The sequence below is a fragment of the Amycolatopsis sp. NPDC004625 genome (genome assembly GCF_040609695.1).
GTDB lineage: Bacteria > Actinomycetota > Actinomycetes > Mycobacteriales > Pseudonocardiaceae > Amycolatopsis.
The window spans coordinates 1-44,999 of record NZ_JBEXKX010000062.1; the positions used below are offsets into that span (position 1 = coordinate 1).

The window sequence follows — 44,999 nt, forward strand, 5'->3', positions numbered from 1 at the left end:
CGTGAGTGGTAAGGCGGGTTAGAACCCGCCTTACCACTCACGACGAGCCGCGGCAGACCTCAGAAGTCCGTGGCGATGATCTTTTCGATGTTGCGTTCCGCCAGTGCGGTGATGGTGACGAACGGGTTGACGCTGGTGTTGCCCGGGATCAGCGAACCGTCGATCGCGTACAGGCCCGGGTACCCGGCGAGCCTGCCGTAGTTGTCGGTCGCCCTGCCGAGCACCGCGCCACCGAGCGGGTGGTAGGTGAGATGGTCGCCCCAGATCTTGTACGTGCCGAAGAGGTCGGTCCGGTAGATCGTGCCCTCGGTCGAGTTGATCTTGTCGAAGATGGTCTTCGCCATGTCGATCGACGGCTGCTTCCACGCCGTCTGCCAGTTCAGCTCGACCGCGCGGGTCGTCGGGTTCCAGGCGAACTGCGCCCGGTTCGGGTTCTTGGTGATCGACAGGTAGAACGACGCCCACGTCTCGATCCCGGTCGGCAGCGGCGCGACCTCCGCGAAGGCGCCGCCCGCGGCCCAGTTGTCGATGCCGCCGCACGGGATGGTCGACTGGGAGGCCCCGGTCGGGTCCCAGATCTGGTTGGCGCGCCCGACCATCACGTTCCCGTTGTCGCCCCAGCCCTTCCCGATCTCACCGTTGAGGTTCGGCAGCGCGCCGGTCGCCTTCAGCTTCACCAGCAGCTTGCTGGTTCCCACGCTGCCCGCGGCGAAGAAGACCTTGTCCGCGGTGACGGTCTTGATGGTGGACACCGCACCCGCGGTGGTGAGCTGCTCGATCGTCACCGTGTAGCCGCCGCCGGCGGCCGGCACCACCTGCGTCACCCGGTGCAGCGGCGAGATGGTGACCCGGCCGGTCGCGGCGATCTTCGGCAGGTAGGTCTTCTGCAGCGACTTCTTGCCGTAGTTGTTGCCGAACAGGATTTCCCCGGCCAGCGCCGACTTCGGGACGGTGCCGGCCGCTTCCTTTTCCATGTAGTCCCAGTCGTACACGTCCGGCACGAACACGAACGGGAAACCGGACCGCTGGGCCTGTTTCCGGCCGACGCGGGCGAACTGGTACCAGTCGGTGCTGTCGAACCAGGCCGGCCGGACGGTGGCGACCCCGAGCCCCGCGTTGGCGCGCGGGTAGTAGACGTTGTACATCTCGTCGGCGTCGACGGTCGGGAGGATCGCGCCGAAGTTCTCGCGCTTCGGCGTGACGGCCATGCCGCCGTTGACGAGCGAGCCGCCGCCGACCCCGCGGCCCTGGTACACGATGATGCCGCCGAACTCCTCGGCGTCGAGGATGCCCGTGTAGCGCGGGATGTCCTTGTCGATCGGGAACCCGAGGAAGTTGGAGAACGGCTGTTTCGTCCTGGTGCGCAACCAGAAGGACCGCTGGTCCGGATTCGGCGTGGCGCAGAAGATCTTGCCGTCGGAGCCGGGGGTGTCCCAGGCCATGCCCATTTCGACCATCTGCACGTCGACGCCGGCCTGGGCGAGCCGGAGGGCGGCGACCGAGCCGCCGTAGCCGGTGCCGATCACGAGCGCGGACACGCGGGCGCCGTCGGCGATGGCGGCCGGCTGCTTCGTCGCAGCGGCGGCTCGGCCGGCGAGTGCGGCGCCCGCCAAGATAGAACCGGTTCCAGCAATGAAGAGACGACGCGAAACAGGGTTGGAAGTTGTTCTCCACATGGGTTCGTCGCTCATGCTTTGGTCCTCACCGTTGAGGTATTTAGAACAAGTTATAGCTGGATGGTGCAGACAAGTCGACATATACCCACGAGTAACCTGCCGGTCCGGCGCGGCCGTGCCGCTGAATGGGCCATGATGGACGACTGTGGAGTCCACCCGAGTGGACCGCTGGCTCTGGGCGGTCCGGCTGACCAAGACCCGCCCGGACGCCGCGGCGGCGTGCCGGGGCGGCCACGTGCGCGTCAACGACAAGCCGGCCAAACCGGCGACCACGGTCGTCCCGGGTGACGAGGTCCGCCTGCGCGTCGGCGGGACGACGAAGGTCCTCGACGTGGTCCGCGTGATCCAGAAGCGTGTGGGCGCCCCGGACGCGGCAACGTGCTACCTCGACCGGACCCCGAAGCCACCCCCGGAGACGGCGATCCCGGTCGCCCGCCGCGACCGGGGCGCGGGCCGGCCGACCAAACGGGAGCGTCGCGTGCTCGACGCGTTCCGGACCCGGCAGGAACCCTAGGCAAGCACCCGGCGCCGAAGCCGAAGCAAAGGGTCGCCGCCATCCGGCGTAGCCGCAGGACCGGGCCGCGCCGACGAGGGGCCGTAGGTCATTTCCCTGTTCCGGCAAGGGATCGTCGCCGTTATCGCGGCGCGTCCGGAAATTGCCGGGAATCCGGGCGAAGCCGGTCGGCCGCCGGGGAATGGGGGTAGTTGGCCCGCATGACGACGCGCGCAACCCGGGACAGCCTGCTCGCGGCTCGGCCCCTCGTGGTGCGGTACTGCCGCGCCCGGCTCGACCCGGACGCGGCCGACGACGTCGCCCAGGACGCCTGCCTGGAACTGCTCGAGGCCCTGCCGCGGCGGCCGCCGGAGCGGCCGTTCGGGGACTTCGTCCGCGGGATCGCCCGCCACCAGGTCGCGGCGGCGCGGCAGGCCGCCGCGCGGCAGCGGGACGAGCCGGTGGCCGAACTGCCGGACAGGGTCGACTCGTCGCCCGATCCCGAACACCACGTCCTGCGGTGCGAGCTGGGCGAACGGGTGGCCAAGCTGCTGCGGGTGCTGTCCCGCAAACAGCGGGAAATCGTCGTGCTGCGCGTGGTGGTCGGCCTGTCGGCCGAGGAAACGGCGACGGCGGTCGGCTCGACACCCGGCGCGGTGCGGGTGGCCCAGCACCGCGCGCTCGGCCAGCTGAGGAAGGCCGTGACCGGCCGCGGCGCGGCTACCCTGGCCGGATGAGCGACAGCGAGAACTTCGAAGGGCGCGATGTCGGGTCCGGGATCTCGGTCATCCGCGAAAGCACGGACGTCGTCGGCTCCGGGCCGCGGCTGCACCGGCACCCCTACACCGAAACGTTCGTCATCCTCCGCGGGCGGGCGCGGTTCACCGTCGGCGACGAGGAGCGTGACGGCGGCGCCGGGGACGTGCTCGTCGTCCCCGCGCACACGCCGCACAAGTTCGCCGTGCTCGGACCCGGCGTCTACGAGGCCGTGCACATCCACGAAAGCGACCACTTCGTCACCGAATGGCTGGAGTGACCCTCAGAGCCCGCGCTCGCCGATCATGCCGCGCAGCTTCGTCAGCGCGCGGTACTGCGTGATGCGGACGTTGCCCGCCGAAATACCGAGGGCTTCCGCCGTCTCGTTCGCCGAGAGGCCGGCGATGATCCGCAGCGACAGGATTTCCCGGTGCAGCGGCGGCAGCAGCGCGAGCAGCCGGCCGAGACGCGCACCGAGGTCCAGTTCGAGGACGTGGTTCTCCGGCTCGTTGCCGCCCAGCGGCCGGTCCGGGAGCTCCGGGACCGGCTTCGAGCGGTCCCGGGCCACCGAGCGGAAGGCGTCGGCCACCTTGTTCGCCGCGATCGCGCGCACGAGGTAGAGGAAGGAACCGCCGCGGTCCTGGTAGTTCGGCAGGACCTTCAGCACGGCCAGGCACACCTCCTGGGCGACGTCGTCGGCCGAGAGGTAGGAGAGGTCGCGGCCCCCGATCCGGGCCCGGCAGTAGCGCACGACGGTCGGCTTGATCAGCCGCAGCAGCGCCTGGACGGCGTCCGGGTCGCCGCCGCGGGCCGCCGCGACCACCGGGTCGATCCGCTCCTTCACCAGGCCGCCGTCCGGCCGCGGCGAATCCGCCAGCACGGTGTATCCGTCGACCGGCGCCTCCGCCGGGATCATGGTTTCCACGGGCCCTCCTCGCGTCCGCCGCCGGGCCGCTTCGTCCACAGTGGACATTATGCTGCGTGGACGTTCCCCGGTCCGACATCTGGAGTAATCGAGGCGCTGACCAGCAACGTTGCAGGACGGCGGTGGTTGTCCAGGTTTTGTCCGGTAACCGGCGGTTCGAGCCCGGACAGACCCCGGCTCAGCCCCAGCGGATGCCGTACGCGAAGCCCGGTGCCAGCTGCCGGAACCGCACGTGCACCTCCCCCGCCTCGTCCGCCGCCAGCACCGGCCCGCCGCGCGAGAGGTCGCCCGGGTCCACCTGGTCCACCCGGACTATCCGCGCCGGCACCCGGTCACCGAACCGGACGTGCAGGTCGAACACGTCGCACGGGTGCCTCGGCACGCAGACGTACCGCGGCTCCCGCAGGTTCGCCCGGAATCGCAGCCCGACCTCGTGCCGGGCACCCCGCCGCAACGGCTCCGGCAGCCGCAACGCGAACCCGATCCGGTCGCTCGATTCCATCCCGCGGCCGGCGATCACACCGCCGTGGAACACGTCGACACCGAGATCGGACTCGTGCACCGATTCGCCGGATTGGGCGGACAGCGGCAACGTCAACGCGAGGTCGAGCACGGCGATTTCGTCGGCGTCCGCGATCACCCGCCGGAATTCGAACGCCTCCGGCACCGGTTGATCGAGAGCCAGCGTGACGCGCAGTTCTTCGGTGTGCCAACTGCGGCTCGGATAGCGCGGCAGTTCCGGCCCGGGCGCCGCGACGGCGAGTGCGGCGATCTGCTCGATTCCCTCGTCGATCCGGCGCCGGACCGTCCGGTCGTCGCGGTCGAGCGTGCTCGCCGCCCAGTGCACCCGGTCCTGGTAGAACGGCTTCCGGGCCCGCTCGTCCAGCGCGAACGCCGCCAGCAGGGCGATCTTCAGGTCGTCCGGCAGCGACTCGACCAGCGGCCGCAATCGGTCCGACAGCTTACGCCGCATCTCGACCGTTCCGTCATCTTCCAAAATGCCACAAGTGCTGCGCAATGCGGGGCCGACCCGGTCCGCGAGCGGTGTCGTGAAAATTGCCCTCCCTTTGCGCAGGGCCTTGAGCTCACCGACCACGTCCGCCGCACTGAGGCTCACCTTTCTTCCCCTTCCCACGCACGGAGGTCAATGTTCGTCAGCGTCACCGCCGATGTCCAGCCGATCACGCGGCGCGAAACGGATCGTTATCCCGCGGTTTCCTTTCCCGTTGCGACCGAACACCGAAACTCCGATTCCGCGGCGAAACCGCGGCGGTGTCGAAGTCGTCGAAACACCCACCCCACTCCGCCGGGTGAACGTGGCGCGAGCCGGTTCGCCGCGGCCCGCCGCGGGTATTTGTCGATCATGAGCCCGAAGATGTGGCGCCTGCTGATCTCGGGGACGCTGCGGCTGTTCTTGATCAGCACCGTGCCGGCCGCCGTGCACGTGTCCGTGCTCGCCGGCCTGGCCGCGACGGTGATCGCGTTCGTCGTGCCGGCCCCGCGCAGCAGGCACGAACCCGGCGGCCCCGGCTAGCTCAGGTCCGCTTGCGGCTCGCGATCTCGTCGGAGAGCTGCCGGACACGGGCCGGGTCCGCGTCCCGGGCGAGGGCGACGCAGTGGTCCATCACGGCCGGCCGGTAGCGCACCGGCAGCGTCTGTCCCGGGGCGAGCCGGGTGAGCTCGGTGAGGGTGAGGTCTTCGTCCGCGATGCCGCGGAACGAGCGGCCGTCGGCGGTCTCCACGTCGAACATCAGGACCACGCGTGGATTGCTGTTGACCTCCCGCCAGCCGACGAGAACGCCGAGCGCAAGCTCCCCGGTACGCAGTTCCGCGGTGCGCCTGGCCGCGTCCCTGCTCAGGAGCGGGTTCGGGGCGACGCCCGGGAAGCCGGGCCCCACACCGAGCGATTCCCGGCTCAGGTCGGGCCTGAGCTGCGCCATCAGATCGTCGAGCTTCTTCCGGTTCTTCCGACCGAACACCCGGCACCCCTCCCACCGCGATCGTACGTCGCGATCATCCCCCACCCCACCGGACAGCACACCTAGACCGACATCATGGCGACCATGCTGTGCGGCGCGTCCGGCCCGAACATGACGTCGTACAGGTCGTCGTCCGCCATCTCCGCCGCGACGCGCGGGAACAGGCGCTGTTCGTACTCCGCCAGCGCCGCCTCCGCGTCGCCGGGGTGCGCGGCGATCGCCCGGCCGAGCTCGGCACCGTCCAGCATGGCCAGGTTGGCGCCCTCGCCGTTCGGCGGCATCAGGTGGGCGGCGTCGCCGAGCAGGGTCACCCCCGGCACGCGGTCCCAGCGGTGCCCGGCGGGCAGCGTGCAGAGGCGGCGCACGGCCGGCGGGACGTCGGTGCCGTCGATCAGCGCCGTGAGCTCCGGGGCCCAGCCGCCGAACTCCCCGAGCACGCGTGCGGTCACCGCGGCGGGGTCGAGACCGGCCAGCCAGTCCTGCGGCTTCACCAGCTGCGCGTAGGTGTGCAGCGTGCCGCCGCCTTCCCGGTGCGCGACGATCCCCTTGCCCGGCGCCAGCGCGTACATCGATCCGGCGCCGACCGCCTTGGCGGCCGCCGGGTGCCGGGTGTCGCCGTCGAACAGGAAAGTCTCGACGACCGAGACGCCGACGTACTCGGGCGTGGCGGCGGAGAGCAGCGGGCGCACCCGCGACCAGGCGCCGTCCGCGCCGACGAGCAGCCGTGCGACGACCGTGGCACCGCCGGCGAAGCTCACCTCGTGGCCGCCGTCCCCGAGCGGCCGCACGCCGGTGACCTTGTGCCCCCACCGGACGGTGCCGGCCGGCAGCGAGTCCAGCAGCAGCTGCCGCAGGGCGCCGCGCGGCACCTCCGGCCGTTCGCCGGTGCCGTCGTCGGGCCGGTCGAGCAGCACCGCCCCGGTCCGGTCGAGGACCCGGTAGGACTCGCGGCCCTCGAGGATCAGCTCGCGGAACCCCGCGGTGAGGCCGGCCGCTTCGAGCGCCGGCTGGCCGTTCCCGGGGTGGATGTCGAGCAGGCCGCCCTGGTGGCGGGCGTCCGGCGAGGGCTCCGCCTCGTAAACGGCGACGTCGACGCCGTGGACGTGCAGGACGCGAGCGAGCACGAGCCCGCCGAGGCCCGCTCCGATGATCGTGACCGAGGGCGTCATCATTCCTCCCGAAGAGTTTGGATTGTCGATCCAAACTCACCGTAGCACGACTTTGGATCGACGATCCAAACGTGCGATACTCCTCCCATGGCACCCCGGCGCACGGACGAGCTCACCAAGGACGTGATCGTCGCGGCGGCGACCGGGCTGCTCGACGAAGGCGGCGAGGCCGCGCTGACGTTCCGCGCGCTGACCACCCGCCTGAGCACCGGGTACGGGGCGATCTACCACCGCGTCGCGAACAAGAGCGACCTGCTCGCGGCGGCCACCGACACCGTCGTCGGCCGGGTCGTGACCGGTGCCGTCCCCGACGCACCACCGCGGGAGGCGCTGCGGACCGTCGCCCTCGGCCTGTTCGACGCGATCGACGAGCATCCCTGGGTCGGCGCGCAGCTCTCGCGGGAGCCCTGGCGCCCGGCGCTGCTGGAGGTCTACGAGCGCATCGGCGGGCTGCTCACCGCGCTGGGTGTCCCCGGGCCGTCGCTGTTCGACGCCGCGGGCGCGCTGGTGAACTACGTCCTCGGCGTCGCCGGCCAGAACGCCGCCAACGCCCGCCTCTCCGCCGAACCCGACCGCGACGCCTTCCTCGGCCGCATCGCCGGCCAGTGGGAGCAGCTGGACCCCGAGCGCTACCCCTTCGTGCACCGGGCGGCGGCGCAGCTGCGCGACCACGACGACCGCGAGCAGTTCCTGGCCGGCATCGACATCTTCCTGGCCGGCATCGCGACCCTCCGCTAGCCCGGCCAGCGGCGCAGCTTCTCGGGGTTCCGCACCGCCCAGATCCGCCGGACCACCCCACCCACGACGTCGAGCGCCACGACCGCCGCGACGGTACCGTCCCGTCGCGTCACCAGTCCCGGCTGCCCGTTGACCGTGGTCTCCTCGATCGTCAGCGCCGGGACGCGGCTGACGAGGTGCACCGCGTACCGCGCGACCCGCTCGCCGCCCACGACCGGGCGGAGGGCCGCGCCGGCCAGGCCGCCGCCGTCCGCGACGGCCGTGGCCTCCGGGTCGAGGAGGCCGACCAGGCCCCGGATGTCCTTCGCCTCCCACGCCTGCTTGAACGCCCGGACGACGTCCGCCTGGCCGGGCGCGGGCTGCGGGACCCGGGCCGCGGCGACCCGGCGGCGCGCGGAACTAGCCAGCTGGCGGCAGGCCGCCGGTGTCCGGTCCAGCACCGCCGCCACCTCGGCGAACGGGTAGGCGAAGACGTCGTGCAGCACGAACGCCACCCGCTCGGCCGGCGTCATCGCGTCCAGCACGACGAGGAACGCCATCGTGACCGACTCGTCCAGCGTGACGCGGTCGGCCGGGTCGGCGAGCCGGCCCGCGGGCACCGGCTCGGGCAGCCACTCGCCCACGTACCGCTCCCGCCGCACCCGGGCCGAGCCGAGCACGTCGAGGCAGATGCGGCCGGCCACCGTCGTCAGCCAAGCCGCCGGCGATTCGATCGCGTCCCGCTGCGGCCCGGTCAGCGCGTACCACCGGCCGTACGCCTCCTGGACGACGTCTTCGGCGTCGCCCAGCGAGCCCAGCAGGCGGTAGGCGAGCCCGATCAGCTGTGGCCGCTCCGGCCCGATCACGGTCACCCCGGGTCTCCTCCGCTTCGGCTGCCCCCGCCCCCATGACGAACGGGCGCGGCGGTCTGTGACCGCCGGTGCGGTGCGCTTGTGGTCGATCACGCCCGGTGTAGTGTTTGCCGGTCCTACCGGCGTGCGTGACCGCGTGAGGTGCCATGACAGTGCGGCGGTACCCAGTGGCCATCCTGCTCGTCTTCGTCGCGGCGGCCCTGGTCGTGGTCAACGGGTTCGCGTTCTGGGGTGACACCTTCGCCCTCTGGGTCGACGACACCATGCAGCTGAGCGCCGGGATCGGCGCGGTGGTCTGCGGGGTGGTGGTCGCCCGCCGGGTCCGCGGGCACCAGCGCTGGTGGCGCGTGCTGGTCGCGATCGGCATGGCCGGCTGGTCGCTCGGCCAGTGCGCCTGGTCCTGGTACCAGCTGGTCGACGGGCGCGGGCTGCCCTCGCCGTCGCTGGCCGACGTCGGCTACCTGAGCTTCCCGCTGTTCGCGCTCGCCGCCCTCTTCGTGCTCGCCCGGGCGCGGGTCCGGCCGGACCGCGAACGCTGGCAGCCCGCGCAGTGGACGGCGCACTTCGGCGTCGCGGTGGTCCTGGACGGCCTGGTCGTCACCGGTTCGCTGTTCATCCTGACCTGGACCGCGGCGCTCGGGCAGCTGGTGCGGGCCACCGGACCGGACGCGCTGACCTGGGCGGTCGCCATCGCCTACCCGCTGTCGGACCTGGTGATCGTGGTGGTCGCCGTGCTGCTGGTCGTGTTCGACCGGGTCGACCGCCCCTACCGCGCGAACCTGCTGCTGGCCGCGGTCGGGATCGTCGCGCTGGCCTGCTCGGACAGCGTGTTCGCCTACCTGGTCAGCATCGGTGCCGAGAGCATGAAGCCGTGGTCGGACGGCGGGTTCGTGCTCGGCCCGCTGTTCATCGCCTACGCCCTGCTGGTCACCCCCGGCACGCGGCGGCGCGAGGACGCGGGTCAGGCGGTCGGGGTCGACTGGTGGCAGCTGGCGCTGCCGTACGTGCCGGTCACCGCCGTCGCCCTGCTGATCACCGTGCAGATCGTGGCCGGGGCCGGCCCGGACGGCGTCGAGGTGTTCGTCGGCGCGCTCGTGGTGTTCCTGGTGCTCGCCCGGCAGCTGCTTTCCCTGCTGGACAACCGGTTGCTGCTGCGCCGGGTGTACGAGGGCCAGCAGCAGCTGACCCACCAGGCCTACCACGACCCGCTGACCGGGCTGGCCAACCGCGCGCTCTTCGCCGACCGGCTGGACCGGGCCGTCGAGGCCGTCGACCGGCCGCCGCTCGTGCTGATCTTCGTCGACCTGGACGACTTCAAGGAGGTCAACGACCGGTTCGGGCACGCGGGCGGCGACGTCCTGCTGCACGCCGTCGCCCAGCGGCTGCTGAGCTGCGTGCGCGCGGGCGACACCGTCGCGCGCCTGGGCGGCGACGAGTTCGCGATCCTCCTCGAAGGCGAGGTCGACGCCCCGCAGGCGGTCGCCGACCGGATCCAGAGCGCGCTGCGGCGGCCGTTCGCGGTGCACGGGACGCTGGTGCCGGTCCGGGCGAGCATGGGTTTGGTCGTGCCGGACCCCACCGAGCCGTCGATCACCGCCGACGTGCTGCTGGGCCGCGCGGACACGTCGATGTACGCGGGCAAACGGCTCGGCAAGGACACCACGGTCGTCTACCACCCGTCCCCCGACGGGCCGCCGGACTTCCCGTCGGCCCTGCGCCGCGCGGACGGCGGCCTGCCGGAGGGGTTCGCCCTGGTGTTCCAGCCGATCGTCCGGCTGCCCGGCGAGACGCCGGTGGCGGTCGAGGCACTGGCCCGCTGGACCGCGCGCGACGGCACCGCGGTGTCCCCCGAGACGTTCGTCCGCGCCGCCGAGGGCGCGGGCCTCGGCGCGGAGCTGGACGCGCTGGTGCTGGACCTGGCCTGCCGGGAGATCACCGCGGCCGGGATCGACCTGACGGTGCACGTGAACGTGTGCGCGAGCCGCCTCGGCGCCGCGTCGCTCGAGGAGAGCGTCGGGTCCGCGCTGGACCGGTACGGCCTGCCGGCCGAACGCCTGATCGTCGAGATCACCGAAACCGTGCCGGTGCCGGACCTGGCCGCCGGCGCCGCGGCGATCCGCCGCCTGCAGGACCTCGGCGTCCGGGTGGCGCTCGACGACTTCGGCGCCGGGTACAGCTCGCTGACGGTGCTGCACGCGCTGCCGGTCGACCTGATCAAGCTGGACCGCGCGCTGACGACCGGCGTCCGCCCGGACCGCGACGCGGCGCTGTGCCGCTCGCTGGTCGGGCTGTGCGCCGACCTCGACGTGGCCGTCGTGGCCGAGGGCATCGAGACGGCCGAGCAGGCCGAACTGGTCACCCGGGCGGGCTGCACCACCGCCCAGGGCTACCGGTTCGGCCACCCGGCCGCGCTCTCGTCCCTGCGCCTCTCGACGCTCTCCGCCGGCTGACCCGGCCCCGCCGGTCCGCTGGTCTGCCGCGGCCGGTCGTGAGTGGTAAGCAGGGTTCTAACCCGCCTTACCACTCACGAGGACTCAGGCCGGGGGGAGCACGCCGAAGATCGTCGCCGTCGAGCCCGCGCCGCGGCGGTTGATCGGGCCGCCCGCCAGGACCCAGGCGCCCGTCGTCGGCAGCGCTTTCAGGTTCGCCAGGATCTCCAGGCTGATCCGGTGGCGGCGGTAGACCAGCTTGGACACCGTGTACGTCTCGTCCGTGCCGACGTCCGGGCTGAACGTGTCGGTGCCGGTGCCGCCGCGGCGGCCCAGCCGCCCGGTGTCGATCAGCCACCGGACCGCCGGGACGGAGAACCCGGGCTGGTGCAGCACGCCGTCCGCGCCGGTGTTCGGGTACGCCGGGGTGCCCCACTTCGCGTCCCAGCCGGTCCACAGCACCACGACGGACTCGTCCGGGATCCGGCCGTTCCGCTTCTCCCACGCCTTGAGGTCGTCGATCGTCACGGCGTAGTCCGGGTTGGCCGCCGCCTTCGCGCGGACGTCGATCTTGACTGCGGGCCTGAATAGATCGCCCGGATCCATGTCGTCGGCGAGCGGTTCACCGGTGTTGAAGTGGCCGGGCGCGCCCCAGTGCGTGCCGGTGTGCTCGCCTTCGCGGACGAACTGCAGGTAGTAGCCGTCCTGCGGGATGGTGGCGATGGTCTCCAGCTCGAAGGCCGGGTCGCCGGGGAAGACGTTGGTCGTGGCGGGGTCGTTGACGTGCGAGAGGCTGACCAGGTTCAGCTGGTCGAGGCGCACCGGCGGGGCCGCCGTCGCCGCCTGTGCCGTCCGCCCGGACAGCGCGGCACCGAACACCCCGGCCAGGCCCGCGGCCAGCACCCTGCGTCTCATCGGCATGAGGGATCACCTTTCACCGTGCCGGGCGGAGCCCCGGCTGGGCTCGGTCATATCACCCGGACTGGGAACAGCCATAGGGCCTGCGGGAAGATGGTGGTCGTGGACGACGACATCGAAGACAACGCCGACAACGGGATCCTCGACCCCGAGGACACTTTGGACGACCGGGACGAGCTGGCGGAGGGTTATTCACCGCCGGAACGCGCCCAGGCGACCGAAGGCTGGGGCACCACCGCCCGCGAAACCGCGGAGGGCGAAAGCTGGGCCGGCCGGCTCGCCCGGGAGGTCCCCGACCTGGCCGACGACCTCGACGACGACGGTCTGGGCGACACCGAAGACACCGATGGCGAACTGATCGACGACGAGGTCGGCGACGTCCGCGCGGGCCGCCTGGTCGCGTCGGACGAAGGGTTCGGCGAGGACACCGACGAAGAGCTGTACGCCTCGGACGCCGGCATCGACGGCGGCGCGGCTTCGGCGGAGGAAGCGGCCGTCCACGTGATCGACCCGTCCCGCCGCCGGTGAGGTGACGGGGACGGCCCGGCGTTCGAGGGAACCGGACCGCCCCGCCACCGGCCGGATCGCCCGGGAGGCCGCCCCGGGGGCGACGGCCGTGGCAGGGAAGACGATCCGGCCCGCGGTCGCGGCACCGGCCACGAACCGCCCCCTCGACGATTCGTGGCGGCACCGCCGACTTCCCCTACGATGCCGGACCGGCCTTGCGCGAAGCTTTCCCGCGCCTTTCCGGGCATCCGTTACAGTGGGCGGCCGGGTGGACACGGGGAGGCGGACGGCGCGGTGCGGTTCAGGCTGCTGGGCGAACTCGAGGCCCGCGTCGGCGACCACCCGGCGGAGATCCGCCGCCCCCGCCTGCGCGGCCTGCTCGTCGCGCTGCTGACCGACCTGAACAAGGTCGTGCCCGCGGACGTCCTGGCCGAACGGATCTGGGGCGAGCAGCTGCCCGTCAACCCCCGCAACGCCTTGTACAGCTACGTCTCCCGGCTGCGGACGGCGCTCGGCGAAGCCACCGTCGTCCAGCGCTCCGGCGGCTACCTGCTGACGGCCGACCCGGACTCGGTCGACCTCCACGTCTTCCTGCGCCTGCTCGGCGAGGCCGCGGCCACCGGCGACGACCGTGAGAAGGCCGTGCTGCTGGACCGCGCCCTGGCCCTGTGGGGCGGGGAGCCGTTCGCCGGCCTCGACACGCCGTGGTTCGCCAACCTGCGCGGGACCCTGGAGAGCCGGCGGCTGGGCGCGCAGCTGGACCTCGCCGAGATCCGGCTCCGCGGCGACCGCGCCGGCGAGCTGGTCCCCGAGCTGACCGCGCTGGCCGAGAACCACCCGCTGGACGAACGGGTCCGCAGCCGGCTGGTGCTGGCGCTGGCCCGGGCCGGCCGTCAGGGTGACGCCCTGCGCGAGTTCGACCGGATGCGCCGGCTGCTCGCCGAGGAGCTCGGCACCGATCCCGGCGCCGAGCTGCGGCAGGTGCACGAACGGATCCTGCACGGCGACCCGGGGCCGCGCGCCACCACGCCGGTGCCGCAGCAGCTCCCGGCGGCGCCGGCGTCGTTCGTCGGGCGGGCCGGCCTGCTGGCGGAGCTCGACCGGGCCGGGACCGCCGGCCCGGTGGTGATCTCGGCCATCGGCGGTGCGGGCGGGATCGGGAAGACGTCGCTGGCCCTGCACTGGGCGGCCGGGAAGCTCGCCGCGTTCCCCGACGGGCAGCTCTACGTCAACCTGCGCGGCTTCGATCCGGTCGCCGAGCCGCTGCCGGTTTCCGTGGCGGTGCGGGGGTTCCTGCACGCGCTCGGCGTCGACGGGTCCGCGGTGCCGCCGGACCCGGACGCGCAGCTCGCGCTCTACCGCAGCCTGCTGGCCGGGAAGCGGATGCTGATCGTGCTCGACAACGCCGCCGGCACCGGCCAGGTCGTCCCGCTGCTGCCCGGCAGCCCGGCCTGCCGGGTGCTCGTGACCAGCCGGCACCGGCTCGGCGGGCTCGTCGCGACGCACGGGGCGCGGCCGATCTCCCTGGACGTGCTGTCCGCGCGGGAGGCACGGGAACTGCTCGAGCGGTACCTCGGCCGCGACCGGCTCGCCGCGGAGACCGCCACCGTCGACGAGCTGGTCCGGCTGTGCGCCGGGCTCCCGCTGGCGCTGGGGATCGTCGCGGCGCGCGCGGTCACCTCGCCGGAACTGCCGCTGGCGCTGCTGGCCGAGGAACTGCGGGACCACGCCGCCCGGCTGGACGGGCTCGACACCGGCGAGGCCGGGCTGAGCCTGCGCACGGTGTTCTCCTGGTCCCTGCGCCACCTCACGACGGAGGCCGCGGCGTTGTTCGGCCTGCTGGCGCTGGCCCCGGGGCCGGACATCGGCCTGCCCGCCGCGGCCGCGCTGGCCGGCGTCCCGCTCACCGAGGCGCGGAAGGTGCTGCGGGCGCTGGAGAACGCGCACCTGGTGACGCGGACCGCGAGCGGCCGGTACCGGATGCACGACCTCGTCCGGCTCTACGCGTCCGAAGAGGCCGCGCGGACGCTGCCGGAAAGCGCTCGCGAGGCCGCGTTGCGGCGGGTGACGGACTTCCACCTGCAGACGTCCTGGCACGGCAACCACGTGCTCGAGCCGCTCGGACGGCCGATCCGGATCGCCCCGCCGCTCCCCGGGGTCGAGCCGCTGCGCTTCGCCGGTCAGCCCGCCGCCCTGGACTGGTTCATCACCGAGCACGCGTGCTCGACCGCCACCACCGAACTGGCCGTGAAGCGGGGCTGGCACACCGTGGTCTGGCAGCTGGCCGCCGTGCTGAACGAATTCCGGTCCCGGCAGGGCCTGCTGCCGGAACGGGAAACCGCGGGCCGCCTCGCCCTCACCGCCGCGGAGCAGCTCGGCGAGGTCACCGCCCAGCTGATCGCGCACCGCCTGTTCGCCAGCGCCAGCATCTTCGCCGGGCGGACCGAAGCCGCGCTCGAAACCCTGCCCCAGGCCCTGGCGCTGGCCGAGGTGTGCGGAGACCGGGTGCAGCAGGCGCACCTGCACTACGTGCTGGCCGGTGCCTGGGAGTACCACTCGGCGAACTACCGCGCCGAGCTCGAGCAGTGCGAGCACATCCTCCGGCTGATCGAGCCGGAGGACGAGCCGCGGCTCTACGTCAAGACGCTCGACCTGATCGGTTTCTGCTACATCCAGTGGGGCGACCGCGAGCAGGCACGGCACTGGCTGGAGCGGGCCGCGGCGGTGGCCGGGGCGCAGCACGACCTCGACGGCGAAGGCCACGCCATCGGCAACCTGGGGTACGTCTTCCTGCGGGACGGAGACTGGGCGGAGGCGATCGCGCACTTCGAGCGGGCCGTCGAAGCCCTGCGGACCACCGGCAACCTGCGCCACCTGAACTTCTTCCTGGTCGCGCTCGGGGACTGCTACCGCGTGGTGGGCCGGCGGGACGACGCCCGGCGGGTGCTCGGCGAAGCGCTCGACCGCTACCGGAGCCGCCCGGAAGGCGTGCGGTTCGACGAGCTCGAAGCGTGTCTCCTCGCGCTCGACAGCTGAGCGGCTTCAGACCGCGCTGTCGTACTCGCGGACCGCGTCCAGGTACTCCGCGATGGCGTCCCGGTTGCGCAGCAGGCACTCCGCGCGGCGGCTCATGCGATCACGTTCCGCCTCCAGGGTGGCGATCATCTCCGGGGTCGCGTCGGGGAAGTAGATCGTCCGCGGCTTGTCGAGGCACGGCAGGATCTGCTTGATGATCCGGGTCGGCAGCCCGGCGTCGAGCAGGCCGCGGACCTGGATCACCCGGTCGACCGTCGGCTCGTCGTAGTCGCGGTAGCCGTTCGGGCCGCGGCCCGCGATGATCAGGCCCTGCTCTTCGTAGTACCGGAGCAGGCGGCGGGCCGTGCCCGTGCGCTCCGCGAGTTCGCCGATCCGCATGTGCCCCACCTCACGTAGACCTTCACATCGATGTGAGGGTTCGAGCATAGCGGCATGACGAACCCCAGCACCCGCAAGCCGCCCCTGACCGCCCTCCTCGCCCTGACCACCGCCGCGTTCGTCACCGTGCTCACCGAGGCGCTGCCGGCCGGTGTGCTGCCCGGGATGAGCGCGGGCCTCGGCGTCGGTGAAGCGGCGGCCGGCCAGGCCGTGACGATCTACGCGCTCGGCACCGCGCTCACCGCGATCCCGCTTTCCGCCGCCACCGCGCGGTGGTCGCGCAAACGCTTGCTGCTGACCGGCGTGGCCGGGTTCGCCGTGGCCAACACCGTGACGACGCTGTCGGCGGACTACGCGCTGACGATGGTGGCGCGGTTCGTCGCCGGGGTGGCCGCGGGCGTCGTCTGGGCCCTGCTCGCCGGGTACGCGCGCCGGCTCGTCCCGGACGACCAGGGCAAGGCCATCGCGATCGTGATGGCCGGCATCCCGCTGGCCCTGTCGCTCGGCATCCCGGCCGGGACGTTCCTCGGCGGCCTGCTCGGCTGGCGCTCGGCGTTCGGCGTGATGTCGGCGATCGCGGTCGCGCTGCTGGTGTGGATCGCCGCCGCGGTGCCGGACCAGCCCGGCCGGGCGGGCGGCCGGACGCCGGTGCTGCGGACGCTCACCGTGCCCGGTGTCGTCCCCGTGCTCGCGGTGACGCTGGTGTTCGTGCTGGCGCACACGGTGCTCTACACCTACGTCGCGACCTTCCTCGCCGCGGCCGGGATGGGCGACGCGGTGGACGTCGTCCTGCTCGTGTTCGGCGTCGCGTCGATGGCGGGCATCGGGATCGCCGGCGCCCGGATCGACCGCGCGCTGCGGACGCTGATGGTGGCGAGCACGCTGCTGGTGGCGGTGGCCGCGGCGCTGCTGGCGGTGTTCGCGGGCGGCCCGGCGCTGGTCTACCCGGCGGTGGCGCTCTGGGGCCTGGGCTGGGGCGGCGTCCCGACGCTGCTGCAGACGGCCGCCGGGAACGCCGGCGGCGAAGCGGCGGACAACGCCCAGGCCATGCTCGTCACGCTGTGGAACGCGGCGATGGCCGCGGGCGGCGTGGCCGGCGGGTTCCTGCTCGACGCGGCCGGCCCGGCGGCCTTCCCGTGGACCCTGCTGGTGCTCCTGCTGCCGGTGCTCGCCGTGGTGCTCGGCGCACGGCGGCACGGGTTCCCCGCCCGGTCCTGAGTGTCCCGAGTGTCCTGAGTGTCCTGAGTGGACGAAGGGCCCGGGCGCAAGCACGCCCGGGCCCTCCAGCTTCGGGGTCAGCAGCGGCCCGCGATGGCCCGCAGCAGTTCCGCGTTCGCCGTGTCGCCGGACAGCTCCCAGGCGAACACGCCGCCGAGGCCCTGCGACTTCGCGTACCCGGCCTTCGCCGACGCCGTCTCCGGCGTGTCGTAGCTCCACCACTGCGAGCCGCACTTCGCGTACGCCGTACCGGCCACCCGGCCGTTGGCCGGGCACTTGGTCTTCAGGACCTTGTAGTCCTCGACGCCCGCCTCGTACGTGCCGGGCGCCGGGCCGGTGGCCGTGCCGCCGGGCTGCTTCTGCGTGACGCCGTCCCAGCCGCGGCCGTAGAACCCGAGGCCCAGCAGCATCTTCGCCGACGGCACACCCTGGTGGCGCAGTTTCTGGATGGCTGCGTCGGCGTAGAAGCCGGCGGTCGGGATGCCCGGGTACGCGCGCAGCGGCGAATGCGGCGCGGTCGGCCCGGTCGGGCTGGCGCCGGCGACGAAGTAGTCGTACGTCATCACGTTGTACCAGTCGAGGTAGCGGCTCGCCCCGGCGTAGTCGGTGGCGTCGATCTTGCCGCCCTTCGAGCCGTCGGCGGTGATCGCGGCGGTGACCAGCTGGTGCCCGAACTTCGCGCGCAGCGCCTTGACCAGCCCGGTGAACGCCTTCGGGCCGCTGCTGTCGCAGGTGTTGCCGCAGGCGTTCGGGTACTCCCAGTCGATGTCGATGCCGTCGAAGACCCCCGCCCAGCGCGGGTCGTTGACGAGGTTGTAGCAGGATTCGGCGAACGCGGCCGGGTTCTTCGCCGCCTCGGTGAAGCCGGCCGACCAGGTCCAGCCGCCGAAGGACCACAGCACCTTGAGCTTGGGGTGCAGCTTCTTGAGTTCGAGGAGCTGGTTGAAGCTGCCGTGCAGGGTGCCGGTGTCGGCCTGGCCGCTGACGCTCGTGGCGGCGTCGTAGGGCATGTCGTGGTCGGCCCACGGGTCGCCGACCGCGCACCCCCCGCCGGTCACGTTCCCGAAGGCGTAGTTGATGTGGGTCAGCTTCGCGGCCGAACCGGACGTTTCGATGTCCTTGACGTGGTAGCCGCGGGCGTAGACGTCCCAGTCGGCGAAGTAGGCCATCACCTTGCCCGGCGCCTGCCCGGCGTCCGCGGGCGGCGCGACGACGGCGGCACCGGCCAGCGCCAGCGCGGCGGCGGCGATGCTTTTTCTCATGCGGAGCACGGGTTTCCCTTCGCGAGCCGGGCGGGTGGACGTGCCGAGGCTAACAGGTCCAGACCACTGCGGACCAGAGCGAAATCGTGTGGTCAGCGGGTTTCCCGATACCTCCGCAGCCCGGTCCGGATTCACGCGTGGGATGATCGGCCGATGACCGAGTTCGGCTGCGCCCGCTGTTCCGGCGAAGACGCCCTGACCGCGCTGGCGTTCTGCACGACCCGGCTGAACAAGACCCATCGCCTGGTCGAGCGGTCGCACTTCAGCATCTCCCTGCGCCGGTGCCCGGAATGCGGCCAGTCGTTCGCCGCGATCTTCACCGAGTTCGTCGACGGTGGCGAGGACGCGCAGTACTTCGACTTCGTCCCGCTCACCACGGCGGAGGTGTCCTCGCTGGCCAAGCAGGGTCCCCGCGTCGACCTGGCCGAGCTGGGCGCGCTCGGCAGCGTCCGCCGCCGGCTCTCGTCGAGCTGGCCGACGGGCGGGGAGAAGGAGATCTCCTGGCGGACGGATTCACTGTCGGTGCGCGAAGGTCACTGACCGGCCAGGCGCCGGATCGCCGCGGCGCTGCGGTCGACGTCGGCCTCCGTCGTCGCCCAGCCCGACACCGAGATCCGCATGTACCGGCGGCCGCGCCAGGTGGTGCCGCCCAGCCAGCAGGTGCCGTCGTCCTGGACCTTCCGGATGACCGCGTCCGTTTCGTCGCCGAAGGACACCAGGACCTGGTTGAGCACGACGTCGTTGGCGATTTCGGCCCCGCCTTCGGCGAGTCTGTCCGCGAAGCGCCGGGCCAGCCGGCAGCCGCGGCCGACGAGTTCGGCGACGCCGTCGCGGCCCAGCTCCCGCAGCGCCGCCCAGACGGCGAACCCGCGGGCGCGGCGCGACGACTCCAGCGTCAGGTCGCCCATGCCGGAGACCTCCCCGGCGCCGGTGAGGTAGGCCGCCCGGTAGGCGATCGCCGCCGCGTGCACGTCCGGGCGGGCGCAGAAGACGAACCCGGAGTCGTAGGGCACGTTCAGCCACTTGTGCCCGTCGCAGGCCCAGGAATCGGCGAGCTCGACGCCGTCGAGCAGCGCCCGGGTGTCCGGATTGGCCGCGGCCCACAGCCCGAAGGCGCCGTCGACGTGGATCCAGGCGCCACCCGCGGCGGCCCGGGCGGCACGCAGGTCGTCGCACGCGCCGGTGTTGACGTTCCCGGCCTGCAGGCAGACGATCAGCGGCCCGCTGCCGGCCGCGCACACGCGCGCCAGGTCCCCGACGTCGATCGCGCCCTGCGGGCCGGCCTTGACCGGCTCGACCGCCCGGGTGCCGAACCCCAGCAGCCGCAGGGCGCGGTCGATGGTCGCGTGCCGTTCTTCGCTCGCGACGACGCGGACGCGCGGGGCGCCGGTGAGGCCGTCGCGTTCGACGTCCCAGCCCGCTTCGGCGAGCACGTGGTGCCGGGCCGCGGCGAGCCCGGCAGTGTTCGCGGCCTGACCGCCGGTGACGAACCCCACCGAAGCACCGGCCGGAATGCCGAGCAGTTCCTTCAGCCAGGCCCCGGCGACGTCTTCGGCGGCGGCCGCGGCGGGCGAGAGGACGGCGTTGAAGGCGTTCTGGTCCCAGCCGGTGGCGAGCACGTCGGCGGCGGTGGCGGCGGGCAGCGCGCCGCCGACGACGAAGCCGAAGAACCGCGGCCCGGCGGTGGCGACCAGCCCCGGTTCGGCGGCGCGGGCCAGCTGTTCGAGCACATCGGACGGTGGGGTGGGGTGCGCCGGCAGCGGGCCGCCGAACCCGGCCCGCAGCGCGGCGGCGTCGACGGGCCGGGCGACGGGCCGGTCCGCGAGGCCGGCCCGGTGCTGCGCGGCCAGCTCGGCGGCGCGGGCCAGGAGCGCGTGCAGTTCGTCCACGCGCCGACTGTAAGTGTTCACCTTCGGCCTCACCCGTCCGGGAACAATCGGCGCCCTTCCGGCGTAGCGTCCTGGTATGGAGACGCCGTTGAGCACCGACCGGCTCGTGATCCGGGACTGGACGCCGGCCGACGCCGAAGCCGCGTTCGAGATCTACGGGGCCGAGGACGTCACGCACTGGCTGACCCCGGCGATGGACCGCGTCGGCGACATCGCCGCGATGCGCGCGGTGCTGCAGGCGTGGCAGGAGGCGCAGCCGAACCTGCCGCCGCCGCGCGGCCGGTGGGCCGTGGAGCGCAAGGAGGACGGCGTGGTGATCGGCGGCCTCGGCATCCGGCTGCTGCCGCCGTTCGAAGAGGACCTCGAGCTGAGCTGGCAGCTCAGCCCCGGTGTCTGGGGCAAGGGTTACGCGTCGGAGGCGGCGACCGCGCTGATCGGGTGGGCGTTCACCCAGGACACCGAAGAGCTCTTCGCGGTCGCGCGGCCGAACAACACGCGGGCGATCGCCGTCGCCAAGCGGCTCGGCATGCAGTGGGTCGGCGAGACGGACAAGTACTACAACCTGCGGCTGCAGGTGTACCGGATCCGGCACACCGACCTCATCGGCTGAGGCGCTCCAGCAGGAAGACGCGGATTTCGCGGTGCCCGGCCCGCACGGCGTAGCGGTCGTACGCGGGCCAGTACGCGGCCACGGCGTCCCACATCTCCTGGCGCTCGTCCCCGGTCAGGAGCCGCCCGGTGACCTCGACGGTCCGGCCGCCGATCGCGACCGTGGCCTTCGGGTGAGCCAGCAGGTTCGCCGACCACGCCGGGTGGGCCTCGCCGCCCCAGTTCGAGCCGATCACGACGTACCCGCCGGCGCGTTCGACGTACAGCAGCGGCACTTGGCGCGGCTCACCGCTGCGCCGCCCGATGGTCGTGAGCAGCAGCGTCCGCAGCCCGACCGCCGCGCCGACGCCGACCCGGCCGCCGCTGATCCGCAGCAGCACCCGGTCGGCGGGCACGAGCGCGCGCCCCAGCACGGCGAACGCCCTGCTCTTGCCGAACCCGGCGAAGACACCCCGTAAACCGGCCACGGCGAGATCCTAGATCTGGCAGGGTCCCCGATCATGACCCGCCCCGAAACCGCCGCCGAGGTCTTCGACGCCCTCGGCACGGCGTACGAACACGCGTTCCGCACCGCAACCGGCCAGCTCGCGGCGATCACCGACCTGCTCGCGGCCCTGCCCCCGGCGGCGAAGGTGCTCGACCTCGGCGCCGGCACCGGCCGCCCCACGGCGGACCTCCTGGCCGCGGCCGGCCACGACGTCACCGGCTACGACGTGGCGCCGAAGATGGTCGAGATCGCACGCAGCCAGGTGCCGGCCGCGCGGTTCGAGCTCGGCGACATGCGCGAACTGTCCTTCGAGGACGGCACGTGGGACGCGATCACGGCGTTCTTCTCGATGCTGCAGCTCCCCCGCGCCGAGCAGGAGACGATGCTCGGCCGGCTGGCGGGGTGGCTGAAGCCGGGCGGAACGCTGGTGTTCGCCACGGTGCCGGCCGATGTGGACGGCGTCGACATCGTCTTCATGGGACACCCGGTCCGGGCGTACAGCTTCACCGCCGGGCGGGTGAAGGAGCTGCTGGGGGCGGCCGGGCTGGAGGTCGTCCGGGCGGAGGAGGCGGAGTTCGTGCCGGACCACGCGGACGCCGGGCCGGAGCCGCACGTGTACCTGACCGCCCGCAAGCCGGGGTGAGCCGTCAAGCCCGCACGACGTGGGTGTCCGGGGACCCGCACCGCGCCCGGACCCGGGTGAACCGCCAAGCCCGTCACCGCGTGCCAGTGGTGGGCCGGGAACTCCGGACCGTCCGAGCGCGACCCGCGGGCGCCCCGCTCCACGCCCGGACCCGGCCGAGCCGTCAAGCCCTCACCACGTCGATCACCCGATGGACATGAATTTTGCTCAACTTCATGCGTGTCCCGGGCGGCGGACCCGAGCTAAAGTGAGGGATGGGCATCGAAGCTCTGGCCAGGCCGGTACCTCGCGAACACCGCGAGCTGGTGCGCGGCATGCTGGCCAGGCTGCCCGAATTCGCCGATCGGCTGGCCCGGCTGCTCAGCGAGCAGGACGAGTTCTACCGGCAGGTCGAGGACGTCGCCCCGGGTGAGCTGCGGCAGGTGTGCCGGGCCAACCTCGAACGCGCCCTCACCGCACTGGCCGAAGGCCGGGGCCTCGCCCTCGACGCCGCCCGCAAGACCGGGCTGGCCCAGGCCCGGCAGGGCATTCCGCTGCCCGCCGTGCTGCGGGCGTTCCGGATCGGCGGCACCTTCGTCTACGAAGGGCTCCTCGAGCTCGCCGGGCCGGAGTTCCTCAACCCGACCCGGACGATCGAGATCAACTCCTACGTCTGGAAGGCGATCGACCTCTACTCCGACGCGCTGACCACGGCGTACGAGGAGGTCGCGGCCGAGCCGTCGCACGCGAACGCGCGGCTGCTGGACGACCTGCTGCGCGGCCGGCTCGCCGGCCAGGCGGACATGGAGGCCGCCGCGCGGGAGCTGGGGCTGCCGACCGCCGGCATGTTCGTCGCCGTGGTCACCGAGCGCGTCGAGCCGGACGAGCACGACAGCGTCGAGGCGCTGCTGCGGGCGCGGCGCTGGCGCTCGGCGTGGCGGCCCGGCGGCGAGGCGGGCCTGGTCGCGATCGACCGCGTCGAGGACGTCCGGCGGCTGCGCGAAGTGCTCGGGTCGCTGCCCGTGGCGGCGGGGATGAGCCGGCCGTTCAGCGGGTTCCCCGACGTCCCGGACGCGCTGCACCGGGCCCGGATCGCCCGCCGCTCGCTGCCGTCGGCGACCGCCGGCGTGGTCGTGTTCGGCGACTCGCCGGTGACGACGCTGGTCGCCGCCGCGCCGGGGATGGCCCGCGACGTCGTGCGCGCGGCGCTGGCCGGCGTGCTCGCGCTGCCGGACGCGGAACGGAAGGTCCTGCTCGACACGCTGCTCGCCTGGTTCGCCGGCCACGGCTCGGCCAAGGAGGCCGCGGACCGGCTGTTCGTGCACCCCAACACCGTCCGCTACCGGCTGCGCCGGGTGCAGGAGCTGACCAAGCGCGACCTCACCGACCCGGTGGACATCGGCGAGCTGTACGTCGCCCTGGAGTCGGTCCGCCTCGAACCGGCATGATCGAGATTCGATCACTAACGATTGACTTTCGATAGACCACGCGCGATAGTTCGGCGCATGGTTACCGAGAAGTGGGCCGTCGCCGCGCTGCGGGTGTTCCTCGTGGTGCTGTTCGGCGTCCTCGTCGTGTTCCAGACGCTGTCGCTCCCGGGCGGGATCGCCTACCACACGCAGCAGAACCCGCACGACGCGCCGCTGCGCTGGCCACTGACCGCCATCGCGGTGTTCCTCGTGCTGTGCGTCGAGGTGGTGCTCGTCGCGACCTGGAAGCTGCTGACGCTGGTCAAGAAGGACCGGATCTTCACACCCGCGTCCCTGAAGTGGGTCGACGCGATCGTCTGGGCGGTGGCGGCGGCGTGGCTGGTGGTGGCCGGCATGCTGGTGTTCGTCGGCTTCAACGCGGACGACCCGGGGATGCCGATGCTGCTGTTCCTGGTGACGGTGGCGATCACCGTGCTCGGCCTGGTGCTGGTGGTCATGCGCGCACTGCTGCGCCAGGCGACGGCCCTGCGGTCCGACCTGGAAGCGGTCATCTGATGCCGATCGTCGTGCGCATCGACGTCGAGCTGGCCAAGCGGAAGATGAGCGTCGGGGAGTTCGCGGAGCAGGTGGGGCTCACCCCGGCCAACGTGGCGGTGCTGAAGAACGGCCGCGCGAAGGCGGTGCGCTTCAGCACGCTGGAGGCGATGTGCCGGGTGCTGGACTGCCAGCCGGGCGACCTCCTGGAGTGGGTCGACGACGAAGACTAGGCCGCGTCGGCCTCCACCAGGCGGGCCAGCTCCAGCAGCGCGCCCTCGAAGCCCGGACCGGCCGTCAATGCCACCGTCAGCGGGCCGCCACGCCGGTGCGTGCCGACCGGCAGGCGCACCGCCGGTTCCGTCCACTGCGGACGGTCCACACCGGCCGAAACGACCACGTCCGGGCGGGCGCCCCGGTGGCGGCGGCCGCCCGCGTCGAGGTCGAGGACCACGTTGCCGTGCAGGGAAAGCAGGGCGGCCACGTCCGCCACCGCGTTGCGCAGCTCGCGGTCGGCGATCGAGTCGGAGTGCGCGCCGATCGCCGGGCGGGGCCGCTCGTCGTCGCGGGCCAGCCGCGGCACGATCGCCCCCAGGTGGCCGGGGGCGCAGGTGAGCACCCCGATGCCGGGCACGCCCGCCTGCGGGTCGGTGATGCTGATGCCCGCGCTCGCGGCCGCCGCCACGATCCGGGCCCGCCAGCGCGCGGTCGCCGCGATGGCGACCATCGAAGGGTCCTGGGGCAAAAGGGATTTTCTCCTCTGGGGTCCGGCGCGGCGGCGGGGGATCGTCCGATGGTGGGCCCGTGCCCGTTGTGCCCGGGAACAAACATGTTTGGTCGCTTGGTCCGAACGGCGGTGCCCATGCGACCTTCCGGCCCCACCGGGTTCCTGTGACCGCCGGTCACACTTTGACGCGCGGCGTGGCGCAGGCCACTATCCGGGCACCTGATTACCGCCGGGTAATTTGCGTGCCGGCGAACACGACCCAGGAGGACCGTTGCGACGTGCTTTCGGCCTGATCTTGCTGGCGCTGGGCGTCTTCGCGGCCGCCGGGGCGGTGCTCCTGCCCACGTACGTGTACCCGAAGCTCGCCAAGGTGCCGCTCGACCAGGACTCGACGTCGGTGCTCGAAGGCACCGTGAGCAAGGTCCTCGCCGTGACCGACAAGGGCGCCGGCCCGGTCGCCGAGATCCGCGAGAACCGGAAGCTCACCGCGACCGGCCGCGTGCAGGCGAACTTCGCCCGGCCCGAGATGCACCAGGACACCGACTACGCGGTCTGGCTGCTCGCGGTGCAGGTCAAGGACGACGCCGACGACACCGTGGTCAACGCGAGCAAGCGGCAGGTCTGCTTCGACCGCCGCACCTCCGAGGGCTACGACCCGAAGGGCGCCACCGACCCGGCGTGCACCCGGGAAAGCAGCTACATCACCCGGCTGAAGGACAAGGCCGACAAGGACGGCCAGAAGCCGCCCGAGACGAACGACTACAAGGCCCAGCCGGGGCTCAACTTCAAGTTTCCCTTCGGCACCGAGCAGAAGGACTACCAGGTCTACGACGACAACACCGAGAAGGCCGTCACCGCCCGGTACACCGGCACCGAGACGGTGAGCGGGATCGAGACCTACAAGTTCGTCCAGGACATCCCGGACACGAGGATCGAGACGAAGTCGGTGCCCGGCTCGCTCGTCGGGTCCACCGAGCCGACGGTCGACGCGGACCTGTACTACCGCGGGGTCACCACGATCTGGGTCGAGCCGGTCACCGGGATCGAGGTCAAGCAGCAGCAACAGCAGCACCAGGAACTGCGGCCCGGCGCCACCGCCCCGGTCGTCGTGTTCGACGGGACGCTGGCCTACAACGGCAACACGGTCGCGCGGATGGTCGACCAGGTCGACGAGAACCGCGGCCGGCTGCAGTTCCTCTCCAGCACCGGTCCGCTCTGGCTCGGCATCGGCGGCGGCGTGCTGGTCGTCGTGGCGATCTTCCTGCTGATCCGCCGCCGCCCGGCCGAGCCGCCGGCCCCGCCGCAGCGGCGGCACCGGGTGCCGGTCGGCGCCGACCGCTGAGGGTCAGCGCCGTCGCAGCACCAGCACCAGGTTCCACGAAGCTATTTCGCGAAGGCCGGGAATGCGCACGATCCACATCGCCCAGCTCGGGTGGTAACGCGGGTACCCGGCCACCAGATCGGCCAGCGGCGTCGTTTTCGCCCAGCGAAGGGCGGCGCCGACGGAAACCGGGAAAAGGCTTTCCCCGAATTTGTTCTTCGGCTGCTTCCCGAGTTTCCTGGCATAACGCTGCCGGGCGTAGTAGCCGCCGAGGAAATGCCACGGCGCGGTCTCGTGGCCGCCCCACGGCGAATACCACGGCGTGAAGGAGGCGAACACCGTGCCGCCGGGCTTGGTCACCCGGCACATCTCGTCGAGCATCACCCACGGCTCGGCGACGTGCTCCAACACGTTCGACGAGTAGCAGACGTCGACGGATCCGGTGCGCACGGGCAGTTCCGTGCCACTGGCCCGGATCATGTTCTCGCCCGGCTCGCCGCGCGCGGACAGCTCCCCGACGTCGGGGTCGAGGCCGAGGTAGACCGCACCGGCCGCGCGGAACGCGTCGGAGAAATAGCCGGGACCACCGCCGACGTCGAGCACCGTGCGCCCGGCCAGCGGAGTGTGCGCCGCCAGTTGCCGGACCGAGTCGCCCGCCAGCGCGGAATAGAACCCGTCCGGGTCGGTCTGCTCGGTGAGGAACGTGCGGAACAGCGTCACGGAACGGCCGAGCGTCGCCCGGTGCGGCTGCTCGAGAACCGGATTACCTACCATTGAACCGTCGCTTTCCCGAATACGTTCATCTAGGGTGTACGCACCAGTAACCTAGCACCGTCGCTACAGTTGGGATAACCCGATGGAACGTCCTCGTGTGCTCCTCGTCAACTGGCGCGACACCGGCCACCCCGAAGGCGGCGGCTCGGAGCGGTATGTCGAGCGCATGGCCGAAGGGCTGGCCCGAGCGGGCTACCGGGTGGAGATCCAGTGCGCCGCGTACCCGGGCGCGACCCCCGGCGAGTGGCGCGAAGGCGTCCGCTACCGGCGGCGGGGCAACAAGTTCGGCGTCTACGCGCACGCGCTGCGCGCGATCCGCCGGGCCCGCGCCGACCTGGTGGTGGACGTGCAGAACGGGATGCCGTTCTTCGCCCGGCTGGTGGCCGGCGGCCCGGTGCTGGTGCTCGTGCACCACGTCCACAAGGAACAGTGGATCAGCGCGCTGGGCGAGACGCTGGGCCGGGTCGGCTGGTGGATCGAGTCGCGGCTGGCGCCGTGGCTGTTCCGCCGGTGCCGGTACGTGACGGTTTCCGAGGTCACCAAGGCGGAACTGGCCGGGCTGGGCATCGAGCGCACGCGGGTGACCGTGGTCCCGAACGGCCTCGACGCGCCTCCACCGTGCACGTCCGAACGGGACAGCGAGCCCACGCTGGTGGCGGTGAGCAGGCTGGTGCCGCACAAGCGGATCGAGCACGCGATCGACGTCGTGGCGCGCTTGGCGCGGCGCTGGCCGTCCCTGCGGCTGGAAGTGGTCGGCCAGGGGCCGTGGGAGGAGGTCCTGCGCGGCCACGCGGCTTCGCGCGGGGTCGCGGACCGGATCGTCCTGCACGGCTGGGTGGACGAGCAGGCCAAGCACGAGATCCTCGCGCGGTCGTGGCTGCACCTGTGCCCGTCGGTGAAGGAGGGCTGGGGCATCGTGATCATGGAGGCGGCGGCGCACGGCGTGCCCTCGATCGCCTACCGCGCGGCGGGCGGCGTGACGGAGTCCATTGTGGAGGGCCGGACGGGCCTGCTCGCGGACGACCTCGACGACTTCACCGACCGGGTCGACGGCCTGCTCGCCGACGGCTTGCGGCGCGCGGAGATGGGCCTGGCCGGCGCCGAGCGCGCGGGGCGGTTCAGCTGGGACGCGAGCGTGGGCCAGTTCGAATCACTGGTGCGGGACGTCGCCGGGCTCCCCGCCCCGCGGCCGCGCCGCCTGGTCCCGTACCGCATCCCGGAACTCACCTAACAACCCCGCCGCGGCCCGTGCGTCGAAGTCCCTGCGGCGGGCGCGCACGGTCACCGTGGTGATCCCGCCGGTGGTCGCCGCGCCGAACGCCACGCCCGAGCGGCCGCTCGCCGCCGGGTAGAACGCCAGGGACCGGACCGTGTCCCCGGTGGACACCAGGCCCAGGTTCGACACCAGGAACGTCGACCCCAGCCGGCTCGCCAGCAGCCGCGTGCCCAGGCGGGCCAGGCGGCTGCTGCGGGCCGGGAAGTCCGGCTCCGGCGGCTGCGCGCCCAGCACCGCGGCGACGTCGGCCGCCGGGCTCAGGCGCAGGCGGAAGAACGCGCTGTCGTGCACCGGTTCCGGCGCCGCGCCGGATCGCCGTGACGCGCCCAGCGCGGCCACCACGCGGGCCGTGCGGGCGCCGTGCGCGCGGTTCCAGCGTTCGGTGGCGTGCGCCGCGGCCGTGACGAACCCCGCGGCACCCAGTCGCAGCCCGGGTTCGTGAGAAGCCACGAAGACGTCTCCCACGGCTTCGCGCTCACGATCCGGGGTGATCCGGCCCGGTGGCGCGAAAAGCGCCTCGGCCAGCCGCTGGACGGCCGACAGGGCAAAGGGTGTGCGGCCCGTGCGCTCGCCGATCCCGGTCGCCGCCGAGGAAACCGGGACGTCGAGGAGGATGCCGAGCAGGGCCAGCAGGCCGAGGCCGTCGAGGGCGCCGTGGTGCGCCGCGATCAGGAGCGTCTCCGGGCCGGCGGCGACGCGCACGAGCGGCGCGGCCCGTTCGTAGGGTGCCGAAGCGAACCGGTCGCGGACGGCCGCGAGATCGGTGACGCGCTCGATTTCCGGCAGGGCACCGAGGTGGGGGTACTGCTGGACGGCGGCCGAGAGGCGGGCCCGGAGCTTCTCCGGTTCCGCTGCGGCCACGCCGAGTTCCGCTTCGAGGAGGATGCTCCACGAAACGGTGGGGTCGCCGTAGAGCCCGACGACGCGGTGGGCGTGGTCGGAGGCGAGCCGGGTCACGCGCCTCAGCGGTCCCCGTAGAGCTTGAGGGGATGGTCCGCCGGGTTGTACTTCACCTGCGCGTTGAGCTTTTCCTGCACCGGGGCGGACGTGTCCGGGTCCGCGCCCTTGATGAGGGCGAACCCCGCCCCGGTCGCCACCCCGCCGCCGATGATGACGGCGACGACCGCGCCGATGACCGTGCCCACGTGTCACTCCTTCCGCGGCGGGGAAATCCTGCCGCGGCCCAATGTACGCATCGGTAACATGCGGCACAACAGTGCGACGCACAGCAACGTGAGCGCTACTCCGTTCGCCAGCAACACCGGCGCCCACGCAACCGCTTTCACCGGCGGCACACCCGGGGTCCGGTACAGCGTCAGCCACTCACCCGACCACACCGGCGTCGCGTCGGCGAGCAACCGCGGGTCGACGTCGCCGGGTGTGCCGTGTTCGACGAGGATCCAGCCGATGCCGGCGGCGGTGAGCTCCCGCGCGGACGTCGCGGCGCGGACGTCGCCGATCCGCGGGTCCTCGCCGGCGATGCGTTCGGTGCCGACCTGCAGGGTGTCGTCCACCAGCACCGGGCTCGGCAGCACCCGCGGCGCGGGATCGAGCTGGGTGCGGTCGGCGTTCCAGGCGAACCCGCGGAACGCCGAAAGGGGCAGCGCCAGCACGTCGCCGGGCCGGTCACCGAGCTTTTCGGACACTGCCCGCCAGTCGGCGGGGTACTGCGCGGTGCCGAGCCGTCCCCAGCCGCCCCACGCCAGATCCGGCATGGTGACCACGGGCAGGAGGGCCACCGCCGTCATCAGCGCGGCCCGTCCCCGCGCGGTTTTCAGCTGCGTGGCGGCGGTTTCGACGGCCAGCGCGAGGCCCAGGGCGAGCGGCAGCGCCCACCACGCCACCCATTTCTGGGCGTCCCGCAGCAATCCGGCGCCGGGCAGGTGCCGCGTCGCGGCGGTGAGCAGCACGTCGCCGCCCGGGAGCGTCGCCAGCGAAGCCAGCAGCACGCCCAGGAGGCCGAGGAAGGACAGGGAACGGGCCGGGGCGCGGCCCCACCGCTTCGCCAGCGGCCACAGCCCGGCGACCGCGACGGCGGCGACGACGAGCGTCAGCACCGGGACCAGCGGCATGGCCCGGCTGCCGGGCACGGTTTCGGCGTTCCAGATGCCGCCCAGGCCGAGCACGCTGACCAGCGCGGGCCCCCAGCTTTCGGCGCGGGCGCTGAACGCCGTGACACCGGCGGGGTCGGAGAACGTGCCGCCGGCGTTGAGGAACGTCGGCACCAGCCACGGCAGGTTGAGCACGACGGCGATCGGGAGGGTCTGCCACAGCCGGCGTGATCCGGCCGTCACGACCATGACGGCGGCGGCGAGGACCCCGCCCGGCGGCGTCAGCACCGCCGGGGCGCTCGTGATCACCAGCCTGAGCAGGGAGTGGGTCTCGTGCTTGCGCGCGGCGAGCCCGGCCGCGGCGATCCAGGGCAGGCACGCGTACGTCAGCAGCAGCGGCCAGTGGCCGATGAAGAGCCGTTCGGCCACGTACGGCGTCCAGGCGTAGGTGGTCGCGGCGACGAGCCGGGTGCCGGTGTACTCGGTGGGCACGAGCCTCCCGGCACCGAGAGCGGCACCGAAAACGGCCAGCAGCAGGACGATCTTCTGGACGACGTCACCGGGCAGCACGGTGGTGGCGAGCGCGACGGCGGCGTCGGCGGGCACCGACCGCGGCAGCGTGTTCCCGGCCCCGAAGGCGTCCGGCACGAAGTACTGGCGTGGCGCGAACACCATGTCGTAGCTCAGGACGAACCCGCGGCCGAGCAGGGGCGCGCAGACGGCGAAGGCCAGCACGGCGGACAGCACGGGGAGGGCGAACCTCCGGCCCGGTGCGTCCACGGCCCTTCCTTTCCGTTGCCCGCGCGGTTAAGGTCCCGGTCATTACCCGCCGGTAATGGGAGCCCGCCGTTGAGCGTAGACACCGAAGTCCCGGCCCGGACCGGCAACCGGGTCGCGGCGATCCTCGTCTCGCTGGCGCTCGCGGGCAACAACGCGGCGAGCTACGTACTGAGCCTGGCGGCGGCGCGGATCCTGGCGCCGGGCGCGTTCGGGGAGCTGAGCTCGCTGCTGGCGGTGCTGGTGGTCGGTGTCGTGCCGGCGATGGGCCTGCAGACGGTGGTGGCCCTGCGGGTGGCCCGCGCGCCCGCGCTGGCGCCGGGTTCGCTGTTCGCGCTCGGGCTGGTGACGAGCGCGATCGTGGCGACGGTCGCGTTGACGCTGAGCCCGTTGCTGGTGCTGTTGCTGCACCTGGGCTCGCTGACCCCGGCCCTGCTGGTGACGGCGGCGCTCGGGCCGTTGACGCTGCTGGGGGTGTTCCACGGGCTGCTGCAGGGCAGCCACCGGTTCGCGGTGCTGGCCGGCCTGATCGCCCTGGAGGGCGTGGGCAAGGTCGGCGGGTCGCTGGTGGGGCTGGTGGTTTCGGGGTCGCCCACCGGCGCGCTGGCCGGCGCGGCGATCGGTTCGCTGGCGGTGGTCGGGGCGGGCTGGCAGATCTGCGGCCGCCCGCGTCCCCGCTGGGCCGACCGCCACGGCGGTGAAGTCCTGCACACGGCCCAGGCGATGCTGGCCCTGGTGCTGCTGGTGAACCTGGACCTGGTCCTGGCGCGCCACACGCTGCCGTCGTCGGAGGCGGGCGAGTACGCGCTGGGGGCGATCGTCACGAAGATCGCGTACTGGCTGCCGCAGGCGGTGGGGGTGCTGGTGCTGCCGCGGTTCGCGGAGTCCTCGCGTCGTCGGCGGGTGCTGCCGGTGGCGCTCGCGGTCTGTGCCTGTCTCGACGCGGTGGTGCTGGTGGTGTCGCTGGTGCTCGGTCCTTCGCTGCTGGCGGTGATCGGCGGGGCGCGGTACACGGGGAGCACGATGCCGGTGTGGCCGTTCGCGCTGGCGGGTTCGATGCTGGCGCTGGTCCAGATCCTGCTGTACGCCCGCCTGGCGGACGGCGACCGCCGGGTGACGCTGCTGATGTGGTCGGCGGTGGTGGTGGAGGCCGTGCTGATCACGACGTGGCTGCACGGCTCGGCGGCAGAGGTGGTCACGGCGGCGGCCTGCACCGCGGGAGCCCTGGCCGCGGCGGGCGCGGTGCTGGAGTTCCGGCCTCGCCGGGCCTGAGCAGCCCCCGTTTTCCACGCTACCCGCAGGCACCGACAATTCCGCGGCCCGGAACCTGCGTACCCGGAGGGTCGGTTCGCGTACCCGGGCAGTCGGTTGACGTAGCTGGAGGGTCGGTTCGCGTACCTGGGCGGTCGGTTGGCGTACCTGGGCGGTCGGTTGGCGAGCCGACCCTCCAGTTACGCGAGCCGACCCTCCAGGGACGCGAGCCGACCGTTGAGGTACGCGAGCCGACCGTTGAGGGACGCGAGCTGACTGTCTGGGTCAGGGCTGGGATGTCGGGTTTTCTTTGCGGGCGAACCAGTCCACGCACGTTGCCACCATTGCTGCGGCGGCCAGCAGGAGGGCTGCCTGGGTCACCGGGCCGTACGCCCACTCCTGGCCGTGGCCCAGCACGCGGCCCACCACCGACACCGCCGCCGCCAGGGCCATGCCGCCGAACGCCAGGTACCTCGGGGCCCGCTCCGAGAACTGGCGGGCCAGCAGGCACGCGATCAGCAGCACCACCGGCAGCATCCCGCCCAGGGCCACCAGCAGCCCGATCAGCACCACCGGCACCACCGCCCCGCCGCCCGGTGACACCGTGAACCGGCGACGGCGGGCCGGCCAGGCCACACCCACCAGCAGCACCAGCACCGCCGCCGCGCCGACCAGGAGACTCAACCGGTAGTGCGCGTCCGGGGTGAAACTCAGTGACACCACGCCGCCCGCGCCCGCCGGGACGATCCACGCCTGCTGCCAGCCGTCCACGCGGGTGCGCGTCAGCTGCTTGCCGTCCAAAGTGGCCACCCAGCCCGCGTTCGCGTTCTCCGGGACCGCCAGCACCGCTTCCGCGCCCGGCGCGACCGTCACCGACCGCGACGTCGCGTCCCACTCGCCCACCTGCACCGCGCGGTGCGCCGGTGGTGTCGCCGCCGCGTGCACCGGGCGCAGCCACAGGTCCTGGACGACGAACGACTCCGACCGGTCTGTCCGCAGCTCGTGCCCGCCCGCCGGCAGCGCGACGCCGCCCTCGGAATCGCGGCACATCCGCAGCTCCAGCGGCCGGTGCGCGGTGATGTCGGACAGCGTTCCCTGCACCGACGTCCGGTAGTCGAGCCCGTCCAGGTGGACGTTCGGGCCCGAGCCGCACGGCACCGTGAACGCCGGGTCCGGCCCCGGCAGCAGGCCGGGATCGCCGGACAGCGTGAGGCTCCCGATGCCCACCACCGCCCGGGCCGTGGGGTCGTCGTCGTCACCCGGCAGCACGAGCTGCAGCTGGTCGGTTTCCAGCGGCTCGAACGACGCCGACCCGCCCGCGTCGAGCTGCACCGTCCGCGCCCCCGACCGGCCGACCAGCTGCACCTGCCGCGGCGCGCGGGCCCCGCTGCCCGGCGCGACCCCGATGTGCAGCCCGGAGATCTGCTTCGGCGACGACCATCCGAGGGTCAGCGCCGGGCGCAGGTCCGTGACGTCGGGACGCCACGTCGTGCCCGCGTCACCGTCCACCGCCGCGAGCCCGCCGGCCGCCGGGTCGCCGCCGAGCTGGGACGTCGACGACACCGTGACCCCCGGCAGCGTCACCGGGTTCCTGCCGCCGCCCGCGGGCAGCACCGAGCCGCCGACCACGTACGTCTCGTCGGCCGGGGTGCTGAACAGGCGCCGGACGCCGTCGGGTTCCTCGCCGTCGCGGGCGGCCGCGGCGTCGCACCGCACGGCGCCGCCGGCCGGCAGGCACGCGTAACGCGGCTGCGCACCGCGCGTGAAGGCGAACCCGGGCGCCGGCCCGACCGGCAGGTCGGCCGGTACCTCCAGCGCTCGCTGCGGTTCGGTGCCGGGGATCTTGAGCTCGGCGATGCCGAAGTTGCCGTCCTGCCGGCCGACCACCAGCGACAGCAGCGTGATCCGCACCTTGCGGGTGAGCCCGGCGGCCACCGGGTACTCGTGCGGCCCGGCGCCGCGGATCACCTGCTGGTCGACCGAGCCGTTGTCGGTGGTGATCCGGATCCGGGTGGCCGGCCAGCCCACCCGGATGTCGTCCACCAGCTGCAGGTCCACCGAGTTCACCAGCCGCGGGGTGTCCAGTTCCACCTCGAGCCACTGGCCGATCGGCCCGGTGAACGTCGAGGACTGCCACGCCGTGCGCGGGTCGCCGTCGATCGCGGCGAACGGCTGGTGCGAGGGATCGGACCCGCCGAAGGCGTCGGCGAACGACGCCGCCGTCGACGCCGTCACCGAGCGGATGCCCCGGTAGGCGGCCACGGTCTGGTGCTCCTGCCCCGGGAACGGCAGCAGGTCGCCCGCCGCGCGCTGCTGGCGGTAGGCCTCGCCGGCGGTCAGGGTCTGGCTGAGGTTGTCGCGGACGCCGCCGACGTTCCGCTCGGCCCGGCGCAGGCCGTCGGTCACCAGCCGCGGGCCGCCGGGCGAACCGCCGTCGCCGGCCAGCACCGTCGGCGTCGACGGGTCGAGCTGGCCCGAATCGATCAGCGGCAGCAGGTTTTCCGGGCCACCGCTGACCGTCGGGACGTCCGTTGTGGACGTCGCCGTGGCGAGCGGCACCGGTTTGCCCACTTCGTACACTTCGAGCGGCCCGAACTCCGCCTTCTTCGCGATCCCCGGCGAGCCGGCCAGCCCGGCGCGCAGGGTCGCGACGGGCGGCGCCGCGGTCCGCTCGCGCTCGATGTCGTTGCGCAGCAGCAGGAACCGGTAGCCGGAGCGCGCGAGCAGGGCGGCGAGCCCCGGATCGCCGCGGCCGTCGGCCAGGGCGGCGTCGACCGAGTCCATCAGCCGCGTGTTTCCTTCGGACCCCAGCGGCACCTGGTTGCGGACCGCCCACGGGCTGCGCGCGATGGCCTGCGCGGGCTCGTCGACCGTCCGGCCCCAGTCGTACTCGCCGAACCCGGTGGCCGGCAGCAGCAGCGTCCGCGCGTTCGGGTCGGCCTTGGCGACGTAGCCCATCGCGTCGTACCAGTAGCCGGGCACCGCGTCCCAGCCCGGCCCGGACCGCAGGTTCAGCAGCCACGCCGGCGCGGCCATCACCAGCACCAGCAGCAGGCCCAGCGCGGGCCGCCAGAAGCGCCGAGGCGACGGCGCCAGGCTCGAAATGCCGTGGACGAACGCCAGCATCAGCGGCAGCCGCAGCACCGGCTCGAACTTGTGGACGTTGCGCAGCGGGGCGAGCGGCCCGTCGAGCAGGTGCCGGACCTGCTCGGCCAGCGGGCTGTCGAGCGTGCCGACGTACCCGATGGTCAGCAGGGTGAGCCCGGTGAGCACGCCCAGCACGAGGAACCGGCGTTCCGGCAGGCCGCGCCGGGTCAGCCCGAGCAGGCCGACGCCGGCGACGAGCCCGGTCGCGAGCATCAGGACCGGGTTGTCGATCAGCGACCAGCCGCCGGGCCACCACGGCGTGCCCTGCACGACGTAGGCGACCCACTGGTTCGTCCCGCGCAGCACCTCGAACAGCGACATCGGCGCGGTCGTGTTCGTCGCGGACTCGATGTAGTCCAGGAACGGCAGGCTGTACTCGCCCAGCAGCAGCAGCGGCAGGATCCACCACAGCGTCGCGCCGATGACGAAGACGAACCACCACAGGACGAGCTCGACGTGCGCCCGCGTCCAGCGGCGGGTCAGCAGCCACAGTCCCGGCAGGACGAGCGCCATCACGACCATCGCGCCGTTGACCCCGCCCATGCCCAGCACGGCCAGCGCGGACAGCCCGGCGGCCCGCCGCGGCGAGCCGATCGTCCCGGCGCGCACGAGCGGCACCAGCACCCACGGCAGCAGCACCGCGGGCAGCATTTCCGCGGACAGACCGCCGATTTCGGTCAGCATGCGCGGCGCGAGCGCGTACCCGAGCGCGCCGATCAGCCGGGTGCGCTCGGTGCCGATCTTCATCGCCCGCGCGAGCAGCAGGGCGCCGCCGAACGCGGCCGACAGCAGGATCGCGCCCCACAGGCGTTGCGCGATCCACGCGGGCACGCCGACGGCCTGGCACAGCGCGAAGAACGGGCCCATCGGGAACAGGTAGCCGTACGCCTGGTTCTGCAGCTCCCCCGCCGTGGCCTCCGGGTTCCACAGGTGCAGTGCGCGGCCGAGGAAGGCGAGCGGGTCGACGGCGAGGTCGAGTTTCGTGTCGAACGTCGTCTTCCCCGGCATCTGCAGGAACGACAACGTGGTCAGGGCCAGCACGATCCAGGTGCTCGGCCGCCGGACGAACGCGGCCACCGAGAACTTCCGGGCGCCGCTCGAGGGCGGGGCGTCGTCCCGGGACCGTTCGCGGGTGGCGGTTACCATCCGGTAGATACTAGGCCGAAACCTGGCTACCATGTGCCGACGATTTCCCGGAACTCAGGCAGGTGTGCCATCACGTTCGAAGACGCCTGGGCCTTGGCCGAGCCGGTCAAGGGCTGGATGACACGCGCGCAGGGCGAAGCGCTGTGGAACGCCGCGTGCCGCTTGGAGAAGGGTGACGTCGTCCTGGAAATCGGCAGCCACCAGGGCCGATCCACGATCGTCCTCGGTTCGGCGGCCCGCACGGTCGGCGCGACCGTGATCGCGGTCGACCCGTTCGTCGACGGCCGGCTGTTCGGCGGATCGCCGACGCGGCAGCTGTTCGAGCGCAACATCCGGCGGGCCGGGCTGGACGACATCGTCGAGCTGGTCGCCGGCTACAGCACGGAACTGCGGCCTGACTGGGACCGGCCCATACAGCTGCTTTACATCGACGGCAAGCACGACTACTGGACCTACACCGACGACCTGCGCTGGTCGGCGCACCTGCCGCCGGGCGCGGAAATCCTGGTCCACGACTGCTTTTCCTCGATCGGCGTCACCCTCGGCACGATCGCGAAGGTCCTCATCGGACACCGGTACACCTATGTGGACCGGGCGACGTCGCTGGCGCGCTTCCGGCTGGCGCCGCCGTCGGCCCGCGACCGCGTGCGCGTGCTGGCGCAGCTGCCGTGGTTCCTGCGCAACGTGGTGATCAAGGTGCTGCTGCGCCTGCGGTTACGCCCGGCGGCCCGCCTGCTCGGCCACGACAGCCCGTACGACCCCTACTGACCTCGTGAGTGAGAAACAGTGTTCTAACACTGTTTCTCACTCACGACGTCACCGGCTTCCCGATCTCGAGCTTGGCGACGCACACCGGTGCGCCCGGGCTCGACAGCTGCACGCCGATGTGGTCGAACAGGCCGTCCACCGGCAGGTACACCGTGTGCAAGCCGGCCTGGAACCACACCGGCGTCCGCTCGACCAGCCCTTCGCCACCGTCCGATGTGTAGTAGTCGAGCTTGAGCAGGTAGCGGCCGAGCACCGGGGCGTCGAGCGGGATCCGGACCAGCGTCTCGCCGATCGCGTTGCCACAGTTCGGCACCGGACCGGGCAGGCCGCGGGACACCGGGTCCACGCCGGTGATCCGGTGCGGCGTGCCGGTCGCGTCGAGCACGTGCATCCGGCTGGTCGGCTGGTCGAAGTGCGTTCCCGGCAGCAGGCCGACCACCCGGGACGCCCGCGAATCCGCGCCGAACCACTCGTGCACCACGTCGGACGGCACGAACGTGTCGTAGAAGACCAGATCGGGATCTTCCGCGATCGCCGCGCGCACATTTCCGACGTACTGCCCGGAATGCTCGAACCGCACCGCCGGTGAAAGGCGCGAGAATCCCACGGCGGAACTGGCGAGCAGCAGCACACACAGAATTACGGCGATCGGCCGTTCACGCTTTCCGCCGGATGGCGTACCGGGCGAGAGAAAGGCGAACGCGCCGCAAAGGGCGGCGACCAGCGCCAGGTCGGCGACGTACCGGGGGTCGTCGCCCGCCGCGGGGCCGACCTCGCGCAGCCGGGTCAGCGCCAGCAGGGCGACGTCCACCGCGAACACCGCCCCGAGCAGCGCCCAGGCCCCCCACGCGCGCCGCCCGCCGGCCCGTGCCCCGGCCAGGACCACGGCCAACGCGGCCGCGAGCAGCACGACGACGACCCCGAACGGCGAAGGCGCCCAGGTCGCGCCCGCGCCGGGGCCCGACCACGGCCCGCCGGCCAGGCCCGGCAGCAGGGTGTCGCCGAGCATCCGGCCGGTCAGGTCGGCGACCGTGCCCGCCGACATCGGCTGCTCGCCCTGCCCCACCTGGCTCGAGGTCACCACGAAGAAGACGGCGACGAACGCGGCGAGCAGCCCGGCGTGCCCCGCCCAGTACCGGACGTGCTCGCGGAAGGACCGTCCGAGCAGGACGGTCACCCCGGCCAGCAGCACCGGGATCACCGCGGCCTTCTCGTAGAAGGCCAGGCCGAAGAGCGTCCACGCGAAGACGGCGAGCCACCAGCGGCCGCCGTCGGACAGGTACCGGACGTGCGCGTGCAGCGCGCCCGCCGCGGCCAGGACCACCGGCACCAGCTGCACGCCGTAGGACCACCACAGGGTCGGGACCAGCAGCAACGTCGACGCCGTGAACACGGTGAACGGCACCAGGATCGCCCAGCGGTGGCCGAAGCAGCGCACCAGCAGGCACCAGAACAGCACGGTCGCGGCCGCCCGCATGAGCAGCAGTGGCAGCATCAGGACGCCGAAGTTCAGCGGCGCCCACCAGGTCAGCACGGCGGCGAGGAAGAACCCGCCGGGCTGCAGGTGGCCGTGGTAGTCCTGGAACAGGTAGCCGAGGTCGAACGGCCCGGCCGCGGCCGCCTGGTGCGTGACGACGAAGTCGTCCTGGGCGAGGCTGCCGTGCAGGGCCGCCCAGGTGTACAACGCGAGTGGCAGCGCGCCGGCCACGAACGCGGCGACGAGCAGCGCGGACGGTCTTCGGATCGCCCGTGGCGCGGGCTTTTCGATCTGCACCAACACGGGGACCCTCACTTCTTGCAGGCGGGCGGCTGGCACATGAGCTTGCTCAGTGCCTGGTAGAAGACGTCGGAGATCTTGCGCGGGTCCGGCGTGGTGAAGGATTCGCCGCCGGTCGCGGCCGAGATCTGCCGCAGCTCGCTCGAATCGATGTCCGGGCCGATCCCGATGCCGATCACCGGCAGCGGTTTCCGCGGGTCCTGCAGCCGGCCCAGCTCGGACAGGAGGCCGGGCAGCCCGACCGAGTCGCTGTCCTCGTTGCGGCCGTCGGTCAGCACGACGACGACGTTGATCCGGCCGAGCTGCCAGCTCTGCCGGGCGTTCTGGTAGGCGGCGAGGATCGAGTCGTACAGCCCGGTCGCACCGCCGGGTTTCGGCTTGACCGCCTGCAGCGTCGCCACCCCGCCCGCGGCGAGCTGCTGGGCGATCGACCGCATCGGCAGCAGTTCCTTGTAGTCCTTGTCGCCGTCGAGCTTGGTCGAAAACAGCCAGAGGCCGATCTCGGTCGTCGGCTTGAACAGCCCGAGCCCCTGCGTCGCGGCTTCGAGCGTCAGCGCCATCCGGCTGCGGCCGGTGCCGGGCACGGTGGCGGCCATCGAGCCGGACACGTCGAGCAGCACCTGGACGCGGGCGCTGAGGTTCGCCCCGGCCCACGCCTGCAGCACGCCGTACATCGCTTCGGGCGTGGGCGGCCCGGCCGGGCGCGGCGCGGCGTTCGTGCGGGTGTCGCGCGGCCGGTCGCCGAGCAGCTGCCCGGACGGCGTCCGGAACCCGCCGTCGGCGAACGCCTTGGTCGAGGTCTGGTCGAGCAGCAGCCGCAGGAACCGCTCGGCCGCCGACCGCGACGCCTCCGAAGCCCGCGGCAGCACGACGTACGGGTAGTCGAAGCTCGGCACGCCGACGGCCGGGTACGCCGCGACGAGCTTTTTGGCCAGCACGGACTGCTCCGACGCCGGCCACGCGCTGAACGGCTCCTTCACCGCCGACAGCCGGCGGATCTCCTCGGTGAACGCGGCGGCCGGGTCGGGCGCGTCCTCGGTCAGCTGCTGCAGGCCGACCAGCGCGGCGATCGCGGCCGGGTCCCGGCCCGGGTCGGGCAGCCCGACCGGGCCACCCGCGAGGACGTCCGACCAGGACGGTGACTTCGCCGGCCAGCCGGCCTGCTTGGCGACGTCGTCGGTCAGCGCCAGCACCACCGGCGAACTCGCCACCGGCTGACCCGACTCCGGCAGGTTCCACGCGCCGCCGTCGCGGGCCTGCAGCAGCCAGCTGCTCGACTCCGGCACCCAGACGTCCGGGCCGGTCGCGCCGTTGGCCTCCAGCGCCGTGGCGGTGGCCGTCGACGGGCTCGCGGTGACCTCGACGCCGTAGCAGTCTCCCGCCGGGACGGTCCGGGCGAGCGCGGTCAGCACCGGTGCGATGTCCGGCGCGGCCGTGACGCGCACCGGTGTCGTCGTGTCGCAGCCGCCGCCGGCCAGCCGGTCCTTGAGGTAGCCGAACCCGGCCCAGGCGAGCAGGGCGGCCACCAGCAGCGCGCTCAGCACGACGACCCGCGCGTCGATCCGCCGCGCCCGCGCCGGGTGTGCCGCCATGCACGTCCCTTCTCCTCGTGAGGTGCTGGCAGCTTGCCAGCCGGGTGAGCGGGAAGCCAGTACCGGAAGCGGAACGTCACCAACGGCTCGTGAACCCGCGGTGAAGGAATTGCGTCGTGCGGCCATTTTGGTGATAGCCGGGAATCGCGTAACGTTTTCCGCTTGACCGCCGTCCCACGTGGGTATCAGCACGATGGCGAAATCACGGGAGGATTTCGCCGTCCCCGAAACGGCGATACGGCACCGAACGGAGACGCCACCGTGCGCACGATGTACGACGCGGTCACCGCCGCGAACATCCCCGGCGACGCCCGGATGGTCGCGGGCTACATCGACCGGATCAAGCTGGCGCCCTGGTCGGCCGCGGACTGGGCGCGGTTCCCGACCGCGGTCAAGGTCACCATCGTCAAGAAGGCCGGGACGAACGACGGCCACGTCCTCGACGTCGAACCGGGTGACGCCGATCCGGGCGAGGCGCCCGGCTGGGTCCGGATGCGGCGCGAGGCCGGTGCCGACCCGACGATCTACTGCAGCCTCTCGACCTGGCCGTCGGTGCGGAACGCGTTCTCCTCCTCCGGGATCGCCGAACCGCACTACTGGATCGCCCACTACAACGGCGATCCCGCCATCCCGGAAGGCGCGATCGCCAAGCAGTACCTCGGGAACGTCGCCCCGGGCTACGACGTCTCGTCCGTCGCCGACTACTGGCCCGGAGTGGACGGAGCCGGACCGGCCTCGACTGGAGTGGAGATCATGGAACGCATCACCGTCACCCCGCCGAACTCCGAGGAGAACACCCTCCGCGTGTTCCTGTCCGGCAGCCCCGGCGCGGCGGTCGTCATCCGGCCGCGGCTCGGCGGCGACGGCTTCTCGAAGCCCATGTGGGTGGGCAACATCTTCGCCTGGGGCAACGACCACCAGGGCGTGGGCCACAACCCGGCCCAGACGAGCGGGTACAACGCCCGCCTCACTTCGCACCGGCGCTACGACCTGCCGGGCGCGGTCTGGGCCGACATCAACTACAGCGCGGCCGATCCGTTCGAGGTCGACATCGTCGGGTAGGTCTCACGCGGGCGGCAGCGCGCGGCACAGGGCGTCGAGGGCCGCCGGGTAGGCGTGTTCCGGCGGTGTGGCGTAGCCGACGACCAGACCGTCCGAAGTGGACATCGTGCTGGCCGGGTGGCGGAAGGCGGCCAGGCCGTCCAGCGCCAGGCCCTGCCACGCCGCCGCCTTCAGCGCCGCCTTCTCCGTGCCCGGCGGGAGGCGGAGCACCGCGTGCAGGCCGGCGGCGACGCCGGTGGGCGTGACGTGCGGGGCCCGTTCGGCGAGCGCGGCCACGAGCTGGTCGCGCCGGCGGCGGTAGTGCTGGCGCATCCGGCGGATGTGCCGGTCGTACGCGCCGGCGGCGAGGAATTCGGCCAGCGTGAGCTGGTCGAGCACGCCCGCCCACGCCTCGCGCTCGCCCTTGACCGCCAGCACCGCGTCGACGAGGTGCCCGGGCAGCACCAGCCAGCCGAGCCGCAGCGCCGGGGACAGGCTCTTGCTGACCGAGCCGGCGTAGACGACGTGGTCGGGGTCCAGCCCCTGGACCGCGCCGACCGGCTTGCGGTCGTAGCGGAATTCGCCGTCGTAGTCGTCTTCGAGCAGCACACCCCCGTGCGCCCGGACGTGGCCGAGCACCGCCGTGCGGCGGTCGTGGTGCAGCGGGCCGCCGGTCGGGAACTGGTGCGCGGGCGTCAGCAGCACCGTCGGGACGGTCAGGTCGTCGACGCGGGCGCCGTGCTCGTCCAGGGCCAGCGGGACGGTGGCCACCCCGGCCGCGGCGAAGATCGCGCGGTGGAACGCCAGGCCGTAGGACTCGACCGCGACCGGGCCCCGCAGCACCGCCGGGAACAGCAGCCGCAGGGCGTGCGCGAACCCCGAGCACACGACGATCCGCTCCGGCGAGGTCCGCACGCCCCGGGCGCGCGCGAGGTACTGCGCGAGCGCCTCCCGCAGTTCGGGCCGCCCGCGCGGATCGCCGGGGCCGAACGCGTCGTGCGGGGCCACGTTCAGCGCGCGGCGCGCGGCGGCGAGCCATTCGGTGCGCGGGAACGACGTCGCGTCCGGCTGCCCCTGCCGCAGGTTGTGCAGCGGTTTCGGCGCTCCCGGGACCTGTTTCGGCGTCCGGGCCGGCTTGAGCGGCTCGGCCCGCTCGGCGACCCGGGTACCGGACCCCTGGACGGCGGTGAGCCAGCCTTCGGCGACCAGCTCGGCGTAGGCGTCGGCGACGGTGTTGCGGGCCAGCCCGAGGTCGGCGGCCAGCGACCGGTACGGCGGCAGCCGCGTGCCCGGGGCGAGCCGTCCGGCGCGCACGGCGTCCCGCAGCGCGGTGATCAGCGCGGCCCGCTTGCCGCCGGCGCGCGGCAGTTCCAGGTGCAGGTCGGCGCCCAGCCGTTCCCCCGAATTGACCCACGCTTTTGCCACGGGAATGCACCCTACACGCGGGTCAAAGCGGCCCTAGATTTCTGGTCATGACGAACTCCCGCATCAACTTCGCCAAGACCGCCCCGAAGGCCTTCAAGGCCCTGATCGGCTTCGACGCCGCCGCCCGCGCCGGGCTCGACCCCGCGCTGGTGGAGCTGGTCCAGATCCGCGCGTCGCAGCTCAACCGCTGCGCCTACTGCCTGCACATGCACACCTCCGACGCCCGCAAGGCCGGCGAGAGCGAGGAGCGGCTGCACATGGTCGCCGTGTGGCACGAGGCCGGGAACTTCTTCAGCGAGAAAGAGCAGGCCGCGCTGGCCCTGACCGAAGCCGTCACCCTCATCTCGGGCGGCGTCCCCGACGACGTCTACGCCCGTGCCGCCGGCCAGTTCGGCGAGGAGGAACTGGCCCAGCTGCTCGCGCTGATCTTCACCATCAACTCGTGGAACCGCATCGCCATCACCACGGCGAAGGTGCCGGGCACGGACGAGCGGGTGGCCCGGTGAGCCGCCGCCCGGGCGCGGTGCTGGCGCTGCTGGCGTTCGCGCAGCTGATCATTTCGCTGGACTACAACATCGTTTACGTGGCGCTGCCGGACATCGGCCGCGAACTCGGGTTCGGCGCCCAGAGCCTGCAGTGGGTGGTGAGCGCCTACGCCGTCGCCTTCGGCGGGGTGCTCCTGCTGGGCGGCCGGGCGTGCGACCTGTTCGGCCCGCGCCGGGTCTTCGCGCTGGGATGCGCGTGCTACGCGGCTTCGTCGCTGGCGGGTGGGCTGGCCGGGGACCCCGGCCTGCTCGTCGCCGCCCGGGCCGGCCAGGGCCTCGGCGGGGCGTTGCTCTTCCCGGCGACGTTGACGCTGGTCAGCACGTCGTTCGCGGCGGGGCGCGAGCGCAACCGCGCGTTCGCGGTGTGGGGCACGGCGGGCGGCAGCGGGATGATCCTGGGGTCGCTGCTGGGCGGGGTGCTGACGCAGGCGTTCGGCTGGGCGGCGGTGTTCTTCGTGAACGTCCCGCTGGCCGCGGCCGCGGCTCTGCTCGCCTTTCCGTTGCTGGCCAGGGATCCCGCGCGGGAGCCGGGCCGCCGGTTCGACCTGGCGGGCGCCCTGACCGCGACGCTCGGCACGACGCTGGTGGTGTTCGCGCTGGTCGAAGGCCCGGAGGTGGACTGGAGCGCGGTTCTGGGGGTGGCGCTGGCCGGCTTCGCGCTGCTGGGCGCGTTCGCCGTGATCGAACGCCGGGGCCGTGACCCGCTGCTTCCCCTGCGGTTGCTGCGGGACCGGAACCTCGGGACCGGCGTGGTGGTGACGTTCCTGTACATGGGCACGTTCGGCACGCTGCTGTACTTCCTGACCGGCTACTTCCAGGGGGTCCACGGGTACGGCGCCCTGGCGACGGGGCTGGCGTTCGGCGTCCCGATGGTCGCGATCGCGGCGGGTTCCCAGGCGGCGGGCCGGCTGGCGACCCGGTACGGCACCCGGCCGACGCTGGTGGGTTCGCTGGTCGTGGGTGGTGCCGGGGCGGCTTTGCTGGGGCTGTCGATGACTTCGGACGCGTCCTACCCGGCGCTGATCCCGGCGCTGGTGGTGCTGGGGCTGGGCCAGGGAGCGGGCTACACGCTGATGTTCGGCGCGGCGGCGGCCGGGATCCCGGCGGCGGACCAGGGGGTGGCGTCCGGCGTGGCGTCGACGGCCCAGCAGGTGGGCGGCTCGGTCGGGCTGGCGGTGTTCGTCGCGGTGGCGAACGCGGGCACGGAAGGGTTGTCCGGCGAGGCGCTGCGGCTGGCCACTGTGGACGGTCTGCGCACGGCGGTCCTGCTGGCGGCGGCGGGGATCGCGGCGACGGCGGTGGCGGCCCTGCGGTTCGGCGGTCGCGAGCGGGTCGTCGCGGTGGCCGGCTGAGCAGTCTGCCGCGGCCTGGGGGGGGGGGGGGTTTAGGGTGTTTTGGAGGTGTTTATAAAAAACCCCCGCACCTGGGAGGAGCACACGCAGAAACACAAAAAAAAAAAACAGCAAAAGGTGGTG

General features: G+C 72.9%; 42 protein-coding genes. 22 read left to right on the forward strand and 20 right to left on the reverse strand.

Annotation, left to right across the window (positions count from 1 at the left end; translation table 11 throughout):
- Window positions 1-59 precede the first annotated feature (59 nt).
- Window positions 60-1,613, reverse strand: coding sequence for a GMC oxidoreductase (locus ABZW17_RS40945; protein ID WP_354826607.1), 1,554 nt, complete (start codon window positions 1,611-1,613; stop codon window positions 60-62).
- 208 nt (window positions 1,614-1,821) lie between these two features.
- On the opposite strand from ABZW17_RS40945, the gene ABZW17_RS40950 reads away from it, so the two are divergent.
- From ABZW17_RS40950 to ABZW17_RS40960, 3 genes are all read left to right on the forward strand, one after another.
- Window positions 1,822-2,190 (forward strand): RNA-binding S4 domain-containing protein, encoded by a 369-nt coding sequence (locus ABZW17_RS40950; protein WP_354826610.1) that lies wholly within the window; start codon window positions 1,822-1,824, stop codon window positions 2,188-2,190.
- A 200-nt stretch (window positions 2,191-2,390) separates the two neighbouring features.
- Window positions 2,391-2,906 (forward strand): sigma-70 family RNA polymerase sigma factor, encoded by a 516-nt coding sequence (locus tag ABZW17_RS40955; protein ID WP_354826612.1) that lies wholly within the window; start codon window positions 2,391-2,393, stop codon window positions 2,904-2,906.
- The gene (locus ABZW17_RS40960) at window positions 2,903-3,205 is read left to right on the forward strand and encodes a cupin domain-containing protein (protein WP_354826615.1); all 303 of its coding nucleotides are present in this window, start codon (window positions 2,903-2,905) and stop codon (window positions 3,203-3,205) included. Before ABZW17_RS40955 ends, ABZW17_RS40960 begins: the two co-directional genes overlap by 4 nt.
- Before the next feature lie 3 nt (window positions 3,206-3,208).
- On the opposite strand, the gene shbA is transcribed toward ABZW17_RS40960, so the two are convergent.
- Entirely contained in the window at window positions 3,209-3,841 is a 633-nt protein-coding gene (gene shbA, locus ABZW17_RS40965; RefSeq protein ID WP_354826706.1) for an RNA polymerase sigma factor ShbA, read from the reverse strand.
- 187 nt (window positions 3,842-4,028) lie between these two features.
- The gene (locus ABZW17_RS40970) at window positions 4,029-4,823 is read right to left on the reverse strand and encodes a hypothetical protein (RefSeq protein ID WP_354826617.1); all 795 of its coding nucleotides are present in this window, start codon (window positions 4,821-4,823) and stop codon (window positions 4,029-4,031) included.
- A 390-nt stretch (window positions 4,824-5,213) separates the two neighbouring features.
- Between ABZW17_RS40970 and ABZW17_RS40975 the strand changes: the two genes are divergently transcribed.
- A complete protein-coding gene (locus ABZW17_RS40975) occupies window positions 5,214-5,384 on the forward strand; it encodes a hypothetical protein (RefSeq protein WP_354826620.1) in 171 nt (56 codons plus the stop codon).
- A 1-nt stretch (window position 5,385) separates the two neighbouring features.
- Here the strand turns inward: ABZW17_RS40975 and ABZW17_RS40980 are convergent, their stop codons facing one another.
- Entirely contained in the window at window positions 5,386-5,829 is a 444-nt protein-coding gene (locus ABZW17_RS40980; protein WP_354826623.1) for a hypothetical protein, read from the reverse strand.
- Window positions 5,830-5,891: 62 nt separating this feature from the next.
- Window positions 5,892-7,001, reverse strand: coding sequence for an NAD(P)/FAD-dependent oxidoreductase (locus tag ABZW17_RS40985; protein WP_354826625.1), 1,110 nt, complete (start codon window positions 6,999-7,001; stop codon window positions 5,892-5,894).
- An 84-nt stretch (window positions 7,002-7,085) separates the two neighbouring features.
- On the opposite strand from ABZW17_RS40985, the gene ABZW17_RS40990 reads away from it, so the two are divergent.
- Window positions 7,086-7,736: a TetR/AcrR family transcriptional regulator gene (locus ABZW17_RS40990; protein WP_354826627.1), complete on the forward strand. Its 651-nt coding sequence runs from the start codon at window positions 7,086-7,088 to the stop codon at window positions 7,734-7,736.
- Here the strand turns inward: ABZW17_RS40990 and sigJ are convergent.
- Window positions 7,733-8,587, reverse strand: coding sequence for an RNA polymerase sigma factor SigJ (gene sigJ / locus ABZW17_RS40995; RefSeq protein WP_354826629.1), 855 nt, complete (start codon window positions 8,585-8,587; stop codon window positions 7,733-7,735). The two genes, ABZW17_RS40990 and sigJ, sit on opposite strands and share 4 nt — an antisense overlap.
- A gap of 146 nt (window positions 8,588-8,733) precedes the next feature.
- On the opposite strand from sigJ, the gene ABZW17_RS41000 reads away from it, so the two are divergent.
- Complete coding sequence (locus ABZW17_RS41000) at window positions 8,734-11,037, forward strand: EAL domain-containing protein (protein WP_354826632.1); 2,304 nt, start codon at window positions 8,734-8,736, stop codon at window positions 11,035-11,037.
- An 84-nt stretch (window positions 11,038-11,121) separates the two neighbouring features.
- Here ABZW17_RS41000 and ABZW17_RS41005 read toward each other — a convergent pair whose 3' ends face one another.
- On the reverse strand, window positions 11,122-11,937 hold the full coding sequence (locus ABZW17_RS41005) for a cyclase family protein (RefSeq protein WP_354826635.1): 816 nt from the start codon (window positions 11,935-11,937) through the stop codon (window positions 11,122-11,124).
- Between the two features lie 99 nt (window positions 11,938-12,036).
- On the opposite strand from ABZW17_RS41005, the gene ABZW17_RS41010 reads away from it, so the two are divergent.
- Window positions 12,037-12,462 carry a DUF5709 domain-containing protein gene (locus ABZW17_RS41010; RefSeq protein WP_354826637.1) on the forward strand — a complete coding sequence of 142 codons (426 nt, stop codon included), beginning with the start codon at window positions 12,037-12,039 and terminating at the stop codon, window positions 12,460-12,462.
- Window positions 12,463-12,735: 273 nt separating this feature from the next.
- Window positions 12,736-15,477 carry a BTAD domain-containing putative transcriptional regulator gene (locus ABZW17_RS41015; RefSeq protein ID WP_354826639.1) on the forward strand — a complete coding sequence of 914 codons (2,742 nt, stop codon included), beginning with the start codon at window positions 12,736-12,738 and terminating at the stop codon, window positions 15,475-15,477.
- 6 nt (window positions 15,478-15,483) lie between these two features.
- Here ABZW17_RS41015 and ABZW17_RS41020 read toward each other — a convergent pair whose 3' ends face one another.
- Entirely contained in the window at window positions 15,484-15,855 is a 372-nt protein-coding gene (locus ABZW17_RS41020) for a MerR family transcriptional regulator (RefSeq protein WP_354826642.1), read from the reverse strand.
- Window positions 15,856-15,909: 54 nt separating this feature from the next.
- Between ABZW17_RS41020 and ABZW17_RS41025 the strand changes: the two genes are divergently transcribed.
- The gene (locus ABZW17_RS41025; protein WP_354826645.1) at window positions 15,910-17,073 is read left to right on the forward strand and encodes an MFS transporter; all 1,164 of its coding nucleotides are present in this window, start codon (window positions 15,910-15,912) and stop codon (window positions 17,071-17,073) included.
- A gap of 77 nt (window positions 17,074-17,150) precedes the next feature.
- On the opposite strand, the gene ABZW17_RS41030 is transcribed toward ABZW17_RS41025, so the two are convergent.
- Window positions 17,151-18,335: a glycoside hydrolase family 18 protein gene (locus tag ABZW17_RS41030; protein ID WP_354826648.1), complete on the reverse strand. Its 1,185-nt coding sequence runs from the start codon at window positions 18,333-18,335 to the stop codon at window positions 17,151-17,153.
- A gap of 153 nt (window positions 18,336-18,488) precedes the next feature.
- On the opposite strand from ABZW17_RS41030, the gene ABZW17_RS41035 reads away from it, so the two are divergent.
- Window positions 18,489-18,875: a hypothetical protein gene (locus ABZW17_RS41035; RefSeq protein WP_354826651.1), complete on the forward strand. Its 387-nt coding sequence runs from the start codon at window positions 18,489-18,491 to the stop codon at window positions 18,873-18,875.
- On the opposite strand, the gene ABZW17_RS41040 is transcribed toward ABZW17_RS41035, so the two are convergent.
- Window positions 18,869-20,215: a pyridoxal-dependent decarboxylase gene (locus ABZW17_RS41040; RefSeq protein ID WP_354826708.1), complete on the reverse strand. Its 1,347-nt coding sequence runs from the start codon at window positions 20,213-20,215 to the stop codon at window positions 18,869-18,871. The two genes, ABZW17_RS41035 and ABZW17_RS41040, sit on opposite strands and share 7 nt — an antisense overlap.
- Window positions 20,216-20,300: 85 nt before the next feature.
- Between ABZW17_RS41040 and ABZW17_RS41045 the strand changes: the two genes are divergently transcribed.
- Complete coding sequence (locus tag ABZW17_RS41045) at window positions 20,301-20,834, forward strand: GNAT family N-acetyltransferase (protein ID WP_354826653.1); 534 nt, start codon at window positions 20,301-20,303, stop codon at window positions 20,832-20,834.
- Here the strand turns inward: ABZW17_RS41045 and ABZW17_RS41050 are convergent.
- On the reverse strand, window positions 20,824-21,300 hold the full coding sequence (locus ABZW17_RS41050) for a nitroreductase family deazaflavin-dependent oxidoreductase (RefSeq protein WP_354826656.1): 477 nt from the start codon (window positions 21,298-21,300) through the stop codon (window positions 20,824-20,826). The genes ABZW17_RS41045 and ABZW17_RS41050 overlap by 11 nt on opposite strands.
- Window positions 21,301-21,333: 33 nt before the next feature.
- Between ABZW17_RS41050 and ABZW17_RS41055 the strand changes: the two genes are divergently transcribed.
- The 4 genes from ABZW17_RS41055 to ABZW17_RS41070 all read left to right on the forward strand — a co-directional run bounded on the left by ABZW17_RS41055 (window position 21,334) and on the right by ABZW17_RS41070 (window position 24,139).
- Window positions 21,334-21,963 (forward strand): methyltransferase domain-containing protein, encoded by a 630-nt coding sequence (locus tag ABZW17_RS41055; protein WP_354826659.1) that lies wholly within the window; start codon window positions 21,334-21,336, stop codon window positions 21,961-21,963.
- Between the two features lie 254 nt (window positions 21,964-22,217).
- Window positions 22,218-23,390: a helix-turn-helix domain-containing protein gene (locus ABZW17_RS41060; RefSeq protein WP_354826662.1), complete on the forward strand. Its 1,173-nt coding sequence runs from the start codon at window positions 22,218-22,220 to the stop codon at window positions 23,388-23,390.
- A gap of 57 nt (window positions 23,391-23,447) precedes the next feature.
- A complete protein-coding gene (locus tag ABZW17_RS41065) occupies window positions 23,448-23,927 on the forward strand; it encodes a DUF2975 domain-containing protein (protein WP_354826664.1) in 480 nt (159 codons plus the stop codon).
- Window positions 23,927-24,139 carry a helix-turn-helix transcriptional regulator gene (locus ABZW17_RS41070; protein WP_354826666.1) on the forward strand — a complete coding sequence of 71 codons (213 nt, stop codon included), beginning with the start codon at window positions 23,927-23,929 and terminating at the stop codon, window positions 24,137-24,139. Before ABZW17_RS41065 ends, ABZW17_RS41070 begins: the two co-directional genes overlap by 1 nt.
- Here ABZW17_RS41070 and ABZW17_RS41075 read toward each other — a convergent pair.
- Window positions 24,136-24,633: a hypothetical protein gene (locus ABZW17_RS41075; protein ID WP_354826668.1), complete on the reverse strand. Its 498-nt coding sequence runs from the start codon at window positions 24,631-24,633 to the stop codon at window positions 24,136-24,138. The genes ABZW17_RS41070 and ABZW17_RS41075 overlap by 4 nt on opposite strands.
- Window positions 24,634-24,904: 271 nt before the next feature.
- On the opposite strand from ABZW17_RS41075, the gene ABZW17_RS41080 reads away from it, so the two are divergent.
- Window positions 24,905-25,975 (forward strand): DUF3068 domain-containing protein, encoded by a 1,071-nt coding sequence (locus ABZW17_RS41080; RefSeq protein WP_354826671.1) that lies wholly within the window; start codon window positions 24,905-24,907, stop codon window positions 25,973-25,975.
- Window positions 25,976-25,978: 3 nt separating this feature from the next.
- Here the strand turns inward: ABZW17_RS41080 and ABZW17_RS41085 are convergent, their stop codons facing one another.
- Window positions 25,979-26,674, reverse strand: a complete 696-nt coding sequence (locus ABZW17_RS41085) for a class I SAM-dependent methyltransferase (protein WP_354826674.1) — start codon at window positions 26,672-26,674, stop codon at window positions 25,979-25,981.
- Window positions 26,675-26,810: 136 nt separating this feature from the next.
- Between ABZW17_RS41085 and ABZW17_RS41090 the strand changes: the two genes are divergently transcribed.
- Window positions 26,811-27,959, forward strand: coding sequence for a glycosyltransferase family 4 protein (locus ABZW17_RS41090; RefSeq protein WP_354826676.1), 1,149 nt, complete (start codon window positions 26,811-26,813; stop codon window positions 27,957-27,959).
- Here the strand turns inward: ABZW17_RS41090 and ABZW17_RS41095 are convergent.
- The 3 genes from ABZW17_RS41095 to ABZW17_RS41105 are packed head-to-tail and all read right to left on the reverse strand — an operon-like array spanning window position 27,879 to window position 30,835.
- The gene (locus ABZW17_RS41095) at window positions 27,879-28,961 is read right to left on the reverse strand and encodes a hypothetical protein (RefSeq protein WP_354826679.1); all 1,083 of its coding nucleotides are present in this window, start codon (window positions 28,959-28,961) and stop codon (window positions 27,879-27,881) included. The genes ABZW17_RS41090 and ABZW17_RS41095 overlap by 81 nt on opposite strands.
- A gap of 5 nt (window positions 28,962-28,966) precedes the next feature.
- Window positions 28,967-29,149 (reverse strand): hypothetical protein, encoded by a 183-nt coding sequence (locus ABZW17_RS41100; protein ID WP_103350861.1) that lies wholly within the window; start codon window positions 29,147-29,149, stop codon window positions 28,967-28,969.
- Between the two features lie 3 nt (window positions 29,150-29,152).
- Window positions 29,153-30,835: a hypothetical protein gene (locus tag ABZW17_RS41105; RefSeq protein ID WP_354826682.1), complete on the reverse strand. Its 1,683-nt coding sequence runs from the start codon at window positions 30,833-30,835 to the stop codon at window positions 29,153-29,155.
- Window positions 30,836-30,904: 69 nt separating this feature from the next.
- Between ABZW17_RS41105 and ABZW17_RS41110 the strand changes: the two genes are divergently transcribed.
- Window positions 30,905-32,104, forward strand: coding sequence for a polysaccharide biosynthesis protein (locus ABZW17_RS41110; protein WP_354826684.1), 1,200 nt, complete (start codon window positions 30,905-30,907; stop codon window positions 32,102-32,104).
- A gap of 264 nt (window positions 32,105-32,368) precedes the next feature.
- On the opposite strand, the gene ABZW17_RS41115 is transcribed toward ABZW17_RS41110, so the two are convergent.
- On the reverse strand, window positions 32,369-36,376 hold the full coding sequence (locus ABZW17_RS41115) for an alpha-(1->3)-arabinofuranosyltransferase (RefSeq protein ID WP_354826687.1): 4,008 nt from the start codon (window positions 36,374-36,376) through the stop codon (window positions 32,369-32,371).
- A gap of 93 nt (window positions 36,377-36,469) precedes the next feature.
- On the opposite strand from ABZW17_RS41115, the gene ABZW17_RS41120 reads away from it, so the two are divergent.
- On the forward strand, window positions 36,470-37,144 hold the full coding sequence (locus ABZW17_RS41120; RefSeq protein WP_354826690.1) for a class I SAM-dependent methyltransferase: 675 nt from the start codon (window positions 36,470-36,472) through the stop codon (window positions 37,142-37,144).
- Between the two features lie 40 nt (window positions 37,145-37,184).
- Here the strand turns inward: ABZW17_RS41120 and ABZW17_RS41125 are convergent, their stop codons facing one another.
- Entirely contained in the window at window positions 37,185-38,921 is a 1,737-nt protein-coding gene (locus ABZW17_RS41125; RefSeq protein WP_354826711.1) for a hypothetical protein, read from the reverse strand.
- Between the two features lie 11 nt (window positions 38,922-38,932).
- Window positions 38,933-40,513, reverse strand: coding sequence for a substrate-binding and VWA domain-containing protein (locus ABZW17_RS41130; protein WP_354826693.1), 1,581 nt, complete (start codon window positions 40,511-40,513; stop codon window positions 38,933-38,935).
- 261 nt (window positions 40,514-40,774) lie between these two features.
- On the opposite strand from ABZW17_RS41130, the gene ABZW17_RS41135 reads away from it, so the two are divergent.
- The gene (locus ABZW17_RS41135; protein ID WP_354826696.1) at window positions 40,775-41,575 is read left to right on the forward strand and encodes a hypothetical protein; all 801 of its coding nucleotides are present in this window, start codon (window positions 40,775-40,777) and stop codon (window positions 41,573-41,575) included.
- 3 nt (window positions 41,576-41,578) lie between these two features.
- On the opposite strand, the gene ABZW17_RS41140 is transcribed toward ABZW17_RS41135, so the two are convergent.
- On the reverse strand, window positions 41,579-42,979 hold the full coding sequence (locus tag ABZW17_RS41140; RefSeq protein ID WP_354826698.1) for a PLP-dependent aminotransferase family protein: 1,401 nt from the start codon (window positions 42,977-42,979) through the stop codon (window positions 41,579-41,581).
- A 47-nt stretch (window positions 42,980-43,026) separates the two neighbouring features.
- Between ABZW17_RS41140 and ABZW17_RS41145 the strand changes: the two genes are divergently transcribed.
- Complete coding sequence (locus tag ABZW17_RS41145; protein WP_354826700.1) at window positions 43,027-43,485, forward strand: carboxymuconolactone decarboxylase family protein; 459 nt, start codon at window positions 43,027-43,029, stop codon at window positions 43,483-43,485.
- Window positions 43,482-44,876, forward strand: coding sequence for an MFS transporter (locus ABZW17_RS41150; protein WP_354826703.1), 1,395 nt, complete (start codon window positions 43,482-43,484; stop codon window positions 44,874-44,876). Before ABZW17_RS41145 ends, ABZW17_RS41150 begins: the two co-directional genes overlap by 4 nt.
- Window positions 44,877-44,999 lie beyond the last annotated feature (123 nt).

Coding starts and splice junctions, on each gene's coding strand:
- ABZW17_RS40955 (WP_354826612.1), top strand. CDS start 2,391: ATGACGACGCGCGCAACCCGGGACAGCCTGCTCGCGGCTCGGCCCCTC.
- ABZW17_RS40960 (WP_354826615.1), top strand. CDS start 2,903: ATGAGCGACAGCGAGAACTTCGAAGGGCGCGATGTCGGGTCCGGGATC.
- shbA (WP_354826706.1), bottom strand. CDS start 3,841: ATGATCCCGGCGGAGGCGCCGGTCGACGGATACACCGTGCTGGCGGAT.
- ABZW17_RS40970 (WP_354826617.1), bottom strand. CDS start 4,823: ATGCGGCGTAAGCTGTCGGACCGATTGCGGCCGCTGGTCGAGTCGCTG.
- ABZW17_RS40975 (WP_354826620.1), top strand. CDS start 5,214: ATGAGCCCGAAGATGTGGCGCCTGCTGATCTCGGGGACGCTGCGGCTG.
- ABZW17_RS40985 (WP_354826625.1), bottom strand. CDS start 7,001: ATGATGACGCCCTCGGTCACGATCATCGGAGCGGGCCTCGGCGGGCTC.
- ABZW17_RS40990 (WP_354826627.1), top strand. CDS start 7,086: ATGGCACCCCGGCGCACGGACGAGCTCACCAAGGACGTGATCGTCGCG.
- ABZW17_RS41000 (WP_354826632.1), top strand. CDS start 8,734: ATGACAGTGCGGCGGTACCCAGTGGCCATCCTGCTCGTCTTCGTCGCG.
- ABZW17_RS41005 (WP_354826635.1), bottom strand. CDS start 11,937: ATGCCGATGAGACGCAGGGTGCTGGCCGCGGGCCTGGCCGGGGTGTTC.
- ABZW17_RS41020 (WP_354826642.1), bottom strand. CDS start 15,855: ATGCGGATCGGCGAACTCGCGGAGCGCACGGGCACGGCCCGCCGCCTG.
- ABZW17_RS41025 (WP_354826645.1), top strand. CDS start 15,910: ATGACGAACCCCAGCACCCGCAAGCCGCCCCTGACCGCCCTCCTCGCC.
- ABZW17_RS41030 (WP_354826648.1), bottom strand. CDS start 18,335: ATGAGAAAAAGCATCGCCGCCGCCGCGCTGGCGCTGGCCGGTGCCGCC.
- ABZW17_RS41035 (WP_354826651.1), top strand. CDS start 18,489: ATGACCGAGTTCGGCTGCGCCCGCTGTTCCGGCGAAGACGCCCTGACC.
- ABZW17_RS41045 (WP_354826653.1), top strand. CDS start 20,301: ATGGAGACGCCGTTGAGCACCGACCGGCTCGTGATCCGGGACTGGACG.
- ABZW17_RS41055 (WP_354826659.1), top strand. CDS start 21,334: ATGACCCGCCCCGAAACCGCCGCCGAGGTCTTCGACGCCCTCGGCACG.
- ABZW17_RS41060 (WP_354826662.1), top strand. CDS start 22,218: ATGGGCATCGAAGCTCTGGCCAGGCCGGTACCTCGCGAACACCGCGAG.
- ABZW17_RS41065 (WP_354826664.1), top strand. CDS start 23,448: ATGGTTACCGAGAAGTGGGCCGTCGCCGCGCTGCGGGTGTTCCTCGTG.
- ABZW17_RS41070 (WP_354826666.1), top strand. CDS start 23,927: ATGCCGATCGTCGTGCGCATCGACGTCGAGCTGGCCAAGCGGAAGATG.
- ABZW17_RS41075 (WP_354826668.1), bottom strand. CDS start 24,633: ATGGTCGCCATCGCGGCGACCGCGCGCTGGCGGGCCCGGATCGTGGCG.
- ABZW17_RS41090 (WP_354826676.1), top strand. CDS start 26,811: ATGGAACGTCCTCGTGTGCTCCTCGTCAACTGGCGCGACACCGGCCAC.
- ABZW17_RS41115 (WP_354826687.1), bottom strand. CDS start 36,376: ATGGTAACCGCCACCCGCGAACGGTCCCGGGACGACGCCCCGCCCTCG.
- ABZW17_RS41130 (WP_354826693.1), bottom strand. CDS start 40,513: ATGGCGGCACACCCGGCGCGGGCGCGGCGGATCGACGCGCGGGTCGTC.
- ABZW17_RS41145 (WP_354826700.1), top strand. CDS start 43,027: ATGACGAACTCCCGCATCAACTTCGCCAAGACCGCCCCGAAGGCCTTC.